A 42,160-nucleotide genomic window follows, 5' to 3' on the forward strand; every position below is an offset into this window, starting at 1 on the left:
ACTTTTTCCACTCTCGCTCGCTCGAAAGCAAGCTGAAATCACTTTTTCCCCAGCGTGTTGCGATGGTGTTTAATTGATGCCTTGTCTTTATTAACGAGCTAACAGCCGTATGGGAATTGGAGTTTGACTTTTTCTTTTGCCATTGCATCAGCGCATAGAGGTAAGACTGAATATCGTGGCGATACTTCTCACCAATATGCCCAAAAGAGATTGTTTTTCTGATCTGGTTCAGGGCGTGGAAATCCCACTCTGCATCAAAGACACGAGAAACACCTTTCCCGTCAGAGTCAAACGTCAAATACGGGTTTTCAACAAGTTCTTGGCGAAGCTGTATAAGCTTTTCAGACATAAAATTACCCCTTAAAGAATTGGCTTGCGCTAGCTCGATCTTGATAAAGCGGGTGGTACTCACCGTCATCCACTTTCTGTTTTGCTTGAGCGTAGTTTTTAGGTGCTTTCTGTTTCAGCCTGAGAAGGACTTTTTTCAACATCCCCTCCACCACAAAATACTCATCCTTCGGTGCGGAATTACTTGCCACCATTTCTTTGAGGTCTTCGATTTGTTCTAAAAATGACAGCATCAACCAGATATCATTTTCTGACGCCACCAATTTATGGCTGTCACAATCAAAGCAAGCAAGAAAATCCGTGCAACGCCCCGTATCTTTCGAAAAATAGATGCCCAACTGCTTCATGCGCCTTGCTTCCGCAATAAGCTTCTCTGGTGTTGCCCCTGCGCATTTGATGCCACTGGGCGTTGTCATTAATGGCTGCTCTTTGCTTTCACGGCTGCGCAAATTCTTATAATCATAATCTGACAAAATATCACTATGCATCGCCTTTGCACCCTCGATGGCTTTGCCAATCTCCTCCCCCTTGGCAATAGCGTATTGTGCACCCATCGTGGCATTAAGGTTGTTATCATGGTCTGCCTGAACACCACTAGAGTAGCGTTGGGCGACAACATTTATGTCATTATTCAGCCCCTGTGACACAAGGAAGATATCCTCAGTGACTCGCATCAGTACATAAGATTTTGTCGCCCTGAATCGGCTTGTAGTAACCGTTAAGCCAGTTATCTTCTCAATCTGAGCATTGATGAGGCCAATATTTGAACCATGGTTATTGAAAGTCCAAACCTCACCATTGATATTAAAGAAAGGGCAAAGCGGTAGCTCATTTGACAGCGGGATACCCAGTGATTGGTACATCACTTTAGACGTTTTAAGCCATCGAGTAACTAGCACCTTGGTTCGCTGGCTAAAGCCAGCGCTATTATCCAAACTCTTATAGCCTGCCCTGAACTTCTCACCGTCAAAAACAAACCGCCCACTGCCAATACTCTTAAATGAAACGTCCTTGTGACACACATTAGCGAGCACCGATGTATTCATGCCTGTCAGCATTGAGAACACGAAAAACCAATTGCGTGATGCCTGATTATAAAATACCTGCCGATGAAGTTGCTCAAGTGGAAGCGGGCTGTCCTTTATTGTCCCAGCTTGATGTTTCATGCACTGCTTGAAGCCCCTTTTCTTGTCAGCAATTTGCCTTAATGTCCAGCCATTACGCTTTGCTTGTTCATCAAACCGCTCTTCATCAAAGAACGGATGAATATCTAGCAACTCATTGTTCTCAACCGCTTCCTGAAAGGCCACAGCGCCTTTAACCAATATTTTGGATAACGGCTTCAGCTCTGTTTCCACATGAAACGCTTTATTTGCAGCCAAAGGGCGTGCTGCAACTTCTGGCAGCGTCTTGAGGTCAGATTCTCGATTCCACAGCCTTAATAGGACAGATAAGCTGAGTTGAATTTGGTGAGCTTTTGATACCTGCACACCTTTTTCGCATAATTTATTGAAGTGCTTTAAGCAATCAATCATGACGGCATTAGTAAAAGGGTCACCTTGATAATGAATGCCGTCAAGATATTGGAAGTAGATTACAAGCCCAGAAAAATAATTCTGCTTTGACCTGTTTTCAGGTAAGGGGTTTAGCCTTTGGTGAACGTCCCTGACGATATCATCCCGGTTTGCCAATACGCCATTACCCGATTTTATTTGCTTTACTGTCGGCACGTTACGGTAGCGTAGGCGGTGAGTGTAGGCTTTCTTTCCATTGCCAGAATCTAATACCATATCTTCAAAACGAAGTGGAATAATAGGTGCGCTGCTCTTCTCTATCGTAATTTTGGTACGCTTACGCCCTTGCATCATACTGCCGCCTCCAAGTCATCAAAAGCGCCAATATAGTCCAGTACGTCCTCGTAGATTTCATCGGCAGAGGGCATATCCTGTGCAATTTTCAGGTACTCCATCGTCGTCGCCCTATCTTCATGGCCTAGCAACACTGACACCCTATCCAATGCATCATCGGGTGTGATTGACGGGTTGCCATGCTCATCCTTTTTATTTAAAAGGTGGCGGAATACATTCACGGCAAATGTTGAACGCAGATTATGTATAGAGCCGACAATAGGCTGGTCAAGACCTTGGGTTAGGTTTGCTGTGTTACGTATTTCCACCCAGCGCCCAGTAAAGTCTTGTAACCGCTTAAACATCGGTTTCCCGGACTGGGTAATAAACAGGTATTCCAGTTCAGGGTTGATTGCATCATCACCCTCAAAGAAATGCGTATTACCTGCCTCAGCCTGCTCCTTGCACCATGCTTTGAATTTCTCAAGGCGCTTTTGATACCTATCAGACTGCAAGTAATCGTAAAGCATCTTCATCAATGTGACGGGGATAATGGTTTCGCGGCTTTTATTGTTTTCTGCGAAGCCCTCAGCCGTCTTTGTGAGTGACTGATACTTATCACCGACACCCAAGTCCATAACAGGCTTTTTAAACACCTCTTTGCCATCCTGAATCATGGTCTCAGGATTAACTATCTGCCCTAAATGAAGGCTCGCTGCTTCCTCACGGCGTAACCCTGTATTGCGGCAAATCATTGGGTGTAGGCAAAACTCAATAGGCAGTGAATGCAGTTTATTATTGTCACCATGACGAACTACCCTACGGGACTTCATTAATATGTTTTGCAGGATGTTCCATTCATTATTAGTAAACGGCTTTAGATCACGGCGCAAGTTGCTGAGGTTTGTGCCGCCACTGCGTGATGACTTAGAAAACTTAATCCGCATATCCGTCGTATGTACCTGCTTACGTTGGTAAGCTTTCATACTGGATGCAGATGCTGCGAAATGGATATTCACTGTCTCAAACTGGAAGGGAGGGTTATTAAAGCGGATACCTTGGCGAAGACAGTGTTTGTAGAAACCAACAACACTACTGATATATTGCCTAGCCGTTGTTTTAGCCAATACGCCATTAATAGCGAGCTGCTTTATTCCATCTCGATATTGGTATGTTACCCGTTCTTGTTTGTTGCGAGGAAAGATACTCCATTCTGGACGGGGGTCATCATAGAGAGGGTCAAAGTCCCCTTCATCGTATTCAGCATCCCACTCTGCCTGTTTGTCCAGTATGAAGCTGAAGTAATGGGCAAGCCCCTGTGCATCTGTACCAAGCTCAAGCACGCCATCATCGATTACTTTCGACAATAAGAACTCATTGACCATGTCTAATGGCTGGTAGCTGATTAGGTTGTCTTTGTCGTCATACCCAGCGATATAGAGTAAGGGAAGTTTCTTGATTAGGAACATATTACCATTGGCACGGTAGGTAACCTGAGGTTCGCCATTCTCATCAATGGATACCAATGGTTTCTCGTAAACGAAGTTAGGGATAGATGAAATCTCTACCTCTTTTCGTATGACCTTTTTCTGATTTTCATCGTTATCTGACATACTAAACCTCATGCTGTACATACAATCAGTATATACAGCATTCTCAACTTTGAAAGTTAATTATGAGGCTTTAGTCTATCAGGTAAGTTTTGAATATGGTCTTCCCAGTCGATCACATCAATTTCATACACTACTTTATTACGCACACTTTCACCTGCGGCGTGCATGGCAGATTTTGATCCGGTGATCAATGGATGCCATTCTGGAAGTGGTTTATCTTCAGCTAATAAGCGGTATGAGCACGTTTCTGGTAGCCAGTTAAACTCATCAATTTTATCGCGCGTTAATTTCAGGCACTCTTCACCAGATTCAAAACGATTAGGATAATCTTTACACCCGCAGGTCTTACTATTTAACCAACTACAAGCCACATTGGTGTAATACACTTCATCGCTGTCTTCATCCATCAACTTATGCAAGCAACATTTACCACAACCATCGCACAGAGATTCCCACTCTTGTTCGGTCATTTGTTGTAAAGTTTTACTTTGCCAGAATGGAACTGTCATGATAATTGCCTGCAAGCTAATGATTCAGGTATTTAACCTGATTCGAGGTATTTTTAAAAAATAGAGAGGCTGCGTTTTATACGCTCATTTGTGGTAAACATCAAGTTAGGCTAGGTTAACTTGGCCTCTTTTGCTATTATCTGCGCCCAATTTTATTGATTCAGGTATAAGAAATGGACTGTCGCTTAGGTTGTGGAGCCTGTTGTATCGCCCCTAGCATATCATCCTCTATTCCCGGAATGCCTAATGGTAAACCGGCGGGTGTACGCTGTGTTCAATTAAATGACGATAACTTATGCCAACTATTTGGTAAGCCTGAACGCCCTGCCGTTTGTCATCAATTTAAAGCGGATAAAGAAATTTGTGGTAATGATTCTATGCAAGCAATACAAATCATTACCGAATTAGAACTTATGACATAATATTAACGTAACGGTCACTACAACTTCAATCTGCCTAATAGCGAATGCGATAATGTGGTTCCATCAACCAATTCAAGTTCTCCGCCCATAGGAACACCATGTGCAATTCGACTCGCACTTACTTCATGAGCCTTGCAAAGCTGGGCTATATAATGGGCAGTCGCTTCACCTTCTACCGTTGGGTTTGTGGCTAAGATCACCTCAATAATATCACCTTGAGCAAGCCGATAATCCAGTAAATCTAATCCAATATCGCTTGGCCCAATCCCATCAAGTGGTGACAAGTGCCCCATTAAAACGAAATATCGTCCGGAAAACTGCCCTGTTGCTTCAATAGCAGCAATATCAGCTGGCGTTTCGACTACGCACATTTGACCATTTACTTGGCGCTTAGGGTTAGTGCATATATGACAAGTATCTTGCTCTGTGAAGGTTCGGCACTGTGAACAATGACCAATTTCTGTCATCGCTTGCGATAAAGCTTCAGCCAGTTGCAAACCACCTTTACGGTTACGTTGCAATAAGTGAAAAGCCATACGTTGAGCAGATTTTGGGCCGACTCCCGGTAAGCAGCGAAGAGCTTCCATTAATTGTTCCAGCATACTACTTGTGCGCATTGGCTCTCTCTACATATCAGCTAGGGTTGAGATAATCTAAATGAAAAAAGCAAAGCGATAGTAGCTTTGCTTTTTTATAACAAAATGAAGCTATAACTTAAAATAAATCTATAGCTTAAAATGGCATTTTCATACCAGGTGGCAATTGCATTCCACCGGTTACGCCAGCCATTTTTTCTTTTTGTGTTTCTTCAATACGACGGGCTGCATCATTAAAAGCGGCTGCAATCAGATCTTCAAGCATATCCTTGTCATCTTCCATCAAGCTTGGATCGATCTCAACACGACGAACGCTGTGACTACCTGTAATGGTTACTTTTACAAGCCCTGCGCCAGATTCACCAACGATTTCCATATTGGCAATTTCTTCTTGAAGCTTTTGCATGCGATCTTGCATTTGCTGAGCTTGCTTCATCATATTGCCCATTCCACCTTTACCAAACATAGTCATCTCTCGTTTATAATGTTGAATATAGAAATATAGTTGGGTCAAAAAGAACGTATTTCAACCCAATAGAATAAGTTTCTTGCTCGTGCTAAGTCAACCGCTTACCCATCACACAGGCCGAACACTACTTGCCTCCAACTGTGCATTAAAGCGTTTTTGTAAAAACTGTACATTAGGATCGTCTTGCAAACTGGTAAAAGCCTGCTGCAATTTATCTTGATACAAACTTTCTCTTAATTCTAACGGTGTAACACCTTTTTCATCGATAATAACCTTGAGTTCACAGGCTTGCTGGAAATGCTGTGAGAGAGCATCCATCAATTCTTCTTGAGCTCGCTCGGTATTTAAGTGAGCTTGTTCAGATCGTAAATATAAAGTGATTTGATTATCTTGTTTGACGAAAACAGAATTTAATGCAAGTTGCTCAACCATTTTAGCTGTCGTCAGCTGTTGAATAACCGCCGTCCATGCATCTTTTTTGACTGATTCATCAAGTAATTTCTGAACCATCTCTGGCGTTTTTTCATGCTCTAAAGCTTGTTTAATCAGGGTAGGTGTTAGCTCTGTGTTATCCGTATTATTGGTAACGTGTATTTGCGTTGATTTCCATTGATATGGCTCATTATTATCAACTGATACTGGCTCACCCGCACCGGACATTGGCGTTCCATTTGAAGAGATTGGCGACCCCTGCACCGCTTGAACCGCTGCCGCAGTATGTTTACTGGCAATACGTTCAAGGACGGAAGATGATGTTACATTCGCAGGCGACGCATTAGTCTTTTTTATACCAGATGAACCTGTATCCTTAGGGGATTGACTCTCCCGCTTGCTACGTAATTGATGACGCAATCCTGTTAATGAGGCTGGCTTATTTTCAGTTTCTGGTGATGATGGTGCTGCATTAACTGGCCGTTCCGATGGCACGGTTTTAGTAGATGGTTGCCCAGTTCGAACTTGCTCTGGTGAAACGTGTGCAGGTATTGATTGCTCAGGCACTGCGTGATTTAGTGCTGGCGGCGCTTTATAATGATGCTCTTGAGGCGAAGTTGATGCCTGAGGAGCAAACTTCTGAGTCGACGGCTGAGCAGTGCTTGTTGTCGGCACTCTAGTCGCTGCAGGCTCTGACATTGATTTACTTTCCATCACCGGCAAAGTCATACTCTGAGACTGAGGCAAAGTAATCGGGTTTCCGCTCACAGCTGGTGCTGGTCGAAATGCCAACATGCGTAATACCAACATTTCAGCGGCCATTTTTTCTGTAGGCGCTAATGGTAGATCACCACGTCCTTTTAATGCCATCTGGTAATATAGTTGCACATCTTGCGGGCTCAACGATTGGCTTAACAACTCCACTCGCTCTGCATCCGGCTGTTCTTTATTTAAAGTCGCAGGCAACGCTTGATACATAGCAATACGATGCAATTGAGCGCTTAATTCTTTAAGTAATCCGTCCCACGCAATACCATTAACGGCAAGCTGCTCTAAACAATCCATTGCAACTTGGGGTTGTTTACTGCTAATTGCTTCCAGTAAATAAATCGCTTGCTCCGTATCAAGAGTGCCTAGCATATTGGCAACCGTTTGACTGTCAATATGCCCATTACCTAACGCGATCGCTTGATCGGACAAACTTAACGCATCACGCATACTGCCATCAGCTGCGTGAGAGATTAAACTCAGTGCTCGAGGTTCTGATGTGATCTTTTCTTCACCAAGCACATAATCGAGTTGTTGATGAATTTGATCTGAGTTAATCGGTTTTAGATGGAACTGTAGGCAACGCGATAAAATCGTAACGGGTAACTTTTGAGGATCCGTCGTTGCCAATAAGAACTTCACATATTCTGGCGGCTCTTCTAACGTTTTCAGTAAAGCATTAAAACTATGACGAGAGAGCATGTGAACTTCATCAATCAAGTACACTTTGAAACGACCACGAGCCGGTTTGTATTGAACGTTATCCAACAGCTCACGTGTGTCTTCGACTTTAGTACGAGAGGCCGCATCGATTTCAAGTAAATCAACATGTCGGCCTTGGTCAATTTCCACACAGCAAGTACATACACCACAAGGATTATCGGTGATACCAGTTTCGCAATTAAGCCCTTTAGCAAATAAGCGACCAATAGAAGTCTTTCCCACTCCTCTTGTGCCACTAAACAAGTAAGCATGGTGGAGTCGATTTTGCTTTAAGGCATTTTCTAATGCGGTAATCACATGATCTTGGCCTATCACATGCTCAAATTTTGCAGGACGCCATTTCCGTGCTAATGCTAAATAACTCATTAATATTTCCGGTTGATTATGCTTGATGATGTAGATTCATTGATGCTTAACATTCAACGTGATGGGTACGATCAATGTCCAGCAAATTGACAAATACTATAAACTTGTAAGCCTAAAGATTTAAGTTTAGCTTCACCACCAATTTCAGGAAGATTAATCACAAAAGCCGCATGCTCTACTTCACCACCTAATTGACGGATCAGTTTTACGATTGCTTCAATTGTACCGCCAGTGGCGAGCAAATCATCCACAACTAACACTTTATCCCCAGCATTAATGGCATCAGTATGAATTTCTAGCACATCAGTGCCATATTCTAATTCATATGATTGAGAAACGGTTTTGCGAGGAAGCTTACCCGGCTTACGCACAGGAACAAAACCTAAGCCCAATTCCAAGGCAAGAGGCGCGCCAAATAAAAACCCACGAGCTTCTGTACCGACTATTTTAGTAAACCCCATTGACTGATACTTTTCGACTAACAATTGAATGGTCGCTTTATAAGCCTTTGGGTCTTCCATCAGGCTAGTCACATCCCGAAAGAGAATCCCTTTTTTAGGGTAGTCTGGAATAGTTTTAATGCTATTTTGGATTAATGCCAAAGTATCGGTATCGGTAGTCATATTAAAATTCTTATTGGTTAAAAACTTGATGGCAGATTTTATCATCTCACCTACAGACAGTAATCATTTATTAAGAACTTTCTTTCGCTTTTATTTCCTCTGCTTTTATTGCATCAGTTTTTATTACTTCAGATAATGGATCGTGAACTGGTAATCGGGAGAAACAGAAAAATAAAAAGCAGAAACCTAAGACTAAGCCCGCTTTCATCCACCAATACGGCATCATAATAAAAGAAAAGCAAAAGCTGATGGCTAATAAAATATAACCACGTTTTTTTACTTGAGGAGCGACCGCACCATATTGATTCCAATTATTAATGATCGGGCCAAGGTGCTGGTGGTTATGAATCCACGCGTGAAATGTCTTATTACTTCGCATGAAACAAGCACTAGCAAGTAATAAAAAAGGCGTGGTAGGTAGTAAAGGCAGAAAAATGCCTAAAATACCCAGTAGCAGAGCTAAGCCACCAACCATGTTAAACAAAATTTTACGAATTATAGTAAATATCCTTTTGGGTGTTGATTGGCTTAGACTTACCAATCTCTTACGAGTTGTACATCTGTATCCAAGCCAGTGTCGCAGGTAAAGTTGGTAAAAGCAAAGTGACGATTATACCAAGCACATAAAAGATATTGAATGGTTCTTTGAAGTCTGTTTCAGACATAGTGGTTTCTCCTATAAAAAGATCCACACTATATGAAAATATCCATTAGACAAAAACAGAACAAAAGTATGGTTATTTCAGTTTTGTGCTTAAGCGCATGTTAAATTTTTAATCGTCAATTTAAAACTACGAAACCCTAGCTCACTTAAAACCAAATCTCCTCCTTTCTTCATTGACAGATCACTGGTAACAAAATTTTTCACACACCCTTTACCTAACTCAATTCCACTCTCAATCGCTTGATTGCCCCCTTCTGCCATCCAATTACTTTTCAATCCAGCAGGTAAAATTGATAAATTCCCATCAACCATATCCGCAATACCAAATAAAGCATTTATCGGACCAGCACAATCCGTACAACTGATCCCCTTTTCTAACTGCTCTGCGAGATCTTTTAGATCGGAATGACTGTGTTTTCGGCTCCGAATAAAATCATTGAATAAAGCACGCACTAACAATGCCGTCCCTACTCCGTTATCGTCACCGGAAGAAGAATCTACCAAGTAAAAGGCAAATCGCCCTTCCATTAACCAAGAATAATCGAATACTAGCGGCATAGCTTCTGAAGGTTGTAAGATATGATAACTACACAGCCAATGTCCTTGCCGTGTATCACGTTGCGGTTGCAATGCATGTAGCAAATCACGAGCAGTCACTTCATGTTCTTTAAGGTGATTTAAATGCCAGTATAATTCTCTCTCTTCAGGCATCTCACCAGACTCATCAATATTGAACCATTGACTCGAGAAATCACGAGAGAAAGACGAATTTAATTTAGACTCTTCCAAACTAGTATAAATGGCAGAAGAAAAATGCTGTAAGTGCGTGATGGGTTTAGTTAAAAAGTCTTTGATACCAAAACGTAAAACTCTCGCAACATCACTCATGTCTTCAGTAGCAGAAACCACAATAATAGGTAACATAGGAAACTGCCAACTCACCTCCTCAACCAATTCAATCCCACTCATAATCGGCATATTGATGTCACAGACAATTAAATCAGGAACATGATCTCGCAATAATTTAAGTGCCTCTAACCCATTTTTAGCTTCTAACACTTCATAATGTTGTGATACTAAAAATGCAGAGATCATACGCCTAAAAATAGGATCATCATCTACTAACATAATCGACGGCATCTGGCTGTTTAGAACCAAATCCACCTTTTGCATTTCAACCGCACATTTATGCATATTAGGAGACCCCCTTGATGACTGACTACTTCTACAGATTCAGCCTACTCACTTAAGCAAAACACTATTGATATATTTGATCTTAATATAATAATTTTGCTCTATCTTTTTGATTACTGAGAGTGACATTACTGAATTTAACGAGCCATTTTTTTAAGTTAAAATAACTAGTACTGATAACTAAACTATACATTAGCCCTATATAAAGTAGTAATTAATCTCAATATCTTCAACTGAAAATTCTGAACTTGAGTGGCAGATTATATTTTATCCGCTTGCAATAAATTGATATTAAACAACTCAAAAATGCAATCTTCAGTTACACTAATACCAACGTGGTATTCTATAAGTGTCCAATAATATGAAACTTGATGATTTAAATTTATTCCGCCTAGTCGTTGATAATGGCAGCTATACCGCAACATCACGCAAAACAACTATTCCTGTCGCCACCATCACACGACGTATACAAGCTTTAGAAGAAGGACTGAACTTACGCCTTCTTAACCGCAATGCTCGCAAGCTATCGCTCACAGAGGCTGGGCAGCGTTTTTATGATGAATGCTCTCCCTTACTTAAAAGTTTAGCTCAAACTACGGAGAATATTTCAGATGAATGTCGCGGGGCATCGGGTAACCTAAGAATTTCGGCACCAATGAATACCGCGAAACGGATGATAATGCCTATGCTCAATGAATTTATGGCGCAATATCCAGATATTCGAATTGAATTATCAATGACTAACCATGCGGATCAACTCGATCCAACGGAATGGGATGTCATTTTCCGTGTAGGCCCACAGCGTGATTCAAGTTTAATTGCCCGAAAGATTAATCAGGTGAAAGATGTTTTAGTTGCAAGTCCTAAATATTTAGCGGATTGCGGTGAATTAAATCATGCTGAAGATCTACGACATCACGCCTTATTAAAAGGTCTGCCTTTAGTCAAATGGCAACTGAGCAACTCTCGTGGTGAATCAGTAACCATTAATGAAAAAGGCCGCTTAGAAGCCAGTGAATTGAATGTTGTTCGCAAAGCGTGTTCGTTCGGGCTTGGGATCAGTTTAATGCCAGATGTGATGATAGAAGCTTATTTGCATGAAGGCCGCTTAGTGCGAGTACTTGATGATTGGAGCGCAAATGCTCGTGACATATACATGCTATACAATCATAAAAACCACCAACCTGAAAAAGTGCGTTTACTGATCGATTTTATCGCTCGCCACGAAGTACTTTAATCCTAGAATTCAACATTGAGTCTATATTGTTATTTATTAGGCTCATTTTATTACATAAAAAAACCAGAATCCGCAGACTCTGGTTTTCATTGTTTTATCTTAACGCCAATTTAGATTACGCACCTTCGTTATGCATCTCTAGATTGGCCAAATCAACTTGTTCACGGTCTAATTTAGCATCATCATTACGTATGGTATCAATTAGATCGAGGTAAGCTTGATCAATATCTCCTGTCACATATTGTCCGCTAAATACCGATGTCTCAAATGTAGTTATTGATGGATTTCCCATTCCGACAGCAGTGATCAAATCATCAAGATCCTGAAACATAAGTGCATCTGCACCAATCATTTTGCTGATTTCTTCCGGGTCTCGGCCATGAGCAATCAATTCGTTAGCACTCGGCATATCAATCCCGTAAACGTTAGGGAATCGAACCTCTGGCGCTGCAGAAACCATATAGACTTTTTTAGCACCAGAATCACGTGCCATTTCGATAATTTGCTCAGACGTTGTACCACGTACAATTGAATCATCGACCAGCAATACATTCTTCCCCTTAAACTCAGAACGAATAGCATTGAGTTTACGGCGAACGGATTTTTTACGCTGTTGTTGCCCAGGCATAATAAAAGTACGCCCAACATAGCGATTTTTAACAAAGCCTTGGCGGTAAGGCTTATCAATCAATTGCGCAATTTCTAGCGCAATATCACAAGAGGTTTCAGGAATAGGAATAACTACATCAATCTCTAAATCGTCCCATTCACGTTTAATTTTTTCGCCCAGCTTTTTACCCATTTCAAGGCGAGCACTGTAAACCGATATTTTATCAATAAATGAATCCGGACGTGCAAAATATACAAATTCAAAAATACATGGGTTTAATTTTGGGTTTTCAGAGCATTGCTCAGTATAAAGCTCACCATCAAAAGTGGCGTAAATAGCTTCCCCAGGTGCGATATCGCGAACAAAATCAAAACCAACAGCATCCAAAGCAACAGATTCTGACGCAACCATATATTCAGTACGCTCCGCGACAATACGCTTGCCTAAGCACAATGGACGAATACCGTTAGGATCACGAAACGCGACCATTCCATGCCCAATAATCATGGCTGAAACCGCATAAGCACCTTTCACGATTTTGTGTACTTTTTTGATAGCGGTAAAAACATCAACCGGAGTCAATGGATAGCTTTCAGATAGATCGATTTCTTGAGCTAAAATATTCAATAACACTTCCGAATCAGACGTGGTATTGACGTGACGGCGACCTTGTTCAAATAACCACTCACGAATTTCATTCGCGTTGGTTAAATTACCATTGTGAGCAAGAGTAATACCATAAGGTGAATTCACATAAAATGGTTGGGCTTCTGAAGCGCTAGAACTACCAGCTGTTGGATAACGAACATGCCCCACACCAACAGTTCCCTGTAAGCGTTGCATATGTTTTGCTTCGAACACATCTTTAACGAGTCCGTTGGCTTTGCGCAGACGAAAACGATTGCTATCTATGGTAATAATACCTGCAGCATCTTGGCCGCGATGCTGCAATACCGTTAAAGCATCATAAATCGATTGATTGACAGGCGTTACACCTACGATTCCAACAATACCACACATGTCTTAACCCTCGGTTGGCAAACAACTGGCACCCCTATAAAGGAGGCGCGCCAGATAAAAAGCTTGAAGTTTGTTTTATATGATCGAAAAACGGCTCAATAATCACTTTAAATTGTGGGACCAATTGCGAGTTTCTCCACCAATCTGAACTTGGGAATGCGGTAAATGCATCCATGAAAAACAACACAACGGCAACGATCAAAACACCGCGTAATGCACCAAATACCACACCAAGAACGCGATCGGTACCTGATAAACCAGTCTTCCTAACTAACTGACCAATCACATAGTTAACCACGGCACCTACAACTAATGTTGAAATAAATAAAGCTGCTAATGCCGCTCCATTTCGAACCATCTCATTGTCAATATTGCTAAAATACTCTGCTAATTTAAGATAATAGTGAGTAGCAATAAAAAATGCACCACACCAAATAACCAGAGATAACGCTTCTTTGACAAAACCGCGAACTAAACTGATCAAAGCTGAGAAGCCGATCACCCCTAAAATAATAAAATCTATCCAGATCATAAAATCTACATCTTAAGTTGGCGCGTATTTTAACAGAAAAACACGCGACGCAAACGTTTTCTTATGGATTAAGTGGCTTAAATGTCTGCAACTGACCTTTTAAGCCTGTAATTTTTTGTAACTCGGCAACTTGTTTCTCTAATTTATCCTTTGAAACATCAGGACCAACGATCACACGAAAAATCCCGCCATCAGGCTTAAGATGTGCTTGGTAACCTCTCTTTTTCAAATCAGCAACCAGGTTTTTAGCATTATCTTGATTACGCACTGCAACTAGTTGAATAATCCATGCACTATCATTATATTTATTAACCTCTCTGACTGGCTTAGCTTGCACTTCAACTTGATCTGCTTTTGCTACGACTTGTTTTGGTGATTTTTTTTCTGGTACCGGCTTTGTTGCTATAGTTTTCTCGGAAGCATCGGGTTTAGTTTTTGATGTTATCGTTGTCGTCACAGGCTCATCAGGTAAAGCTACATCTAACTCTACAGGTGCCTTTATCTGATCAAAACTCTCGCCATCTTGTGATACCTCATCCGCCGGCTTGATAGGAATTGCAGCAAACTCTTCTTTGTAATGCTTCTTTTGACCATCAAATACATCAGGCAGAACGATCACACCAATTGCAACCAAAATTACCGTACCAATTAAACGGCTTTGAAACTTACTCGCCATTTAGACTCCTTGTTATGTTTTGTTGCCAATAATCCAATACTTCGCCTACAGTATGGAAAGAGCCAACCACAAGCAATACATCTTCCGTATTGACTTGATCTTGAGCATATTGGAAAGCTTCTATCGGAGTGGTAAATTTCTTCACTCCATTTGGTAATGATAAACAAAGTTCATCAGCGCTCGCGGCTCTTGGCCCATTTAATGAAGCTGGATACCAGAAATCCACCACTGGTGATAATTCTTTTAATGTCGACTTAATATCTTTATCGTGCAACATCGCAACAACAGCGTGAATAGTACGATTTGGGTATTGCCGTTCAAGCTGTTGTACCAAGTATTGAGCGGAATGAGGATTATGGGCAACATCTAACAAAATAGTAGGGTCATGACTTAATATTTGCATACGCCCTTCTAACTTAGCATTAGACAGTCCGGCCACAATATCAATATCACTAATTTGAAGACCTGAAATACTTAATGCCATTAATGCGGTAGCAGCATTAGCAAGCGGTAAACCAGGAACAGGTAAATCATTTAGGCTAAATGCACCACAATGCCAATGCCAATATAAGCTATCTTTATCATCAAGATGGTAACTAAATTGATAACCAACTTGATATAACTTAGCACCAATATCATCAGCGTGAGCAGCAACGGTTGCTGGTGCTTGTGGTTGACCGCAAATAGCAGGTTTACCATGACGGAAAATACCTGCTTTTTCATAGCCAATGACATTGATATCATTCCCTAACCAATCAACATGGTCGATGGCTAAACTGGTGATAATAGAGACATCATGTTCAACAACATTGGTGGCATCTAAGCGTCCGCCAAGGCCAACCTCTAAAAGAACCACATCCACTTGTTGTTGTTGAAAAATTCTTAAAGCGGCTAAGGTACCAAACTCAAAAAAACTCAAACTGGTTTCAGCACGTGCCTTTTCAATAAAATCAAAAGCTTGAGTATGAAGCGAATCGACAACATTTTGACCATTAATACGAACTCGCTCGTTGTATTCAATCAAATGGGGAGAGCTGTAAACGCCCACTTTATAACCAGCCTCTAATAAAATAGCTTCCATTAAAGCACAAGTGGAACCTTTACCATTGGTACCTGCAACCGTAATAACCGTTGGTGCAGGCTTAGTTAATTTCGCAGACTGAGCAACTTTAGCAACACGCTCAAGACCGAGATCTATCGCGCTAGAATGGATATTTTCTAAATAGCAAAGCCACATCGACATAGGTGATGTGGCTTTAGGAGAAGGGTGTTTATTCATGAAATACCTGAACTCATGAGAAGTCTTCATTCAATGATTGCCGAATGGTGTCACACCATTCAGCAATCCCATTAAATAGCATTACTTTTTATCAGCAACAGGAACTTCATATTCTGGGCCAGAATCAACTGATACCACTAATGGTGATTGATAGTTAGTTAGCTTAGCAACCAAACCACCAATGCGTTGACGCATCTCACGACGGTCAACAATCATATCAATTGCGCCATGCTCAAGTAAAAACTCACTGGTTTGAAAGTCTTCAGGGAGGTTTTCACGAACAGTTTGCTCAATAACTCGACGACCTGCAAAGCCAATAATCGCTTTAGGTTCACCAATATTAATATCACCCAGCATTGCAAAACTTGCTGTTACGCCACCAAAAGTTGGATCCGTCATTACAGAAATAAACGGTAATCCTTTCTGAGACAAACGCTCTAGCGCCGCACTGGTTTTTGACATTTGCATTAAAGACATCAAGGCTTCTTGCATACGAGCACCGCCACTAGCAGCAAAGCATACAAAACCACAATTATTAGCAATGGCTTCATCGACGGCGCGAACGAATCGAGCGCCAACGACGGACCCCATTGAGCCGCCCATGAATGCAAATTCAGATGCACAAGCAACGATTGGCATGCCAAGAACTTCGCCTTTCATAGCAATTAATGCATCGGTTTCGCCACTTGATTTCTGAGCTGCTGTAATACGGTCTTTATAACGCTTAGAATCTTTAAACTTCAGTTTATCTTTAGGCTCTAATTCTTGACCTATCTCAACTTGAGTACCTGCGTCTAAAAAATGTTCCAAACGACGGCGACCAGACATTCTCATGTGGTGGTCACATTTTGGACATACTTCTAGGTTACGCTCTAATTCTGCTTGATACAGTACTTGCTCACAAGATGTACATTTGGTCCAGATTCCTTCAGGAATAGACGCTTTACGTGAAGTAACAAGATTTGTTGTTGTAAAAATTTTTTCAAGCCAACTCATGGGAAGACCTTTTAGCTAGATCTATCGCTGTATTGCGAAAGATGGGAATTTGATAAAAATGCGGAGGAGATTAAAACACATAATACCCGCAGTGTAGATAAAAAACTGGTTGTACCTATTTTCAATCGGTCATAATTTAATCTTTTAAATTTAGCACGTCTTAGTGTAATGACAATGTAACCAAAAACCAACCTTACATTATCAATCTAAAGGTAAAAATAACGGCCCCAAAGACATTATAGGTAATTCAAATCTATCAGGGTAATCGACATCAACTAAGTATAACCCCCCAGCTTTGGCCGTTGCTCCAGCTAAAGCTCGATTTTTTTGGATCAACAGCCATTCAATCCAATTAGGATCTTGCTCGCCGGTTCCTACTTTAATCAAACTACCGACAATATTACGCACCATATGATGAAGAAAAGCATTAGCTTTAACATCAACGACAATATATTGACCTAAACGCGTAATTTTTAGATGTTTAATCTCTCGACATGGAGTCGCAGCTTGACAATGTGCGGCCCGAAAAGAGGTGAAATCATGTTCGCCAATTAAATAATTTCCTGCTTGCTGCATCCTTTCTGTATCAAGTGTTTGATGATAATGGCTGACACCCGATGCCATGATTGCAGGTCGAAATTGACTATTACAGATAATATATCGGTAACGTCTGGCCGTGGCGCTGAACCTTGCATGAAATTCTTCAGGAACCACTTTAGCCCAACGGATACTGACAAAACTAGGCAAATTAACATTCCCACCCATTATCCATGCCACTAATTTACGCTCAGCGGTAGTATCAAAATGGACAACTTGTCCCGTTCCATGAACGCCAGTATCTGTACGGCCAGCACATTGGACTGCTACTGGATGATTCGCAATAATGGTTAACGCTTTCTCAAGATACTCTTGTACGCTAGGGACATCTTTTTGTCTTTGCCAACCACACGATTGGCTACCATCATATTCAATACCTAAAGCAATTCGCATCTTGATTTAAACTCTTTTTAAAACCGAAAAACAGGGCGCAAAGTATATAGGTAAATAGAGCAAAGAAAAAGGTGGCTCGTGGCCACCTTCCTTATAACAATTCCATAATGACTTATGATCATTGATATACGTAATTTTAAGCACCTATAATGTAGGCAGAAATTATGGTTTTATACGTGAAAAAAGCTTTTCAGCCTCTGCTTTTAAAGCGGCATCTTCACTTTTCATTACCGCTTTTAATAGTTTTTTCGCTGTAGGAAAGTCATCCATCTCAATAAAAGCTTTCGCTAAGTCTAGCTTACTATTCATTTCACTATCTTCGTCAACATCAAACATAGTCACATTGCCGAGCACGTCAGAAAATTCATCTAAACCAACATCAAGATCCGGTTCATCATCAATACCGCTCAATTCTGTCGGCTTATTGTTACGAACGTCAGAAGCCTCTATTTTACTCTCTTTAGGTTCTAACCTTAGCTCATCAACCGTTACAGACGTTGACTCGGTTAGATTATCGTCTAATTGAGTATTATCTATTAGTAATGTTTCATCTAAGGAATAAATACCCGGTTCTGGTGATTCTTGAATGATGTTCGTATCAAACTCTTGAGGCTCACGTTCAGCATCTTCACAAGCTTCTTTTTCTTGATAAATAGGTAATTCAGAATCATCAAATATAATTCGTGTTTCTGTTTCTGTTTCTGTTTCTGTTTCTGTTTCTGTTTCTGTTTCTGTTTCTGTTTCTGTTTCTGTTTCTGTTTCTGTTTCTGTTTCTGTTTCTGGGGTAATCACATCAGTGTCTTGCTTAGAGTCAAGCACAACATAACTCGTTGCAATAAGTTCCTCTGATTTTAATAATCGAGGCTTCGTTGTTTCGCGAGATTGACGGTTGAATATCAATCGTAGCAACAGCACGATAAAAAGAAGGGGTAAAATGACAGCAACCCATAGGCTTGGATATTTATTTAACAGCACACGTAAAGTCGGTATCAGTCCTAAACTTTCAGCATCTTTCGCCTGAGCTTCATGTCTAACACGTTCTTCATCCGTTAATTGGGTTTGTAGTTGGTCAAGCTGAGATTGTAGATGCCCTAGTTCAGCATTTAAACGCTGGCTTAATAATTCAAGTTGAGATTGCGTAAACTTTTGATCTTCCTCAGCAAGTTGATCATCACCTTGATTGGCGCCAGTGATCTGTGCTTCCGTGGCGGAAGATTGCTCGGTAGCATTCAGGGTTTCATCTTGGCTGTTCTTAGGTAAATAGTCTTCTGCTTTTACTGGCACCGGAGGAATAATATTAGGATCCACTTTTGATGGTATTGGGCGTTCAGCATCCTGAGCCATCCGTTCTTTTGCTTGGGTCACAGATTCAGCTGTAACCTGAGCACTATTTGGCATCAATAAAGTACTTCCAGAAATTAACCCATGAATATTGTGATCTTCAAACGCTTTAGAGTTAAGCTTATATATTGCCAGTACCATTTTATAAATATTAACCGATTTATCCATTCGATAATCTTTAGCAATCGACCACAACGTTTCCTTTTTAGTTGTCGGACCATAAATATCAATATCACTTTGTTGCAGTGAAGACTCTGCACTGTGTATATCCTGTACGCTGGCAAGATCCTCTACACCATTCGCATAAGTAATTGGTACTTGAATGAAAAAAAGCAAAGCCAAAGAGGTGACAAGATGCTTAAAGGTTCGATGCATAATAAACTCAGTTAATTTGTCCATTTAAAGAATACCCACTCAATATATAGGAATAATCTTAAGAGTGGGTAATGATCATGACAAAAAACGCAATGAAACAAAGGTTTTGTGCAAATATGTCCAAAATGTCGCTGTGAATAAATATATTAGACAATAAAAAACCTCGCGCAAATGGCGAGGTTTCATTATTGATAAATGTCTTATAAATAATCGCGTATTAAGACTTCAGCAATTTGTACTGCATTGGTGGCTGCACCTTTACGCACATTATCCGCAACAACCCACATATTAATACCGCTATGATGGCTAATATCATTACGAACTCGGCCAATCATCACTTCATCTTTGCCACCGCCATCGCGGACTTGAGTTGGATAATCAATACCACGGAATAGCGTAATACCATCGGTATTCTCAAACAATTCCATCGCTTGTTCTGCATCAATGGGAGTTTGAGTCTCAACATGTAACGATTCTGCATAGCCGTAAAATACAGGAACACGAACACAGGTTGGATTAACTTGAATCGATGCATCATTAAAAATTTTCTGTGTTTCCCACACCATTTTCATTTCTTCGGCGGTGTAGCCATTTTCGGTGACCATATCGATTTGTGGAATACAGTTGAATGCAATCTGTTGAGCAAAGGCATCGGTTTCAACAGGTAAGCCATTTAACAGTTTTGCTGTTTGCCCTGCTAGCTCATCAATCCCTTTTTTACCAGCGCCAGAAACTGATTGGTATGTTGATACATTTATACGCTCAATCCCCACTGCATCTTGAATCGGCTTTAACGCGACAACCATTTGGATAGTTAAGCAGTCTGGGCTGGAGATAATATTACGATTACGAAACTCTGCAATCGCCTGTGGATTCACATCTGGCACCACAAGGGGAATATCATAGTCATATCGATATTTAGAAGAGCTATCGATAATAATCACGCCCTCATCCGTCGCTATCGGTGCCCATTGTTCAGACAATGCAGCATCAACAGCGAATAACGCAATATGAACTTGTGACCAATCAAAGTCTTCGACACTGTTGACATGGATTGTTTTGCCATTAAAACGGTAACTCTTACCTTCACTCTCTTCACTTGCGAGTAAAAATAGATTGCCGATTGGAAACTCACGCTCTTTCAGTACCTCAAACATGGCTTCGCCCACTGCGCCAGTCGCACCCAAAATAGCAATATTAAATTCTTGACTCATGTAAAACCTCAATTTGAATGGCTGACTTAATGCAACCTGAATTCCAGCCGATGATATAAAAATTATTCGGCTTGAATTTGAAAACCTAAAGATGCCAATGGCGTCAGATTGATTGTCTGTTGTGGGGAGGAAATTAAGGTCATCGCACTATATTCACGGCGATCCCAATATTGTTTACGCAATCGATCAAATGTTTCCGCTTGCGCCTTCCCATCCAATTGTGACATTTCTCGACGGAATACCGCATCATCATGGCGCACATCATAAATCAACTGAGTCAAATTGTGCAGTAATGCTTGTGTTTTCTCACGATCTTCACTCCAACCGCTTGATAACTGAACTTGTGAGATCGGAGCCACAGGTAATAATTCACTGGCCTCTGCTCTATTTTCTAAATTAAGGTATGCACAATAAGCATTAAAAATCATCGTTGTCCCTCGTGCTTTGCCCTCTAAACCATAGCCGGCAATATGGGGCGTTGCAAAAGCCAGTAAAGGAAGTAATTCAAGATCGACCTGAGGTTCAAATTCAAATACATCTAAAATGGCAGTAAAGCCATCTTGTTGCTGTAATCTTATTTTCAATGCCTGATTATCCACAACTGGCCCACGAGCAGCATTGATCAAAATTTGATTAGGACGAAACTTAATAAGACGCTCAGCGCTAATTAAGTGATGTGTTGGATAATCGCCATTTTTCGTGATGGGCGTATGCAAGCACACCACATCTGATTGTTCTAATAATACATCTAAATCAACAAATTGACGTCTATCACCTTGTTGCTGTTTCGGCGGATCGTTAAGTAATACTTTTAAGCCAAGTGCAGCCATGCATTGAGCCAAATAGGATCCTACCTGCCCCGCACCGATAATACCTATTGTTTTATCAAAAATAGAAAAACCTTGCTGTTGCGCCAGAACCATCAAAACACTGCATACATATTCCGCAACACCAACCTTGTTACAACCAGGAGCAGCGGTAAAGAAAATCCCCTTACGTTCAAGCAACGCTTGGTCAACATGGTCATGCCCAGCTGTGGCCGTTCCGACAAATTTCAATTTATTGGCTTTTGTCAGTAAAGCAGCATTCACTTTCGTTACCGAGCGGATCATTAATGCGTCTACATCCACCAAATCATCTGCCGTTAATGTCCGGCCCGGTAACATTTTAACTTCACCAATCTGGTTAAATAAGGCTTCAACGTAAGGCATGTTTTCATCGATGACGATTTTCATTACGGATTCTCAAGATGGATTATTCAAAAATAGGATAGTTATCATACAAAAAATCCTCAACTTAATTAATAAGCCGAGGATTTATTTTATTCATATGGCCATTTGGCTCAGAATATTATGCTTCGTATTTTTTAATCACAAGCGTGGCGTTAGTACCACCAAAACCAAAGCTGTTAGACATAACTGTTTTTAACTCTTGTTCACGAGTCTCAGTTACGATGTCTAGACCTTCAGCAGCTGGATCTAACGTTTCAATGTTAATGCTTGGTGCAATGAAGTTATGTTGAAGCATTAATGTTGAATAAATCGCTTCATGCACACCTGCCGCACCAAGTGCGTGGCCGGTCATTGCTTTGGTTGCAGAGATTGCAGGGCATTTACCGCCGCTATTTTTACCAAATACTTCTTGAATTGCACCTAGCTCTTTTACATCGCCCACAGGAGTTGATGTGCCGTGAGTATTGACATAATCGACAGAATCAACGCCTTGCATCGCCATCTTCATACAACGAACCGCGCCTTCACCAGAAGGGGCAACCATGTCATATCCATCAGATGTCGCGCCGTAACCTACGATTTCGCCATAGATTTTTGCGCCACGAGCCAGTGCGTGCTCAAGTTCTTCAACCACAACCATACCGCCACCGCCAGAGATAACAAAACCATCGCGGTTTGCATCATAAGTACGAGAAGCTTTCGTTGGTTCTTCATTATATTTTGTGGATAACGCACCCATTGCATCAAACATCATCGCTGAAGACCAGTGAAGCTCTTCACCACCACCAGCAAACACAATATCTTGTTTACCCAGTTGGATAAGCTCTAATGCATGACCAATACAGTGTGCAGATGTCGCACAAGCAGAACTCATGGTGTAGTTTACGCCACGAATTTTAAATGGTGTTGCAAGACATGCTGAAACCGTTGAAGCCATAGTACGTGGAACCATATATGGCCCTACACGTTTTACACCTTTCTCACGAATAGTATCAACCGAGATCACTTGGTTTTGTGATGAGATACCACCAGAACCAGCCACTAAGCCAGTACGGTCATTAGAAACTTGATCATCGGTTAATTGAGAATCTTCAACTGCTTGCTGCATAGCAAGATAAGCGTAAGAAGCGGTATCGCCCATGAAACGCATGTGTTTACGATCAATATGCTCACTTGGCGTAATTTTCAAATCACCCCAAACTTGAGAACGAAGACCAGCTTCTTTAAATTGCTCAGAGGCTGTAATGCCCGATTTGCCTGTTTTTAAAGACGCTAATACTTCTTCTACGTTATTACCAATACTAGAGACAATCCCTAGACCAGTGATGACGGCTCGTTTCATGTGACATTCCTATAATTCAAAAATCGTGTAATGATAACTGACTTGCTATTGCTAAGTGGTCAGCTTTCCTAAATGTTACCCTTTTGCATTGCGTTTTATCAGTAAAATTTACAATGCGGGACTTTGTTAATAAATATAAGGTTCTGCAATGGGTATATAATAGCCCTAAATCGACCCAAAATGACAGGTAATATGAGTTCAATACAAAACGCTAAACTAGATTGGAACGAATCTGGCACTCCAGTCTCCCATCAGTTTGATGATGTCTATTTTTCTAACGCTAATGGCCTTGAAGAAAGTCGCTATGTTTTCATCAAACAAAACCACCTTCCAGAACGCTGGGAGTCTTTCTCTCAGCCTCGCTTCACCATTGCAGAAACTGGATTTGGTACTGGACTTAATTTTTTAGCGGCCTGGCAACAGTTTGATGCTTTTCGCACTGAACATCCACAGGCTAGCCTTAAACAGTTACATTTTATTAGCTTTGAAAAATACCCAATCAGTATAGGCGACTTAATTAAAGCTCATGCAGCTTGGCCCGAATTAGCTCAATACGCCCAACAATTACAAGACATATATCCTATTGCCATACCTGAATGCCACCGATTAATTCTTGCTGATGGCATGATAACGCTTGATTTGTGGTTTGGGGATATCCATGACAGCCTCCCTAAAATTGCCAACAATCAAGATGGTATAATTGACGCATGGTTCCTAGATGGGTTCGCTCCAAGTAAAAATCAAGACATGTGGAACGATGACCTCTTTAATGGCATGGCATCGATGACTAAACAGCATGGAACCTGCGCGACTTTTACCGCCGCAGGTTTCGTTCGCCGAGGGTTGATTGAAGCTGGCTTTGACATGAAAAAAGTCAAAGGGTTTGGCATTAAACGTGAAATGATAGCGGGCACTCTGCGAGCCCAAGCGATAACCTCATCCCAAACTCGCTCCAATATCCCACCTTGGTTTGCTCGGCAACCCGCACTAAACATCAAACAAACTAAGACAGAAGCTGATCCCAACTTATCGGATTTAGGTAACATCGCCATTATAGGTGGCGGTATTGCCAGTGCGGCTCTCGCGCAAGCTTTACATCGACGCGGGCTCACCGTCACTTTATATTGTGAAGATGAAGAAACGGCGTTAGGGGCTTCTGGCAATAAACAAGGGGCATTATATCCTCTAATCGCAGAGCCTGAATCACCATTAAATCGATTCTTTGCTCCTGCTTTTTTATACGCTCGTCAATTCGTACAGCAAGCGGCTCAAAATATTGAGTTTGATTATGATTTTTGTGGTGTGACTCAATTAGCGTGGAATGAAAAAGCTAAAAGCAAACTAGACAAAATAATCATTAATGGGTATCCCGAATCTTTTATCCAAGCATTAGATGCAAAGAAAACCTCACAAACTATTGGTCTTAATATTGATCAGGAAAGCGTATTTTATCCACTTGGTGGCTGGTTGTGCCCTCAACAACTCACTCAAAACACTATTAAAGCATTACAAAATAGTGACCGTTTTGAGGTTCATTTTAATACACGTATTGAGACATTACATTACTGCAAAGATGAGCAAGTTTGGCAACTAAAAACATCAGGTAAAGCTTTCAAGCATAATGTCGTGGTTGTCGCGAATGGTCATCAATTTAGTCGATTTGAACAACTGAAATCCATTGCTGCAACACCAGTGAAAGGACAAGTTAGCCATATTCCTAGCACTGAAAACTTAACCAAGCTGAAAACGGTTCTTTGTTATGATGGATATATGACACCTCATAACCCTAACAATAATCATCATTGTATTGGTGCCAGTTACGATCGAAATAATATTGACCATGAATTTGATCCACAAGCTCAACAAAGTAACGGAGAGCGTTTAGTTCATTGCATCCCAAATCAAGACTGGCCAAAAGAAGTGAGCACCGAGAATAATAACTCTCGCCAAGGGATCAGAAGTGTCACCCGTGATCATCTCCCCTTTATCGGCAATGTTTGTCAGTTTGAACCCATAGCAGAAAGCTATCGCAAAATTGATCCACAAATTCTAAGGACATACCCAGAATTAATGCCAGACATACCACAGTATAAAAACTTATTTTGCATGGTAGGACTTGGTGCTAGAGGTTTATGTTCAGCGCCATTATTGGCTGAAATCCTAGCCTCGCAGATTGTTGGCGATCCAATGCCATTACCTACTGAGGTATTAGAAAAACTACACCCAGCCAGAATGTGGGTAAGAAGAATGTTAAAAGGCAGACCTATTGAAAGTTAAAATAACAAAGGTTAAAACAATAAAAGCTTAGAAAAACATAAAGGTGTTGATCTCACGATCAACACCTTTATTTATGAAGCTAACACTATTTAAAATATTAAGCGCTTAATGTTGCCGCGGCGGCTGCTAGTTGCACTTTAATTGCATCATCGGTTGGTTTACCAGACTGCATATCAAACACGTCATAAAAACTTGGAATAGACACGGATGCTTTTACATCTGCATGGAAGAAAGCAGCCGATCCAGTTGCTTGAGCTAAAACACTTTGCGCTCCACCAGGGCCAGGGCTTGCAGATAAGTAAACAACCGGCTTGTGAGCAAACATTTGTTGGTTAATACGGGAAGCCCAATCAAATAAGTTTTTATAAGCCGCCGTATAAGTACCATTATGCTCAGCAAGGGAAATCACAAAAGCATCGGCACTTTCTAACTTAGCAAAATACGCTTGGGCACCTTCAGGGCGACCTACTTCTTTTTCAGTATCTTCACTAAATAAAGGAACGTTAAAATCGTTAAGATCTAACACCTCAACATCAGCGCCATCGACAAGGCCAGCGGTATAAGCCGCCAGTGATTTATTGATTGAGTTGAAACTTGTGCTAGCACCAAATGCGATAATTTTCATTGTGACTCCATTATATTAGAAAGTAGTTTTTAACTGTGTAAGCTAAGATAGTTGAAAACAAAATCGATAACAGTCATTGAATCCTATTAAGATGTTCAAGAAATTAGAACATGATGATAGTAATATCTAAAAATAATTAAATTGAATGACTCAACTTCTGCCACATAGCCGCAACAATCACTTGATCGGCAGGCGTTAATTCATTACGAGCAGCATCTAAACTTGATTGAATTCGCTGTTTAAAAATAGCAATATCCTGGATCTCTTCTTGCTCACAATCGGCCGCTGAAAGCGAAATATGTCCGCGTAAATACCCACCAGCAAAAAGCTCATCATCCGATGCTTTTTCAACAGTCATATCAATGGTTTCTAATAATCGTTCTTCTAATTCAATAATCATCTATTACTCGTTACTTAATTATAAATAGGGGTGGGGTTAATTCTGGTGTTTGATAAAAATCACGCAATGCATCCGACAACATTTTAACTCGCTTTGGTAGGCCTTGTTGCAAAACATGCAATACTTCATTGTGTACTTTTGCCATAAAGGCTAAACGATCCGGCTCAATATCACCATGTAAATTGTCACAACTTACCGTGAACGAAAACCCAGCACTTACCGATAAAATCCACTCATAAGCCTGTGGGCGTATTTCTACCTTTTCAAAGTCAGCCTGCACTTGGGCAGTTCTGCCATCTGGCTCATACCAATAACCAAAATCTTCTAATAAGCGCCGCTTGGGCCCAGCCACACACCAATGCGAAATTTCGTGCATAGCTGATGCATAAAAACCACGCGCAAAAATAATCCTGTGATATGGCGTATTTTCATCAGCAGGTAAATAAATAGGTTCATCTCCACCAAGCTCTAGCTGAGTTTGATAGGACTCAGCAAAAGTTTGATTAAAAAGACGAATAATATCCGGATATTGATGGCGAGATTCAAGCATTAAATTTATTCTTTCCGTACAACATAGGAATGCATTGTCCTCACTTTTTAACTTCAGGTAAAGCCAATAAAAATCACCTTTTAGCTATCATATACAAAACAAAAAAATCAGATTAGTTTTTATAATCCAAAACACCTTATTTATTACGATATTTCTCATTAGTCAAACGAGATCTTTATCACTAAAATCTGCACTTCATTATTTATTTACCCTATCTTTTCGTGAGCATCGCCATGTTACTTAGCATTATTTATATTATTGGTATTACCGCAGAAGCCATGACAGGCGCATTAAGTGCAGGCCGTCGAAATATGGATTGGTTTGGCGTTATGCTTGTTGCAAGCGCAACGGCCATTGGTGGTGGTAGTGTAAGAGATATTCTATTAGGAAATTACCCATTGAGCTGGGTGCAACATCCGGAATACTTGCTGATCACATGCGTGGCCGGAGTATTAACGACATGGCTTGCCAAATGGGTAGTCAAATTCAAAGGTGTTTTTATTCGCCTTGACGCATTAGGACTGGCAGCATTTAGTATTATTGGTTGTCAAAAAGGCATTAACATGGGATTGCCACCGAGTATTTGCGTGGTAGCCGCGATTGTTACTGGCGTTTTTGGTGGGTTGCTACGTGATCTGATCTGCAGACAAACACCATTGGTTTTACATCAAGAATTGTACGCGGCGGTCGCTTTCATTGTTGCGTGCTTATATTTAACACTTCAACACTTTGCCATTGATGAAAATATTACGATTATCACCAGCTTAGTGGTCGGGTATCTTGTTCGCATGGCATCGGTGAGGTTTAAATGGCGACTGCCTATTTTTGAGTTAAAAGTTGAAGGTTCGGTGCATTAAACCTTACTTGTATATTCAAAAGACATTTTTTGATATGGAACTTAAGCTCTGATTTTAACAGCCCACAAGAGTACAGCATTCCGCTTGCCTGAATCCCCGTAAGAATTTAAAGTATAAAAAAAGACACCCTAGGACGGACGCCTTAATTGAATGTATTAGATCTACTCTAACTCATTATGTCAAAACAAGTATATTTAACTCAACATTGAGAATCTCTAACTGCTTACTTCGTTCTGCTGGATTTCCTGTCAATACAAGGCCATGATTAGACTGCTTATTATCAATCCAACCTTGTATCAGATGTAATAGCTTCTCTCCGCTAATTACCTGTGTAAATTCACCAGAATTTGAACGAAATGTATTAAACGGATGATTCCACCCTTTACATACATTGAAACTATCACAGAAATAATCATAGTTAACCGTCACGACAGAAATTAATATCTTCTAAGGTAAAGGTGTCAGAGATGGCAACCCGTGGATTTACTACAGAATTAAACTCTCGTGTTCCTGATTTGGTATAATCCGTGGTTTCAATAAGTAATGGCGAAAAGCTAATCAATTCGTTGCTAGAAAACGATCTTAATAATTCTTTTTTAGAAAAAACGATATCAAATTCATGTTCACCTGCCGTCACCGTAACACGCTGTCCACCACTGGCACCAAATTTACCTTTACTTAAAGATCCTCTTAATATCGTCAACAAATCAAATTCCCCTGCTTTATTAAATTGAATTGTTGCTTTTAATATTAAATTATCAATACACGTTCCTTGAGGAATCACTAGCTCTGTTTTATTTACATTAGCAAGTTGCTCCGTCACCACAATATTCTTACCTGCTTGAGTACGATACTCATACCCTAAATGCTGTGCAATAACGCTTGCTTCTATGATGTGCTCGCCTAATTGTTGGTATGGATAGGTCGAAGCGCTACTGTATACACCATCACCAGCGACAGCATCAAATCCTGAGCCATTATCGTATCCCATTGTAGTCACACTTGTCCCATCAGGATAAGTGATTAGAAATGATACTTCCGCATCTGGAATTGCTTTAGCATCCGCTGTCACTAATACAGAAGGTGCCATTAAATCGCCAACAACTACGAGGTGACCGAGAATAGATACTTTTGCACTAACAGTCATCTGCCTGAAAATTTGAGTAACAATCATTGAATCATAATCTGGGGCATTATAGTGAACAACAAACTGCCAAATACCGGGCTTATTTGCCACATCCACTAAAGGCAGTTCATAACTCGCTCCAGGTAAGCCTGGTCGGATATCACTACCATGAGTCACTTTAATTTTACTATTTTGGCTATCCATCACGACAGTGCCATCCGGTGCAATTAATTCAAAGCGAGCATCAATAATAGGAATGACGATAGTTGGCCAAAACGATTGACCACGATCGATTTCAAATTCAACAGTCGTTTGTGTTTCCCCTTTTTTGAAAGGTGTATCAAGATAACCTAGAGAGTCTCTTACTGAAGATAACGAAGTAAAAGCATTTACATTGGTCGCCACAATTAAAAAAACAGTACAACGGAAAATATTCTCACTATAAATTTCAATGAATTAATCAATGGGCACTTCCTGGTCGATATTAGAATGATTTCTCATTTTTTACGTTACCAGTATTGAATTTCGATAGTATTCAAACATATTAGTCGAGTTTACTTTTTGGATTAACATAACGAAAGAAATGTAACTAGTTGTATATAATCTATGTTCTGTTAAGAATATTTTGATTTATATCCTATAGGCATAAAAAATGGCTTATCTACTTTTTAATTAACGCAGATAAGCCATTCAATTATTTCTGTAATCAACACAAAGTATTAAATCTTCGGAGTCTGAGTCTCCACACCTTGATTTTGTCCACGATGACGCAATAAGTGATCCATCAGTACGATCGCTAACATGGCTTCAGCAATCGGTACCGCGCGGATGCCAACACAAGGGTCATGACGCCCCTTAGTGATTAAAGACGTCGATTCACCTTGACGCGTAATGGTTTCACCCGGGACAGTAATGCTTGAGGTAGGTTTCAGGGCGATACTTGCCACAATATCTTGACCAGAAGAAATGCCACCTAAAATACCGCCGGCATGATTCGATTTAAATCCTTGTGGCGTCATTTCATCACGATGTTGACTGCCTTTTTGGTTAGCTACTGCAAAACCATCACCAATTTCTACACCTTTAACAGCGTTAATACCCATAAGTGCATGAGCAATGTCAGCATCTAAACGGTCAAAAATAGGTTCGCCTAAACCAACGGGAACATTAGTGGCAACCACTGAAAGCTTGGCACCAATTGAATCGCCTTGCTTTTTAAGATCGCGGATCAACGTATCAAAAGCTTCCACTTTGTCAGCATCAGGGCAAAAGAATGGATTGTTTTCAATTTCATTCCAATCTACTTTATCAATAGTGACATCACCCATTTGTGATAAATAACCACGAATCTCAATGCCAAATTCTTGCTTTAAATATTTTTTAGCAATGCCACCAGCAGCAACACGCATTGCGGTTTCTCTAGCAGACGAGCGACCACCACCACGGTAATCACGCACACCATACTTCTGATGATAAGTATAATCGGCATGACCAGGGCGGAATTTATCCATGATTTCTGAGTAGTCTTTCGAGCGTTGATCGGTATTTTGAATCATAAGCCCAATGGAAGTGCCTGTGGTTTGGCCTTCAAAGACACCCGATAAAATTTCGACTTCATCAGGTTCACGACGAGCAGTAGTATAACGCGATGTACCTGGACGGCGACGGTCGAGGTCTTTTTGTAAGTCGGCTTCGGTAATTTCTAACCCCGGAGGACAGCCATCAACAATACAACCTAACGCTTTACCATGACTTTCACCAAAGGTGGTTACTCGAAAATGTTGACCAATACTATTCCCTGCCATGAATCCCTCTTTTACTTTATTCTTAATGCCGATCTTAATTTCTGTCTAGCTTGTCTATATAAACAAAGTCTCTATAGACAAGCTCACCATAAATAAAGCTCATCGACCAAATATTTATCATGACTAGATAGTGTCGCCATGACATAAACTTGTAAACCCTATTTATGAAAATAATCTGCGTTTTTTAACATAAAAATGCCAGTATCCAAACAATACTGGCATTCAAAATTCATACTGGCTGCAATTTCTTATTATTTTTTATAAATAGAGAACTCAGCAGCGTGTTCAACTAGCTGATCACGAGTCAATAAAAATACCCCATGACCACCATTTTCAAATTCAAGCCAAGTAAATGGGATTTGTGGATATTGCTCCATTACATGCACCATTGAGTTACCGACTTCACAAATTAGAATGCCTTGCTCGGTTAAGTAATCAGGCGCATCAGCAAGAATTCGGCGCATAAGCTTTAGGCCATCTCTTCCTGCCGCTAAGCCTAGCTCTGGCTCATGACGAAACTCTTGAGGCAAATTATCCATATCTTCTTGATCGACATACGGTGGATTGGTCACGATAATATCGTATTGATCTTGCGGCATATCGTTCAATAAATCCGAACGGAATGGGAAAACTTGTTGCTCTAGACCGTGATCGGTAATGTTACGTTCAGCGACATCTAAGGCATCAACCGAAATATCGACAGCATCGACCTCTGCGCCTTCAAATGCATAGGCACATGCAATCGCAATACAACCGCTACCAGTACATAAATCCATAATGCGCGTTGGTTCTTGAATTAACCAAGGTTGGAATTTATTTTCGATCAGCTCACCGATTGGTGAACGTGGCACTAGCACTCGCTCATCAACATAAAATTCAAGCCCACAGAACCAAGCTTTGTTAGTGAGATAAGCCGTTGGTGTACGTTCATTAATACGCTGAATTACACGCTCAACAATGCGCAAACGTTCACTATGAATGAGCCGAGAGCTTAATACATGCGGTGGTACATCAATCGGAAGATATAAAGTAGGTAAAATTAACTGAACCGCTTCATCCCAAGAGTTGTCTGTACCTTGACCATAAAACAGACCTGCAGCGTTAAAACGACTTACCGTCCAACGGATCATATCTTGCAAGGTATGCAGTTCCGATACCGCTTCATCAATAAAAATTTTATCCACTTAAGTCTCCGCTCTATGTGTCTATCGAATATTTATACGCACATCAGCCATTACGATGCTCGCAACTTAGCCATGCTTGAGGTTACAATACCGCCCCTTATCAGTAAGGATTTTCCATGAGCGAAAAAGACACCAACATAGATGACGAATTTGCGCTGTTCCAACTCGAAATAAAGGGCGTAAAAAAGTTGCCACAGGATACCATAATCCATGAGCCTAAAAAGGCTTTACAGCAAAAAGAAATTCGCCGTACTTTTCGTGAAGCCAAGGATAACGAATTCTATTTTTCAGATGAATTTGTACCGATGCTCAGTACCGATGGGCCAACACGTTACGCGCGAGATGATGTTTCTAAGTATGAAGTGAAACGCTTACGCCGCGGCGTTTATGTACCGGATGTTTTTCTTGATTTGCATGGTATGACACAAAATGAAGCCAAACGAGAGTTAGGGTCAATGCTGGCTTATTGTGTCAAAGAAGGTATTTCTTGTGCCAGTGTTATGCACGGTATTGGTAAACATATTTTAAAACAAAAAGTACCACTTTGGCTCGCACAGCATCCGGATGTAATGGCCTATCATCAAGCGCCACTTGAATTTGGTGGCAATGGCGCTTTGCTTGTCCTTATTTCGATTCCAGAGAGATGAACAAGCCCAACACACTCATCATCAAGCTATATATAATCAAGCTATGCATAACCCAACTATTCATCCAAAGATTATAATTGCCAAAGAACCTCACCATTACGAGCCTCTAGATCATAGTCAATGCATACCATGGCAGATGTTGGGAACATAGGTGGATGAATACCTGTCACAAAATCTGCAGTTAAATACCCAACTAATGGCAAATGAGACACTAAAATAACGCTTTCTAATGTTTGAGCTTCAGCAAGTGCGCAAACATAATCAACGACAGACTCAGAATCTCCATACGGTGTAATATCATCACACTCTTCAATTTTATCCGCGGTTAAAATCTGTGAAAGTATCTGCCATGTTTGTTGCGCTCGTAAATAAGGGCTCACCAATGCCAAGTCAAATTGGACCACTTCTTTTTGTTTGCAGTTTTTTGCCGCTTGCAGTGATTGTTTCTGACCAAGTTCACTTAATGGCCTTTCCGCATCTGTCGCCGCAAATGCCTCAGCATCACCATGGCGCATAATAAAAATCCGCATACATCACCTTACTAACCAGTATTACGTCTAAATTGATAATAGCAGTATACCAAGATATTACGTGCGTTTGTCGATGCAAATAACACTCTGAGGAAATACCCTCCTCCACTAGGCATGATGCTCACATTGACTACTTTATTCTATTTTCGATATCGCGATAACATTGGAAATAAAAGCCTGCTCTGTCATTTTGGTATTAATGAAGTACTTATAAATCTCATTCACTAAAAGACGCTGCTTTCTTGGATCAATGGCCATTGAATCCGTCATACTCGGCAGTAGCGTATTACTGGCTTCTGAGAGGCTATAATCTTGATTCGACTTTTGGGAACAAGCATTATAATCACTTACGTCGATATCATTTCTGGGTGGAATTGAACCTTTCAATCTATTGAAATCATGTAGGAATGTCTTTTGTGACAATTTTTCAAAGAGTTGTTCGATTTGATCAAAATGTTGGCTGCCATTTAAGCTAATTAAGCTATCCATATTGAATACAAAATTACCTTGCGTCTGTGGCGCAACAAAACAGGTAATATTATTTCGCGTTTCTTCACTGGCCACATTTAACTCACCAATAACCCAGTCACCGGTGATTTGCATCGCAGCTTGACCTTGAAATAATTTCTCCGTTTCTTGTTGCCATGTAGATTGCGTTAAATCTTTATTGATCGCCAAAGAAATAGCCCGGAAAACAGAAAGGATCTCGTGAGTTTTAGCACTATTAATGGTTGCTGCATTAATATCCACCAGCGCATTGTGATAATACTCGCTCCCACCTAACCCCAGTGCAATATTTTCAAATAAAATCGAAATTTGCCATGAGTCCTTTCCTAGCGCTATCGGTTGAACCCCCATCGATTTAAGCTGATGGATAACAACCAATAAATCACTCCATGTATTGGGCGGAGTAAGGTGGGCTTGTTTAAAAACAGCCTGATTAAGCCACAGCCAATTCGTTCGATGAATGGTTAATGGGAGTGATACATAACGCCCTTCAAAGCTGTTAACCTGAGTGACTAGTGGCCGCAATGTATGTTGCCAGTCTTGAGTTTTTGCCAGTTTATCTAAATGATTAACAAAACCTAACTGTGCCCAAGACAGAATATCAGTACCTTCAATCTGAGCCACTTCGGGTGGTGTACCCGCTATCGCTCTGGCTTGTAAAACATACATAGCATTTTTACCACCCGCTCCAGCAATCGATTTAGTCTCCCAACCCGAGTGCTGTCTATCCATAACATTCTCAAGATAAGACAATGCATTGAGCTCACCTTTCGAAGACCACCAATGCAATAACTCCAATGGTTTAGCTTGTGAGGCAAAACTCAGACTGATTAACAGTAATAAAGCGATAATTTTTTTCATACGTTATTAATAAATTTAAGTTGAACGGTAATGCCATCACCTGAATTATTTTGAACCTTTATATCGCCACCATGAGATTTCATAATGTTATAAGCGATACTCAGCCCAAGCCCTGTTCCTGAAAGATTAAGCGTATTATCCCCTCTAAAATAAGGCTCAAAAACTTTCTCGATATCCTTTGAATCGATTCCAATACCGTCATCAATAAAATTAATCGTGGTGAACATATCATCTTGGTCAACAGTAATCGAAACATGCTCTCCATACTTAATGCCATTATCGATTATATTTTGCATACAGCGTTGAACGGCAAGTGGCTTACCTAAGATATAACATTCTAGATTACTGGGTAATTGAACTTGAGAGGCGCTATAAGGCGAAGCGCAATGCTTTAAAACCTGTTCAATATTGATCACGTCAAGCTCTTCATGGATATCCGTATCCGACATGCACTGCAATACATCTTTTGCCATTTTATCTATATCATTCAACGATTTTTCAAACTTCTCTCGAGTAATAGGATCATCAAGCATTTCTGTTCTTAATTTTAAACACGCCAATGGTGTACGTAGATCGTGAGAAATGGTTCGAAACAACATTTCTCGGTCAATAATAAAAGACTTTATCCGGCGATCCATTTTATTGAACGCATAAATTGCCGCTTGTATTTCAACGCTGCCCTCTTGCTTTAATGTGATACTTTTCGATTTTAAATCCATTTGAGTCGCCGCTTTTGCCAAGTTACGAATGGGTTTAATTTCTTTACGCAATGACAACCAACTGATCACAAAAATCAATACGGCGGAACACACAATTAAAAAAATCAGGCTGGAATTAATAGGAAAACTATTCTCAGATAAATAGCTCATTGGCAGCATCGCCGCTAAATAAAACCAATCACCTTGCTTAATTTTTACCTGAATAACCAAAACGGGTGGATTATCGTCTTCATTAGAAAGACCAAAAGCCGACCACTGATTAGGTAATTCATTGATGAATACTTCACTATTCAACACTTTCAAATCATCTTTTAAAGTGAAATCGACATTCACCATATCCAAACTCAATTGTTTAGATAACTCCGTTTCTACTTTTTGTTTTATGCTTTTCATTTTATCGGAAGCAGGCAAGGTATTGGAGTCTATTTTGTGATTGTTTAATGACACAAAAAAACGATTACCCCCAATATCTCGTAACTGATTAATCACTAAATAACGATAATCACGAGGAATATTAACCAAAAAAGAGACGGTAGAAGATGAGCTCAACGCTAAATTGTTCGCTTCATTTTGCAGACTTTTCAGTTCCATATTTTGGTTTTGTTTATACCAAAGAAACCCTGTAAAAAGCTCCACAGAAATAATCACAACCATGAGGATAATACTGGTGCGGTTAACCAAAGACTTTGGCTTACATTTATGCAGATTCATGATAATAATCCACCGCGAGTAAATAACCTTTATTACGCATGGTTAAGATGATATTTCTATCATGATCATTAAGCTGAGTTCTTAGCCGAGCAATTTGGACATCAATCGTTCGGCTACTTGGATCGGTCTCTCTTCCCCAAATTTCTTGAGAAATAACATCGCGAGAAAGCACCGAGTTTCTATTCATAAGAAATAAGTTGAGCAGCGTAAAATCGGCACCTGAAAGCTGTTTTACTTCTCCATTCTTACCTGTGATTTTTCGAGTAATACTGTCTAAACACCATTGATCAAAGAAAAAATAACGAGAAGTAAACGAAGACTCAGCGTAACTAGAACGACGTAAATTAGCCTTAATTCGAGCCAATAACTCTCTAGGGCTAAATGACTTCGTTACATAATCATCTGCGCCCATTTCTAATGCCGCCACCCTATCTGCCTCATCGGTTATCGCCGTAAGCATGATAATTGGCACGTGAGAAACTTTACGAATGTGGGCACATAGACTAAAACCATCTTCACCAGGAAGCATAATATCCAACACAATAAGGTCGGGTTTTTGCACAGCAAATTGCTGCTTCATTTCATTACCATTGTGCGCCACATCCACAATAAACCCAGCCTTCGTTAAATACTCACTCAAGGCATCAGTCAGCTCATGGTTATCATCGACAACGAGAATATGTTTATAGTCCATAGCACCCTTTCCGTTAGTCATATATCCGAAAGTTTAAATGACAAAAAACCGCTACCATCTCAATAGTAGCGGTTAAATTTAGCACGCTAACAGTATCAAGACTCGTTAATAATATCCGAGACAAACTGAGCTTTCGCACCCAATATTACTTGAACGCCAGAACTACCAATCATAATGACCCCCATTGCACCCAAATCTTCTAGTGCGGCAGAATCGACTTGAGATTGATCTTTCACTTCCAAACGTAATCGTGTGATGCAAGCGGCAGAGGATAAAATATTTTGTTTGCCACCAACATGGTTAACAATTAATGCCGTAAGATCTTTATCATCTAATGTAATTTCTTTACGGATTTTATCTTCGCGGCCAACCGTTTTAACATCAAATTTACGAATAACAAATCTAAAGACCACGTAATACAGGATCCCCATTGGCACACCAAATAAAATCACATTCAAATAGTGAGTCTGATAACCATTAAGTGATGGCAAAATACCAAATGAAATATAATCAATAAGACCAGCAGAGAACGACTTAGCAATATGTACGTCCAGCAAATACATGCTCATATACGATATACCAGCCATAACGGCATTAAAGACATACAAAACTGGAGAAACAAAAATAAAGGCAAACTCAACCGGTTCAGTAATCCCGGTCAGAAAACACGTCAACGCTGCTGAAAATAAAATACCCGCTGCAATTTTCTTTTGATTACTTTTTGCTTCGTGATACATCGCTAAACACGCGGCTGGTAATGCAAAAAGCATCAACGGGAATTCACCCTGCATAAACTTACCCGCACCGTGATAGGTTGAACTATCAAAAAATTTAACACCATCTTCGAACATTTTAAACCAAATCGTTTGGTCACCATGAATAATCTGGCCCGCCTCTGTCGTATAGTTACCAAAGGTGAACCAAAATGATGGGTACCATATATGATGCAAACCCAGTGGAATTAACGCACGCTCAGTCATACCAAAAATGAATGTTGAAATAGCTTGGTTCTCACCATTAACCACAACCGATAAAGAGTCGATACCCGATTGGATATACACCCAAACTGACGGTAAAAGTAGCCCGAGAATGAAAGCAAAAAAAGCGGTGGCAATTGGGACAAAACGTTTACCAGAAAAGAACCCTAGAAATTCAGGTAATTTAATTTTATGAAACTTATTGAACGTAACCGCGGCAAGCACACCGGCAATCAAACCGCCGAAAACCCCTGTCTGTAGGGTTGGGATCCCCATCACCATGGCATATCGACCACCTTGCGCTGCCATTTCAGGTGTAATACCTAATGATGTACCCATTGTTCCATTCAGTACAAGCATCGCAACAACCGCTGCTAATGCCGCAATTCCTGACTCTTTTGCAAGACCAACCGCAGAACCAACTGCAAACAATAAAGCCAAATTATCAAATAAAACCCCACCCGCATTCGTCATCAGGGGCAAGTTGAATTTATCACCAAACGCAAGTAACAAGCCGGCGGCAGGTAAAATTGAAATCGGTAACATTAACGAACGACCAATAAGCGATAGCTTAGAAATCGGTTTGGATAAGAGAGCAAGCAATGACATAGCAAATTCCTTTTATATTATAAACTCCGGAACATTGTACAAAGTCAGCCGCCATCTAAGGTTACATATTGAACTCTCTTTGTAAGCGAACTGTTACATAGCTAATATCCGAACCCCCATCGAGATAACAATTTATACCGAAATAAATACAAATCATTTGCAGCTGCTCATTAGAAGGTCATAATTGGAAAGCCGCTGAGTTTTTTGTTTTAAACTAAATAAGTAAGACGAAAGCGAGTTCAACCTAAAATTGAATCAAATTAATCAGCATTAAAAGTCCGTCTTCCACGATTAATTTATCAATATCAGCCAATCGTCTTCATTCAGAGGGAGTACAAAGTGCATATAAGTCCAAACGACACCAAACAATATCGTTATCTCACGCTTGAAAATGGGTTACGCGTGTTACTCATCCATGATGAAGATGCTCAAAAATCAGCCGCCGCCTTAGCCGTTAATGTCGGACACTTTGATGATCCTATTCACCGCGAAGGACTTGCCCATTATCTTGAACATATGCTGTTTTTAGGGACCGAAAAATTCCCTCATGTTGGCGAGTTTCAATCCTTTATTAGTCAGCATGGTGGAAAAAACAACGCATGGACAGGTACCGAACATACCTGCTTCTTCTTTGACATTGCCTCAAATGAGTATCCCGAAGCGCTTGATCGGTTCAGTCAGTTTTTCGTCGCGCCATTATTTAACTCCGAGGCACTGGATAAAGAACGCCAAGCAGTGGAATCTGAATTTCGCCTAAAGTTAAAAGACGATATGCGCCGTATATATCAGGTGCATAAAGAAGTGGTTAATCCAGCGCACCCATTTTCAAAGTTCTCTGTCGGTAATGTGGAGACGCTCAGTGACATAACGGACTCGGATGGAAACCAAACCCACTCTATTCGAGATGAAATTATTAATTTTTATCAACAAAATTATTCAGCAGATTTGATGACGGCCACCTTAATCGGCCCGCATAGCTTGGCTCAACTAGAGCAAGCCGCGACGACGTATTTCGCCGCAATACCGAATCAACACCTCGCCGGAAAATCAGTGACTCAAGCATTATTAAGACCTGAAGATAATGCTAAATTTATCACCATTGAGCCAGAAAAAGACTCTCGCAAACTCATGATAAATTTCAACTTCCCAAGTATGAATCAATTTTATCAAACCAAGCCTTTATCTTACATTGCACATCTACTCGGTTATGAAGGTGAAGGCAGTTTATTGCAGTATTTAAAAAATGAGCAACTCATCACGGCGCTCACTGCGGGTGGCGGCATTAGCGGTAGCAATTTTCGTGAATTTTCGATCAGCTGTTCATTAACAAAACTCGGGCTAACGAAAGTTGATAAAATTATTACCACCATTTTTCAATATATTGAGCTGATCAAGCAATCGGGGATCGAAGAGTGGCGTTATAAAGAAAAACAAGCCGTGCTTGAGTCTGCATTTCGTTTTCAAGAACCTTCACGCTCAATCGACACCGCCAGTCATTTAGTCATGAACATGCAAAACTACCAACCTGATGATGTTATCTATGGTGATTATCAAATGGCGAAGTTTGATGATGCACATCTCCAACAATTAATAGCTCAATTTACGCCTGAAAATATGCGAGTTATGGTGGTTGCCAAAGGTTTAAACTACAACCGACAAGCCAAATGGTACAACACACCTTATGCAGTGAGAAATCTCACCCAAAAAGAAATAACGCAATGGAGTACCCCACATCTGCAACCTGACATCGCGCTATCTGAGCTGCATTTGCCGGAAGAAAATCCTTATATTTGCTATAACCTAGATCCAGAACCACTTGAAAGCACGAGTGAAATACCAGAGTTGATTGAAGATAAACAAGGCTTTCGCTTATGGCACTTACAAGAAACAGAATTTAGAGTACCGAAAGGATTAGCCTTTATTGCAATTGACAGCCCGCATGCCGTTTCGACGCCACAAACGATTGTCAAAACTCGGCTATGTGTAGAAATGTTTTTAGACTCACTAATCCAAGAAACCTATCAAGCTGAAATCGCTGGCATGGGTTACAACTTATACGCACATCAAGGCGGTGTAACGCTGATGCTGACAGGCTTTAGTGAAAAACAAGCTCAATTATTGGATGTGATTATTCATCGTTTTGCTTCTCGTGAATTTAGCCGATCACGCTTTGATTCAATTAAACGCCAAATGCTTATCAATTGGCGTAACGCAGAAAAAGACCGCCCTGTATCGCAATTATTTAATGCCATGACCGGAATATTGCAACCTAACAATCCTCCTTATCCTGTATTGATTGAAGCATTAGAGTCGATTGAAGTTGATGAGCTGCCCGTTTTTGTGGATAAGATGCTTTCAACATTGCATATTGAAATGTTTGTTTATGGTGACTGGACCCGAGGTTCTGCCGTTGATCTTGCCACCAGTTTAAAGAAGGCCTTACGAGTTCAAGGACAAACCTATAAAGAGTCATTACGCCCATTAGTAATGCTGGGTAACAGTGGAACTTTTCAACGCGAGTTGCACTGCGAACAAGCCGACTCTGCATTGGTTTTATATTATCAATCACCAGATGTTAATCCTAAACATGTTGCTTTATACACCTTGGCTAATCACTTAATGTCAGCTGCTTTTTTCCATGAAATTCGCACCAAGCAACAACTCGGTTATATGGTTGGCACCGGAAACATGCCGTTAAATCGGCATCCAGGCTTAGCCCTTTATGTTCAATCACCGAATGCGGCCCCAAGCGACTTGCTTTCGTCCGTCGATGAATTTTTAAATGCCTTTTACATGGTGTTGTTAGAGTTGAATGAAGAACAATGGCAAAGCAGTAAACAAGGCTTGCTGAATCAAATCCTAGCCCCCGATAGTAATTTACGTTCTCGTGGACAACGTTTGTGGGTGGCGATAGGCAATAAAGATCTCACCTTTAATAATCGTGAGATTGTTTCAGAGGCTATCGTTAATTTAGACCGCAGTGAAATGATCCGTTTTGTGGTTAATACGCTAAAACCAAGAACCGCGAACCGCCTAGTGATGCACTCAAAAGGATTAGAGCATCAAAACGCTGAAGACTTAGACATCGGACTCGAAATTGGATCGATTGAAGAATTCCAACTCAGGCCTAAAAATGTTGATTTAGGTTAGTCTCTTTTTTGCCCTCCTATGACTTATCTTCTAGGAGGGCTTTTTGTAAGTTTATTTTTTGACATAAAGGAAGTGACATGGAACAAATAGGCCAATATTTATTTCCACGCCCACAGCAGATAACATTGCATCAGCCCAAACAACCGAGCCAAGTATCACTCTCTATTGTGGATATTCCGACCACGATTGATGCCAAGATCAGCCACTGCTCACAAGTTAAATATCAACAAGATACTACGTTGGCAAAGCAGTCATACCAGTTAACCATATCGTTAAATCAAATTCATATTGCCTATTGCGACTCCCAAGCTTTGCTTTATGCACATTACGTACTGCGCCAACTACTACACAACGGCCAAGTACTTCACTGCTTAAAAATCAAAGATCAGCCTGATTTTTTAAAGCGCGGGATATTATTGGATATTAGTCGCGACAAAATACCGACTATGATGCGTTTATTTGAACTGATCGATTTGTGGTCTGAACTGCGCATCAATCAATTACAACTCTATA

37 protein-coding genes and 1 pseudogene are annotated in these 42,160 nt (G+C 40.5%); 7 read left to right on the forward strand and 31 right to left on the reverse strand.

Annotated features, from left to right (window positions below; translation table 11 throughout):
* From FH976_RS09915 to FH976_RS09930, 4 genes and pseudogenes are all read right to left on the reverse strand, one after another.
* Positions 1-349, reverse strand: a pseudogene (locus tag FH976_RS09915) (hypothetical protein); the annotation flags it as partial.
* A gap of 4 nt (positions 350-353) precedes the next feature.
* Complete coding sequence (locus FH976_RS09920) at positions 354-2,216, reverse strand: hypothetical protein (RefSeq protein WP_194090699.1); 1,863 nt, start codon at positions 2,214-2,216, stop codon at positions 354-356.
* Positions 2,213-3,808 carry a site-specific integrase gene (locus tag FH976_RS09925; RefSeq protein ID WP_194090700.1) on the reverse strand — a complete coding sequence of 532 codons (1,596 nt, stop codon included), beginning with the start codon at positions 3,806-3,808 and terminating at the stop codon, positions 2,213-2,215. The genes FH976_RS09920 and FH976_RS09925 overlap by 4 nt, the downstream gene beginning before the upstream one ends.
* A gap of 56 nt (positions 3,809-3,864) precedes the next feature.
* Positions 3,865-4,317 carry a YcgN family cysteine cluster protein gene (locus FH976_RS09930; protein WP_194090701.1) on the reverse strand — a complete coding sequence of 151 codons (453 nt, stop codon included), beginning with the start codon at positions 4,315-4,317 and terminating at the stop codon, positions 3,865-3,867.
* A gap of 173 nt (positions 4,318-4,490) precedes the next feature.
* Between FH976_RS09930 and FH976_RS09935 the strand changes: the two genes are divergently transcribed.
* Positions 4,491-4,739, forward strand: coding sequence for a YkgJ family cysteine cluster protein (locus tag FH976_RS09935; protein WP_194090702.1), 249 nt, complete (start codon positions 4,491-4,493; stop codon positions 4,737-4,739).
* A 17-nt stretch (positions 4,740-4,756) separates the two neighbouring features.
* On the opposite strand, the gene recR is transcribed toward FH976_RS09935, so the two are convergent.
* The 6 genes from recR to FH976_RS09965 form a co-directional block, all read right to left on the reverse strand.
* Positions 4,757-5,356, reverse strand: a complete 600-nt coding sequence (gene recR, locus FH976_RS09940) for a recombination mediator RecR (protein ID WP_194090703.1) — start codon at positions 5,354-5,356, stop codon at positions 4,757-4,759.
* 115 nt (positions 5,357-5,471) lie between these two features.
* The gene (locus tag FH976_RS09945; RefSeq protein ID WP_194090704.1) at positions 5,472-5,801 is read right to left on the reverse strand and encodes a YbaB/EbfC family nucleoid-associated protein; all 330 of its coding nucleotides are present in this window, start codon (positions 5,799-5,801) and stop codon (positions 5,472-5,474) included.
* A 111-nt stretch (positions 5,802-5,912) separates the two neighbouring features.
* Entirely contained in the window at positions 5,913-8,093 is a 2,181-nt protein-coding gene (dnaX, locus tag FH976_RS09950; RefSeq protein ID WP_194090705.1) for a DNA polymerase III subunit gamma/tau, read from the reverse strand.
* A gap of 71 nt (positions 8,094-8,164) precedes the next feature.
* Positions 8,165-8,716 (reverse strand): adenine phosphoribosyltransferase, encoded by a 552-nt coding sequence (gene apt / locus FH976_RS09955; protein ID WP_194090706.1) that lies wholly within the window; start codon positions 8,714-8,716, stop codon positions 8,165-8,167.
* 70 nt (positions 8,717-8,786) lie between these two features.
* Positions 8,787-9,224, reverse strand: coding sequence for a DUF454 family protein (locus tag FH976_RS09960; RefSeq protein WP_407701641.1), 438 nt, complete (start codon positions 9,222-9,224; stop codon positions 8,787-8,789).
* A gap of 246 nt (positions 9,225-9,470) precedes the next feature.
* Entirely contained in the window at positions 9,471-10,553 is a 1,083-nt protein-coding gene (locus tag FH976_RS09965; RefSeq protein WP_324187425.1) for a response regulator, read from the reverse strand.
* A gap of 382 nt (positions 10,554-10,935) precedes the next feature.
* Here FH976_RS09965 and FH976_RS09970 point away from each other — a divergent pair, with 382 nt between their 5' ends.
* Positions 10,936-11,811 carry a LysR family transcriptional regulator gene (locus tag FH976_RS09970; protein WP_194090707.1) on the forward strand — a complete coding sequence of 292 codons (876 nt, stop codon included), beginning with the start codon at positions 10,936-10,938 and terminating at the stop codon, positions 11,809-11,811.
* A 115-nt stretch (positions 11,812-11,926) separates the two neighbouring features.
* Here the strand turns inward: FH976_RS09970 and purF are convergent, their stop codons facing one another.
* The 10 genes from purF to fabB form a co-directional block, all read right to left on the reverse strand.
* Complete coding sequence (gene purF, locus FH976_RS09975) at positions 11,927-13,441, reverse strand: amidophosphoribosyltransferase (RefSeq protein ID WP_194090708.1); 1,515 nt, start codon at positions 13,439-13,441, stop codon at positions 11,927-11,929.
* A gap of 34 nt (positions 13,442-13,475) precedes the next feature.
* On the reverse strand, positions 13,476-13,973 hold the full coding sequence (locus FH976_RS09980) for a CvpA family protein (RefSeq protein ID WP_194090709.1): 498 nt from the start codon (positions 13,971-13,973) through the stop codon (positions 13,476-13,478).
* Positions 13,974-14,034: 61 nt separating this feature from the next.
* On the reverse strand, positions 14,035-14,649 hold the full coding sequence (locus FH976_RS09985) for an SPOR domain-containing protein (RefSeq protein ID WP_194090710.1): 615 nt from the start codon (positions 14,647-14,649) through the stop codon (positions 14,035-14,037).
* Complete coding sequence (folC, locus tag FH976_RS09990) at positions 14,639-15,928, reverse strand: bifunctional tetrahydrofolate synthase/dihydrofolate synthase (RefSeq protein ID WP_194090711.1); 1,290 nt, start codon at positions 15,926-15,928, stop codon at positions 14,639-14,641. The genes FH976_RS09985 and folC overlap by 11 nt, the downstream gene beginning before the upstream one ends.
* Positions 15,929-16,009: 81 nt before the next feature.
* Positions 16,010-16,924 carry an acetyl-CoA carboxylase, carboxyltransferase subunit beta gene (gene accD, locus FH976_RS09995; protein WP_194090712.1) on the reverse strand — a complete coding sequence of 305 codons (915 nt, stop codon included), beginning with the start codon at positions 16,922-16,924 and terminating at the stop codon, positions 16,010-16,012.
* Between the two features lie 201 nt (positions 16,925-17,125).
* Positions 17,126-17,914, reverse strand: coding sequence for a tRNA pseudouridine(38-40) synthase TruA (gene truA, locus FH976_RS10000; protein ID WP_194090713.1), 789 nt, complete (start codon positions 17,912-17,914; stop codon positions 17,126-17,128).
* Positions 17,915-18,076: 162 nt separating this feature from the next.
* The gene (locus FH976_RS10005; RefSeq protein WP_194090714.1) at positions 18,077-19,654 is read right to left on the reverse strand and encodes a FimV/HubP family polar landmark protein; all 1,578 of its coding nucleotides are present in this window, start codon (positions 19,652-19,654) and stop codon (positions 18,077-18,079) included.
* Positions 19,655-19,830: 176 nt separating this feature from the next.
* Positions 19,831-20,844 (reverse strand): aspartate-semialdehyde dehydrogenase, encoded by a 1,014-nt coding sequence (locus tag FH976_RS10010; protein ID WP_194090715.1) that lies wholly within the window; start codon positions 20,842-20,844, stop codon positions 19,831-19,833.
* A gap of 62 nt (positions 20,845-20,906) precedes the next feature.
* The gene (locus tag FH976_RS10015; protein ID WP_194090716.1) at positions 20,907-22,079 is read right to left on the reverse strand and encodes a 4-phosphoerythronate dehydrogenase; all 1,173 of its coding nucleotides are present in this window, start codon (positions 22,077-22,079) and stop codon (positions 20,907-20,909) included.
* 115 nt (positions 22,080-22,194) lie between these two features.
* Positions 22,195-23,418: a beta-ketoacyl-ACP synthase I gene (gene fabB, locus FH976_RS10020; RefSeq protein WP_194090717.1), complete on the reverse strand. Its 1,224-nt coding sequence runs from the start codon at positions 23,416-23,418 to the stop codon at positions 22,195-22,197.
* A gap of 192 nt (positions 23,419-23,610) precedes the next feature.
* Here fabB and mnmC point away from each other — a divergent pair, with 192 nt between their 5' ends.
* On the forward strand, positions 23,611-25,695 hold the full coding sequence (gene mnmC, locus FH976_RS10025) for a bifunctional tRNA (5-methylaminomethyl-2-thiouridine)(34)-methyltransferase MnmD/FAD-dependent 5-carboxymethylaminomethyl-2-thiouridine(34) oxidoreductase MnmC (protein ID WP_194090718.1): 2,085 nt from the start codon (positions 23,611-23,613) through the stop codon (positions 25,693-25,695).
* A gap of 97 nt (positions 25,696-25,792) precedes the next feature.
* Here mnmC and FH976_RS10030 read toward each other — a convergent pair whose 3' ends face one another.
* The 3 genes from FH976_RS10030 to FH976_RS10040 form a co-directional block, all read right to left on the reverse strand.
* Positions 25,793-26,320, reverse strand: coding sequence for an NADPH-dependent FMN reductase (locus FH976_RS10030; protein WP_194090719.1), 528 nt, complete (start codon positions 26,318-26,320; stop codon positions 25,793-25,795).
* A 136-nt stretch (positions 26,321-26,456) separates the two neighbouring features.
* On the reverse strand, positions 26,457-26,720 hold the full coding sequence (locus tag FH976_RS10035; protein ID WP_194090720.1) for a YfcL family protein: 264 nt from the start codon (positions 26,718-26,720) through the stop codon (positions 26,457-26,459).
* Between the two features lie 10 nt (positions 26,721-26,730).
* Positions 26,731-27,270: an elongation factor P hydroxylase gene (locus FH976_RS10040; protein ID WP_194090721.1), complete on the reverse strand. Its 540-nt coding sequence runs from the start codon at positions 27,268-27,270 to the stop codon at positions 26,731-26,733.
* Positions 27,271-27,503: 233 nt separating this feature from the next.
* Here FH976_RS10040 and FH976_RS10045 point away from each other — a divergent pair, with 233 nt between their 5' ends.
* Positions 27,504-28,127, forward strand: coding sequence for a trimeric intracellular cation channel family protein (locus FH976_RS10045; RefSeq protein ID WP_190332825.1), 624 nt, complete (start codon positions 27,504-27,506; stop codon positions 28,125-28,127).
* 418 nt (positions 28,128-28,545) lie between these two features.
* Here the strand turns inward: FH976_RS10045 and FH976_RS10050 are convergent, their stop codons facing one another.
* The 3 genes from FH976_RS10050 to prmB all read right to left on the reverse strand — a co-directional run bounded on the left by FH976_RS10050 (position 28,546) and on the right by prmB (position 32,242).
* Positions 28,546-29,658: a choice-of-anchor X domain-containing protein gene (locus tag FH976_RS10050; RefSeq protein ID WP_194090722.1), complete on the reverse strand. Its 1,113-nt coding sequence runs from the start codon at positions 29,656-29,658 to the stop codon at positions 28,546-28,548.
* A 314-nt stretch (positions 29,659-29,972) separates the two neighbouring features.
* On the reverse strand, positions 29,973-31,058 hold the full coding sequence (gene aroC, locus FH976_RS10055) for a chorismate synthase (RefSeq protein WP_194090723.1): 1,086 nt from the start codon (positions 31,056-31,058) through the stop codon (positions 29,973-29,975).
* Positions 31,059-31,309: 251 nt separating this feature from the next.
* Complete coding sequence (gene prmB / locus FH976_RS10060; protein WP_194090724.1) at positions 31,310-32,242, reverse strand: 50S ribosomal protein L3 N(5)-glutamine methyltransferase; 933 nt, start codon at positions 32,240-32,242, stop codon at positions 31,310-31,312.
* A gap of 116 nt (positions 32,243-32,358) precedes the next feature.
* Here prmB and smrB point away from each other — a divergent pair, with 116 nt between their 5' ends.
* Positions 32,359-32,889 carry an endonuclease SmrB gene (gene smrB / locus FH976_RS10065; RefSeq protein ID WP_190332320.1) on the forward strand — a complete coding sequence of 177 codons (531 nt, stop codon included), beginning with the start codon at positions 32,359-32,361 and terminating at the stop codon, positions 32,887-32,889.
* Between the two features lie 71 nt (positions 32,890-32,960).
* Here smrB and sixA read toward each other — a convergent pair whose 3' ends face one another.
* From sixA to FH976_RS10090, 5 genes are all read right to left on the reverse strand, one after another.
* Positions 32,961-33,419, reverse strand: a complete 459-nt coding sequence (gene sixA, locus FH976_RS10070; protein WP_194090725.1) for a phosphohistidine phosphatase SixA — start codon at positions 33,417-33,419, stop codon at positions 32,961-32,963.
* Between the two features lie 135 nt (positions 33,420-33,554).
* Positions 33,555-34,787 carry an ABC transporter substrate-binding protein gene (locus FH976_RS10075; RefSeq protein ID WP_194090726.1) on the reverse strand — a complete coding sequence of 411 codons (1,233 nt, stop codon included), beginning with the start codon at positions 34,785-34,787 and terminating at the stop codon, positions 33,555-33,557.
* Positions 34,784-36,217 carry an ATP-binding protein gene (locus tag FH976_RS10080; RefSeq protein ID WP_194090727.1) on the reverse strand — a complete coding sequence of 478 codons (1,434 nt, stop codon included), beginning with the start codon at positions 36,215-36,217 and terminating at the stop codon, positions 34,784-34,786. Before FH976_RS10080 ends, FH976_RS10075 begins: the two co-directional genes overlap by 4 nt.
* On the reverse strand, positions 36,204-36,911 hold the full coding sequence (locus tag FH976_RS10085) for a response regulator transcription factor (RefSeq protein WP_194090728.1): 708 nt from the start codon (positions 36,909-36,911) through the stop codon (positions 36,204-36,206). Before FH976_RS10085 ends, FH976_RS10080 begins: the two co-directional genes overlap by 14 nt.
* A 95-nt stretch (positions 36,912-37,006) precedes the next feature.
* The gene (locus tag FH976_RS10090; protein ID WP_194090729.1) at positions 37,007-38,497 is read right to left on the reverse strand and encodes a PTS transporter subunit EIIC; all 1,491 of its coding nucleotides are present in this window, start codon (positions 38,495-38,497) and stop codon (positions 37,007-37,009) included.
* A 339-nt stretch (positions 38,498-38,836) separates the two neighbouring features.
* Between FH976_RS10090 and FH976_RS10095 the strand changes: the two genes are divergently transcribed.
* Together FH976_RS10095 and FH976_RS10100 are read left to right on the forward strand one after the other, a co-directional pair.
* Positions 38,837-41,647 carry an insulinase family protein gene (locus tag FH976_RS10095; RefSeq protein ID WP_194090730.1) on the forward strand — a complete coding sequence of 937 codons (2,811 nt, stop codon included), beginning with the start codon at positions 38,837-38,839 and terminating at the stop codon, positions 41,645-41,647.
* 77 nt (positions 41,648-41,724) lie between these two features.
* The coding region (locus FH976_RS10100) for a glycoside hydrolase family 20 zincin-like fold domain-containing protein (protein WP_324187424.1) at positions 41,725-42,160 on the forward strand (436 nt) is incomplete at its 3' end.

This window comes from Vibrio hibernica, assembly GCF_015223435.1.
GTDB classification, from domain to species: domain Bacteria; phylum Pseudomonadota; class Gammaproteobacteria; order Enterobacterales; family Vibrionaceae; genus Vibrio; species Vibrio hibernica.

What these genes read in the sequence shown, in the direction of transcription:
- FH976_RS09980 (WP_194090709.1), bottom strand. Translation starts at nt 13,973, where the DNA reads ATGATCTGGATAGATTTTATTATTTTAGGGGTGATCGGCTTCTCAGCT.
- apt (WP_194090706.1), bottom strand. Translation starts at nt 8,716, where the DNA reads ATGACTACCGATACCGATACTTTGGCATTAATCCAAAATAGCATTAAA.
- smrB (WP_190332320.1), top strand. Translation starts at nt 32,359, where the DNA reads ATGAGCGAAAAAGACACCAACATAGATGACGAATTTGCGCTGTTCCAA.
- FH976_RS09920 (WP_194090699.1), bottom strand. Translation starts at nt 2,216, where the DNA reads ATGATGCAAGGGCGTAAGCGTACCAAAATTACGATAGAGAAGAGCAGC.
- truA (WP_194090713.1), bottom strand. Translation starts at nt 17,914, where the DNA reads ATGCGAATTGCTTTAGGTATTGAATATGATGGTAGCCAATCGTGTGGT.
- aroC (WP_194090723.1), bottom strand. Translation starts at nt 31,058, where the DNA reads ATGGCAGGGAATAGTATTGGTCAACATTTTCGAGTAACCACCTTTGGT.
- fabB (WP_194090717.1), bottom strand. Translation starts at nt 23,418, where the DNA reads ATGAAACGAGCCGTCATCACTGGTCTAGGGATTGTCTCTAGTATTGGT.
- FH976_RS10090 (WP_194090729.1), bottom strand. Translation starts at nt 38,497, where the DNA reads ATGTCATTGCTTGCTCTCTTATCCAAACCGATTTCTAAGCTATCGCTT.
- FH976_RS10010 (WP_194090715.1), bottom strand. Translation starts at nt 20,844, where the DNA reads ATGAGTCAAGAATTTAATATTGCTATTTTGGGTGCGACTGGCGCAGTG.
- FH976_RS09945 (WP_194090704.1), bottom strand. Translation starts at nt 5,801, where the DNA reads ATGTTTGGTAAAGGTGGAATGGGCAATATGATGAAGCAAGCTCAGCAA.
- FH976_RS09965 (WP_324187425.1), bottom strand. Translation starts at nt 10,553, where the DNA reads ATGCAAAAGGTGGATTTGGTTCTAAACAGCCAGATGCCGTCGATTATG.
- FH976_RS10035 (WP_194090720.1), bottom strand. Translation starts at nt 26,720, where the DNA reads ATGATTATTGAATTAGAAGAACGATTATTAGAAACCATTGATATGACT.
- FH976_RS09930 (WP_194090701.1), bottom strand. Translation starts at nt 4,317, where the DNA reads ATGACAGTTCCATTCTGGCAAAGTAAAACTTTACAACAAATGACCGAA.
- recR (WP_194090703.1), bottom strand. Translation starts at nt 5,356, where the DNA reads ATGCGCACAAGTAGTATGCTGGAACAATTAATGGAAGCTCTTCGCTGC.
- accD (WP_194090712.1), bottom strand. Translation starts at nt 16,924, where the DNA reads ATGAGTTGGCTTGAAAAAATTTTTACAACAACAAATCTTGTTACTTCA.
- mnmC (WP_194090718.1), top strand. Translation starts at nt 23,611, where the DNA reads ATGAGTTCAATACAAAACGCTAAACTAGATTGGAACGAATCTGGCACT.
- purF (WP_194090708.1), bottom strand. Translation starts at nt 13,441, where the DNA reads ATGTGTGGTATTGTTGGAATCGTAGGTGTAACGCCTGTCAATCAATCG.
- FH976_RS10080 (WP_194090727.1), bottom strand. Translation starts at nt 36,217, where the DNA reads ATGAATCTGCATAAATGTAAGCCAAAGTCTTTGGTTAACCGCACCAGT.
- dnaX (WP_194090705.1), bottom strand. Translation starts at nt 8,093, where the DNA reads ATGAGTTATTTAGCATTAGCACGGAAATGGCGTCCTGCAAAATTTGAG.
- FH976_RS09935 (WP_194090702.1), top strand. Translation starts at nt 4,491, where the DNA reads ATGGACTGTCGCTTAGGTTGTGGAGCCTGTTGTATCGCCCCTAGCATA.
- FH976_RS09985 (WP_194090710.1), bottom strand. Translation starts at nt 14,649, where the DNA reads ATGGCGAGTAAGTTTCAAAGCCGTTTAATTGGTACGGTAATTTTGGTT.
- FH976_RS10045 (WP_190332825.1), top strand. Translation starts at nt 27,504, where the DNA reads ATGTTACTTAGCATTATTTATATTATTGGTATTACCGCAGAAGCCATG.
- FH976_RS10085 (WP_194090728.1), bottom strand. Translation starts at nt 36,911, where the DNA reads ATGGACTATAAACATATTCTCGTTGTCGATGATAACCATGAGCTGACT.
- FH976_RS10005 (WP_194090714.1), bottom strand. Translation starts at nt 19,654, where the DNA reads ATGGACAAATTAACTGAGTTTATTATGCATCGAACCTTTAAGCATCTT.
- FH976_RS09970 (WP_194090707.1), top strand. Translation starts at nt 10,936, where the DNA reads ATGAAACTTGATGATTTAAATTTATTCCGCCTAGTCGTTGATAATGGC.
- FH976_RS10015 (WP_194090716.1), bottom strand. Translation starts at nt 22,079, where the DNA reads ATGAAAATCGTCATCGATGAAAACATGCCTTACGTTGAAGCCTTATTT.
- FH976_RS10030 (WP_194090719.1), bottom strand. Translation starts at nt 26,320, where the DNA reads ATGAAAATTATCGCATTTGGTGCTAGCACAAGTTTCAACTCAATCAAT.
- FH976_RS10040 (WP_194090721.1), bottom strand. Translation starts at nt 27,270, where the DNA reads ATGCTTGAATCTCGCCATCAATATCCGGATATTATTCGTCTTTTTAAT.
- FH976_RS10075 (WP_194090726.1), bottom strand. Translation starts at nt 34,787, where the DNA reads ATGAAAAAAATTATCGCTTTATTACTGTTAATCAGTCTGAGTTTTGCC.
- FH976_RS09925 (WP_194090700.1), bottom strand. Translation starts at nt 3,808, where the DNA reads ATGTCAGATAACGATGAAAATCAGAAAAAGGTCATACGAAAAGAGGTA.
- folC (WP_194090711.1), bottom strand. Translation starts at nt 15,928, where the DNA reads ATGAATAAACACCCTTCTCCTAAAGCCACATCACCTATGTCGATGTGG.
- sixA (WP_194090725.1), bottom strand. Translation starts at nt 33,419, where the DNA reads ATGCGGATTTTTATTATGCGCCATGGTGATGCTGAGGCATTTGCGGCG.